A 53741-nucleotide genomic window follows, 5' to 3' on the forward strand; every position below is an offset into this window, starting at 1 on the left:
CATCAGCGTCGTCCCGGCCTCGACATCGTAGCCGGACAGCGTCACGTCCTCTGTCGGCTCCCGGAAAATGGTGTACACGGGCGGGTAGAGTCGCATCGCTTCCTGAATTACCCATTCGAGGTAGTCCAGTTCGCGGACGTGTTCCATCCCCGGCCGGTCGTCGCCGACAACATCGTCCAGTTCCTCGTGGACTCGCTGTTCGACTTCAGGGTGTTCCGACAGCAGGAACCAGGTGTAGGTCAGCGTCAGCGCCGTCGTGTCGTGGCCCGCAAGCAGCATTGTCATCATCTCATCGCGCAGTTGCTCGGGCGACTGATTCCCCTCGTCGCGGGCACGCAGGAGTACCGACAGGAAGTCCATCGGACCGTCTTCAGCTGTCCCGACCGAGTCCTCGCGGACCTCGATGATGTCGTCCAGCACCTCGTCCAGCGTCCGCACGGCGCGGTTGAACTCGGCGTCGTCAGGCATCGGCATCCACTGTGGCATGGCGAACCGAATGGGGTCGGGCTCGAACCGCTGGCCCAGTGGCAACAGTTGTTCCTCGATTGTGCGGACTCGCTGTTCGGAGAGTTCGACGCCCATCATCAGGTCCAAGATCACGTCCAGCGTCACTCGGGTCATCGACTGCTCGGCGTCGATAACATCGCCGTGAGACCAGTCGGCGATGCGGTCCTCCGCGTGGCCGGTGATGCGGTCAGCCATCCCCGAAAGTCGAGCCATCGAGAACGCTGGATTGGCGAGCTTTCGCTGTTGCTCCCACGTTTCGCCTTCACTCAACAGCAGTCCGTCCCCCAGCAGGTCCCCGAGCGCATCTCCCTGAAAGTCGGGTTTGCGGAACCGCTCGGCCTCTGAAACCAGTACCCGCTCGATTGCCGTTGGGTCACACAGCATGACCGTATCCATCGGCCCCATGTCGAAGCGGGCAACATCACCATAGGCCCGCTCCAGCGCTGAGATGAACCGAAACGGGTCCCGAGCGTACGTGCGACTACTGCCGAACAGCGGTTCGCCCTTCGGTCCGGGCGGCGTCTTTGACATCGACTACTGTTAGTGTCGAACACGCTTGAATGGTGTGCCAAATGGCTGGAAGCGCGCGGTTCAGAGCCAGCGGTCGGCGTCTATGTCCCAGCTGGTGTGTACCGATACCCAGACGCCGCCGAGGCCACCGAGGGCGCTGAGCCCGACAGTGTACAGCAGAAAGAAGCTGAACACGAGCGCCAGAAACAGGTCGTACCCCGGTGCGCCGGGTGGAATCCCGAACCCGAGGAGGCCGGCGATATACAGCGCCGGGAGGAAGAGCGCGAGCAACGGGACCATCGCACAGACGCCGGCCAGCGTCCCCAGCCAGAGCCCCGCCCGGTAGCCGCCGCCGTGATTGGCCGCGGCCACGGCACCGCCGGCTATCGACGAGAAGGGGACGACGGACAGGGCAATCGTGACGAGCGCCCCGATACCGGCGTTTCGAGCGAACTCACGCATATGCGTTGCTCGTAGTGGCGGCCCGAGTGATGTAGCTATCGACAGCGGGGGCGGTCAGTCGCCGATGGTCGTGTCGTACCTGACGTAGTTGCCCAGCCAGCCACCGAGTGCACTCAATCCGAGGAAATATGCGACCGTCATGACCGTCCCCACTACGAGCACGAGCAGTCCCATCGCGCCGAACAGGCCAAGCGCTTCGGGAACGAAGGCCAAGAACGCGGCCAGGAAGACGAACACGATAATGAAGAAGACTAGCGAAATCGCCAGCCCGACGACGCCGGACAGCAGCCCGACGCGGACTCCGTCGTCTCGCTCACCCCCTTCAAAATAGCCGGCGATGCAACCGCCGAGCAGCGGCGTGAGCGGGACGAACCCACTCAGAAGTGCGGTCGCGACGGCACCGATGACGGCGTTGACGAATGTGTCTCCCTCTCCCATTTCCCGGTGGTACTCCGGGCCCCGTGGTAGGTCTTGTGTTGGCGACACCGGCGTTGTCACTCGTGGGTCAGCGGGCCGGAAAACGAAACAGTTCAGCGACGTTAGAGGTCGGACTCGAAGTCGTCGAGCCCGTACGTCGGCTCGGCACCGCGGCGGTCGAGCGTCTCGTTGGCCAGCAGCCAGTAGACGACCGACAGCGCCTTGCGCCCCTTGTTGTTCGTCGGGACGACCAGGTCGACGTTCGACGTGGTGTTGTTGGAGTCACACATCGCGATGACCGGGATGCCGACCGTGATGGCCTCCTTGACGGCCTGGGCGTCACCGATGGGGTCAGTGACGACCACGATGTCCGGCTCGATGTAGCCGTCGTAGTCGGGGTTGGTCAGCGTGCCGGGGATGAACCGGCCGGTGCGGACGCGCGCCCCGATGGCTTCGGCGAACTTCTCGGCCGGGAACCGGCCGTACTGGCGCGACGACGCGGCCAGAATCTGCTCCGGCTCGTAGTTGGCCAGGAAATCCGCGGCGGTGCGGATACGCTCGTCGGTCATCGAGACGTCCAGCACGTACAGCCCGTCGGTCCGGACGCGGTGGATGAACCGCTCCATGTCCTGGGTCTTCTGCTGGGTCCCGATGTGGACACCAGCGCCGAGGTAGTCCTCGACGGGGATGAGGAGGTCGGCCTCCGACTGCTCGTCGGGCATGACGTCCTCGTCCAGCTGTGGACCGGCGGCCTCGTCAGCCGCTTCGTCGGCGTCTGTGTTTTCGTCAGTTGGTTCGGCCTCTGTCGCCTCTTCGGCGTCGTCGGCGGGCTGTTCGGCTTCCGTTTCGGTCTCCGCGTCGACCGCTTCGCCGTCCTCCTCGGACGGGTCGAAGTCGGAATCGGACGCGTCGAGACCTTCTTTTTCGTTGCCGCTCATACTGCGTTGTCCTCGATACGGATTAGTTCGTTCAGCTTGGCTGTGCGCTCGCCGCCGACCGCGCCGGTCTTGATGAACGGTGCGTCAGTGGCGACAGCGAGGTGTGCAATTGTCGTGTCTTCCGTCTCACCACTGCGGTGGGAAACAACGGACTCGTAGCCGCTTGCCGTCGCCAGTTCGATGGCGTCGACGGCGTCGGTGAGCGTCCCGATCTGGTTCGGCTTGATCAGGATGGAGTTCCCGGCGTCGGCGTTGATACCGGCCTGCAGGCGCTCGACGTTCGTAACGAACAGGTCGTCGCCACAGACGAGCGTCTGGTCCCCGACCTGTGCGGTCAGGTCCGCAAAGGCCTCGTAGTCGTTCTCGTCGAGGGGGTCCTCGACGTAAACGAGGTCGTACTCCTCGACCTTCCCGGCGATGTACTCGATCTGCTCTTCGGTGGATTTGACGCCGTCGTCATAGACGTAGCCGTCCGCCTCGTCGTCGTAGAGTTCCGCGCCGGCGACGTCAAGGCCAAAGGAGATTGCGAAGCCAAAGTCGTCGGCGACAGCTTCGACGGCCTCGTCCATGATCTCGAACGCTTCGTCGTCCGAGACGGACGGTGCCCAAGCGCCTTCGTCGCCCTTGCCCGCTGGCAGGTCGCGGTCGGCCAGAATGTCGTGGACCTCCTGGTGGACCGCAGCGTTGGCGAAGACGGCCTCCTCGACACTCGGTGCGCCGACAGGGGCCGCGAGGAACTCCTGGATGTTGGTCGCGTCCGCGGCGTGCTCGCCGCCACCGATGATGTTGCCCAGCGGCGTCGGGTACTCGTTGCCCCGGAATGTGCCGCCGAGGTGCTGGTACAGCGGCGCGCCGAGCACGTCGGCACCGGCCTTCGCGGCCGCCATGGAGATGGCGACGGCGCTGTTGGCTCCGATACCGGAGAAGTCGTCGGTACCGTCAGCGGCGTGGAGCGCCGCGTCGACGTCGCGCTGGTTCCCGGCGTGGACTTCGCCGATGAGCCGCGGGAGTGCTTCCTCGCGGGCGTTGGCGATGGCCTCGTTGGCGGGGAGTTCGATGGCCTCGTACTCGCCCGTGCTTGCGCCGCTCGGTGCCTTGCCACGACCGAAGCCCCCACTCTCGGTGAGAACGTCGGCCTCGACGGTCGCGTTCCCGCGGGAGTCGAGGACGCGGCGGAGTCGGATGTCAGTGATGAGCGTCATCGTTAGTCACTCCTGTTGACCGTAAACGGTAGGACGCCAGCGTCGTACTCCTCGGCGGCGATGAGTATCGGCTGGGTGTGTTCCGTCTCTATGAGCACGGGAGCACCGTGGGCCAACTGCAGCGCTCGTGCGCCGAGTTTGCGGGCCTTCTCGTAGCGGCTTTCCTGTGCGTTCATTGGTAGGGTGAGACGATGTCGACGAGGTCTTTGTGCGAGACGAGCATCCGGCGACAGCAGTGCCGCTCGACGCCGAGTTCGTCGAGGACCTTCTCCGGGTCCTCTGGCTCCTCGGCCTCGCGGGTGCGTGCCTTGAACTCCTCCCAGTGTTCGCCGACGACATTACCGCACGTGAAACACCGAACCGGTACCATCATACCTGTATCACCTTAGCGGTACGATTTCTGGTAGCGGGCCCGCGCACCGGGGCCGCCCCACTTCTTGGGTTCGGACTGGCGAACGTCGTTGACCAGCAGCGAGCGGTCGAACTCCATGAACGCGTCGCGGAGTTCGGCGTCGTTGGTGTGGTCGACGAGGCCGCGAGCGATGGCGGTTCGGGCGGCGTCTGCCTGCCCCATGACGCCGCCACCTTCGACGGACACCTCGACGTCGACTTCGCCGCGGAGGTCGTCCTCGGCGATGCGGAACGGTTCCAGCATCTTGAGCTGCGCCAGCTCGGGGTCGACGAGTTCGACCGGCTGCGAGTCGATACGCACGCGGCCCTCGCCCTCGCGTACGGTCGCGCGGGCGACGGCGGTCTTCTTCTTGCCAGACGTGTTCGTTACCATGTCTTGTTCGCTCCAAGCGTTTCGCTGATTTCGCCCAGCGTGACGAACTTGATGTTCGACAGTCGGTCAAGCGACGTGCCGTCTAGAACCTCGCCGTCCTCGTCGTACGGGTTGCCGAGGTAGACACGGACGTTCTCGAACGCCTCGCGGCCACGCTGCTTCTTGTGGGGCAGCATGCCGCGGATGGTGCGCTTGAAGATGCCGTCCGGTCGCTTGGGGTAGAAGTACCCGTTGTCGTTACCGATGTCGACGCGTTTCTTGTACTTCTCCGTTATCTGCTCCTCTCGGCCGGTGATCACGGCGCGTTCAGCGTTGACGACGGCGACCGTCTCGCCGTCGAGTGCCTGTTCGGCGACCTGTGATGCGACGCGGCCCATGATACAGTCGCGGGCGTCAATGATGACATCCGCGTCGAACTCTGCGACGCTCATCGGATCACCCGGACGTGGGAGCCTTCTGGGTTGTTTTCGATTGCCTGTTCGAGTGATACAGCCTCTCCAACCTGGTCGATCTTCGTCTCGGCGGTTCCGGAGAAGTCGACAGCGGCGACGGTGACGTCCTTCTGCAGGACACCGGAGCCAAGCACCTTGCCGGGCACGACCACGGTCTCGTCTTCCTGGGCGTATCGTTCGATACGGCCGAGGTTGACTTCCGCGTGTGTGCGCCGTGGCTTTTCTAAGCGCTCGGCGACGTCGCCCCAGACAGCACCGCCCGAACTGCGGGCGGCTGACTTCAGGTCGGCGATGAGACTACTGAGTCTCGGGTTCGTCTTACTCATATGATTCCTCCGTTGTGGGAAAAGTGCAGGGAGCAGGATTTGAACCTGCGGACCCCTACGGGACAGCGCCCTGAACGCTGCGCCGTTGGCCAAACTTGGCTATCCCTGCGCGCGATTGTTCGTTTTGCGTGCCCCGTAAAACCCCTTTCGGTCCTCGCGCTCGGGGAGCGGGCGGTCATCGGCCGTGGTGGGGTGTATCGGGGCATTGTATCGTTACAGCTGGACTGCGTCTTTCAGTTCGGTCGCGCGGTCACGCAGCGTCTCGACCGCGCGCAGGACCAGTTCCTCGGTGGTGAACGACCCGTCCGTCTCGACGTGGAACACGAACGCGTTCGGCACGTCTGAAACCTCGACATCTTTGCCGGGGTAGCGGTTCCGGAGGTCGTTGTCGAACTCGTCTGTCGCGACGAGTTCGCCGTTGGTGGCGTCGCCGGCGGCGTGTTCGGCCGCCTGCTCTTCGATGACGCCACGCAGGATGTTCGGATCGTCGTCCTCGAACTCGCCGAGGTCGCCGACGACCTCCACCTGCTGGAGGTGTCGGTAGCCGACGGCCACGCCACCCTGATGTTTGGCGTGTTCCCGACCGGTGTCGAGGACGGCGTCGGCCTCGACTTCAAGACGTTGGCCCTCCTTGAGATCGATGATCGGGATGTTGTCGTCAGCGGCCTCGACCATCGGGTCCGAGGAAACGAGGTCACTGGAGTAGGCCGTGGCCGGCCCGTCGACGGACAGCGACAACGTCACCTCGTCGCCGATCTCGAAGTCGTCGAGGTCGGTCGTCAGCGGGACCAGTCCCAGTCGGAGACCGATCTGCTCGTTGAACATCACGCTGGTGTTCTCGATGACGCGGACGGTATCGATACTGAACGTCGGTACGTCCGCGACCATCGCTCGCCGGATGCCGTTGGCGAAAGCTGGCGTGATGCCGCGCACGAGGATGCGGGCCTCGCGCTCGCCGCGTTCGACGAACTCAACCTCGTAGTCCTGTGTCATTGGTTAGAATCCGGAGTTCTTGGGTGCACGAGTACCGTCGTGCGGGGTCGGCGTGACGTCCTCGATGCGACCGATCTCCAGACCAGCTCGGGCGAGTGCGCGGATCGTCGCCTGCGCACCCGGGCCGGGCGAGGTCTGGAGGTTGCCGCCGGGACCGCGGACCCGAACGTCGACGCCTTCGACGCCACGGTCGAGGGCCTTCTCCGCAACGACCTCAGCCATCTGCATCGCCGCGTACGGCGACGCCTCGTCGCGGTTCTGCTTGACGACCGTCCCGCCGGAGCTCTTTGCGAGCGTCTCTGCCCCGGTCTGGTCGGTGATGGTGATGATCGTGTTGTTAAACGATGCGTGCACGTGGGCGATGCCCCAGATGTCTTCGGTGTCTTCGCTCATTCTTGGGCCTCCGCGCGCTCAGGGTGGAGTTCGTCCGACAGCGAGCTGTGCTCGTCGAAGCCGACCGAGCTCTCGACGGCGGTCTCCACCGTCATTCCGGGTCGGGTAACTCGAGCGTCGTCCAGCACGATGTGTCCGTGGACGATGAACTGGCGGGCCTGCTCGGGCGTGTTCGCGTAGCCCTTGCGGTAAACGACCGTCTGCAGGCGGCGTTCCAGCACGTCGGTCACGTCGAGCGACAGCACGTCGTCGAGCTGGTCCTGCTCGTTGAGGATGCCGTAGCGCTTGAGCCGAGCGAGGAACTCCTCGGACTCAGTCTCGTGCTCGCCGGCGCTGCCCAGCAGCTTCCGGGCCTCACGACGGTAGCCACGAAGCTCGGACTGTGCGCGCCAGAGCTCTTCTTTATTTTTCAGGCCGTAGCGGCCGATGAGGTTGGCCTCGTCGGCAATGCGCTCGCCCTGGAAGGGGTGGTTCGGCGTCTCGTAGAACTTCGTGTTTGAGCCAAGTGCCATTATTCGTCATCCTCCGTGGCGGCATCTTCGGCCTGCTCTTCTTTGATCGCCTCGACGTTGACGCCGATGGTACCCTCCGTCCGGCCAGTGGACTTGGTTCGCTGTCCACGGACCTTCTGGCCGCGCTTGTGGCGGATACCGCGGTAGGAGTCGATCATCTTCATGCGGTTGATATCCTGCCGGCGGGTAAGCTGGAGGTCGTTGCCGGTCTCGTGGGTGGTCTCACCAGTGAAGTAATCCTTCTGGTGGTTGGCCATCCACTCGGGCACCTCGTCGGCGAAGTTCTCGACGTGGTCGACAACGCGCTCGATGACGTCGTCGTCGAGTTTGCCGAAGACAGCGCGCCGGTCGACATCCGCTTTCTGGGCGATGATTCGGGCGGCCCGATGGCCGATACCGTTCAGTTCTGTCAGTGCTCGCTCGACGGATTTCGTCCCGTCGAGGTCTGTCTGTCCGATACGGACGAAATAGCGGATGTCTTCCTCCTCTTCGGCATCCGCGTCCTCGCCCGCGTTGGGGTCTTCTGCACTCATATGTAGGTACTGATGGGTGAGCGTCGTGGCGGGGATTCGAACCCCGGAGGCTGTACGCCACAGAGTTAGCAACCCTGCGCCTTGGGCCAGGCTTGGCTACCACGACACGCGTTCTATGACACTCGCGCCCGCGGCACGCGGACTCGGGGGCCAATCCCCCTACACGAGTCTATCCGATTCTATTCCGGGGTTGTATTTAAACGCAACGAAGGTGGTCTGCCGCGTGAGTGTTCAACATGGCCACTGAGACATGTAATACCAAGTCCCACCATGTAGACGGCGGCCTAAGATATTCCCCGTGGGACTGCGTGCGTCCACACATGCACCGGCGCGTCGCCGATGGCGGCAGCACCGTCGACCCGACCAACCGAACGGCGGTCCGCGACCAGCTGGAACAGTTCGCAGGACCTGCCGCTGTGACCGAGGCAGACGACGGAACGCTCCGGGCTGAGTTCAGTGGCCGAACACACATCGCAGTGACTCCCGACGGAGCAATCGACACCGGAATGCCACTACACTCGTTCGACGGGATGCCGGAGCGGCTCGTGTTCAACCACGATAGCGGCGAGTTACGCGCAGAACTTGACAACGGCGGCGCCTACGTGTTTCGACGCCCCTGATCCAACATCGCCGCTGTACGTCTCCGCTTGATCGCGTGCCCGCATGCGCGATAGAGAGTTCGTCACACCGCTGGCGTCGTTCGACGGCTGCCGTGTCCGGCGGTGTCACAATCCTTATCGCACCTCCGGGACCTACTCCTGTGCATGAATACAGACGACGTACGCGAGCGCCTGCGAACGGTCGAGGACCCGGATCTGGGAGCCGACATCGTCTCACTCGGGCTGATTAACAGCATCGACGTGACTGACGACGAGGTCAGCATCGACCTGGCGCTCGGTGCGCCGTACTCGCCGACTGAGACGAGCATCGCGAACGAGGTCCGCGAGGCGCTGGGCGACACCGACCGCGAAATAGATCTCTCGGCGAGCGTCGACCGTGGCGTCCCGGAAGCGGAGGACCCACTTCCGAAAGTCAAAAACGTCATCGCGGTCGCCTCGGGCAAGGGCGGTGTGGGCAAGTCGACCGTCGCGGTGAACCTCGCTGCAGGTCTCTCGCGGCTCGGTGCCCGCGTCGGCCTGTTCGACGCCGACGTGTACGGCCCGAACGTCCCCCGGATGCTTGACGCCGATGAGCAGCCGCGTGCGACAGAAGACGAGGAGATCATCCCTGTGGAGAAGCACGGGATGAAGCTGATGAGCATGGACTTCCTCGTCGGCAAGGACGACCCGGTCATCTTCCGCGGCCCGATGGTCGACAACGTCCTCACCCAGCTGTGGGACGACGTGCTCTGGGGCGAACTCGACTACATGATTGTGGACCTGCCGCCCGGGACCGGCGACACGCAACTGACGATGCTCCAGCAGGTGCCCGTCTCAGGAGCCGTCATCGTCACCACGCCGGAGGAGGTCGCGCTCGACGACGCCCGGAAGGGGCTTCGGATGTTCGGCCGCCACGAAACTCCCGTGCTGGGAATCGTTGAGAACATGTCGTCGTTCGTCTGCCCGGACTGTGGCGGCACGCATGACATCTTCGGCAGCGGCGGCGGCCGCGAGTTCGCCGACGAGACGGAGATGCCGTTCCTCGGCGAGATTCCGCTCGACCCCGAAGTCAGGGAAGGGGGCACGACCGGGGAGCCGCTGGTCCTCGACGAGAACAGCGATGTCGGCGAGTCGTTCCGGGATATCGCCGCCCGCACGGCGAATATGCAGGGCATCATCCACCGGAAACGCCAGAGTGACAGCCAGCGTGCACAGCCAGAACAGTAGCGGGCAGTAACTGAAGAGAGCGGCCGCTCAGATGCCGCGGGAGACAGAGAGAAAGAACCGAGTTACGCTTCGACTGGGTTGTTCATCTTCCGGGTGACGTAGCCGGCGATGCGGTTGCGGACGCCCTTGGACTCGATGTTTGTCAGTTCCTCGACGACGTCTTTGTTGTGTTCGAAGTCTGCGCCGAAGGCGTCGGGGTATCGCTCCATGAGGAGCGTCCCGGTCTTCTTGACGTAGGCGGGTTTGATTGCCATGCGCGCTACTTGCTTGGTCGCACTCAAAAAGGGTTCGGAACGGACCACGCACGCGAACGTTTATCAGGAGGAACGGAGCGAGCCGGGACCGTGCGCTGACTGTCGCCGTGGCAGGTCCCGCGGAAGTGCGACACAGCCTGTCATGATATAGCGTGTGTCGCCTGCTTGCCCACCTACCACTCGGCATCGACCAGATCGCGGACCCGCTCGAAAGCCACCTGTTCGCGTTCGCTACCAGCTGTTTTGACAACTGACTCGAAGTACGCGATCCGGTCCAGCAGCGTCTCGCGGTCGTAGCTCGGCACGTCCAGCCGCGAGGCCGCGACGGTCGCCTCAACGACGGCGGCGTGGCCGCGGTTCGTCGTCGGCACGACGCGTCGCTCCACGGCGCTGTCAACGGGTTCGAGCGCCCACTCGACCCACTGGGTGTCGCCCTCCGTGCCGGCGTCTCGCCGGACGACGGTCACTTCGACCCACGCGTCCGCGCTGTCCAGAATCGGCTCGTCTGCTTCCCGAACCGACAGCGCCGCCTCGGCGAAGTCCACCGGGTCCCGGGTGAACTGGACGTAGCCGCCGCCACGCTCTCGGAAGTTCCGCCAGGTCCGGGTCCGGCCCCACGTCGTCGCCGTGGCGGGCCCTTCGCCGTCGGGCGCGTGGACACCGAGGGCGGCGACGTTCCAGCGCTCGTTCGGTCCCAGCGTGGTCACGACGGTCTCGGAGACGCCAGCGAGCGCGACGGGCCATGCCGTCACGGAGCTACTGGAGTCACCCCCGTCACCCGCCGACGGTTCCCCGGTCACACGTCCAGCCCCCGCTCCAGCGCGACGAACAGCGCGCCCGCGACGATGTCGGCGGTCGTCCCGGGGTTGATGTCCCGCTCGACGAACTCCTCGGCCAGCGCCGTGGCGTCCTCCTCGCCGTCGAGAACGGCCTGCGCCCGGCGCTGTACTTCGGCGGCGGTCTCGCGGTCCTGTCGCGTGACGACGAAAGTGTCTACGTCCGCCGCGAGCAGTTCGAGGAAAGCGTCGGATGCGCGGTCGGCGACCGGGCCGGAGCCGGCCAGTATCGTCTCGCTGGCGTCGAACACGCGCTCGAAACCGGAGACCCATTCTGCGGCCACGCCGTCGACATCAGCGCTGGACGCCATCACGTCGAACAGCGTCATCTCGCGCGCTCGGAGTTCCGGGACGGCGTCGCTTCCGCGGCGAACGTCGAGCGGCTCCAGTCCGTCCGGCGGGTCGTCGACGGCTACGTCGACGTGCTCGAAAGCACGGTAGAACGCCGCCGCATCCTCGACGGTCGTCTCGCGGACCACGGCGTCGACGCCCGACGGCGTCAGTCGCCCGTCCGCGGCTGCGGCGGCAAGCGGCGTAAGCACCAGCAGGGCTCCGAACTGGGTATTTCCGCCGGACTGGCCCGACATCCCTTCGACCGCGGCCTCGAAGGCGGGACCGATGGGGTCGCCCGCGGCCGCGCGGTCGAGCCCCGGTCGCGCTCCGACAGCCCCAGCGACGAAGTGCTCGAACCGGAGATCGTCGTACTCCCGCTCGCGGTCGACGTTGCCGGGCTTCGGCGTGCCGGAGACCTCCAGCAGCAGCGCCAGCTGGGCGTTCTGTCCGACCGACCGCTCTGTCACGGTGACACCTCCGATGCGAACCACTCCGCTGTCGTCGCCCGGACCTCGTCGAGGACCGCCGGCCGGTCGCTCGCGCGACCGACGCTGACGGCGTCGGCGCCGTACGAGAGGTACTCCCGTGCGGTTTCTGCCCCACGAACGCCGTTGTTCGCGACGACGAACAGGTCGGTCGCGTCGGTCACCTCGTCGATAACGGACTCTGAATCCATCGCGTCGACGTGGAACAGGTCACCACCGGCCTCTTCGATTGCCTGTGCAACACCCGGGAGTGAGACACCGTCGAGTTCTGCACGCCCTTTCACCGAGACCGTCGCCCCTGTCGACGCTGCTGCTTCCACGAACGTCGCCAGTCGGTCCGGCTCCCGGAGTAGTGACTCGCCAGCACCGGCGGCGCACATCTCGTTCTGCCGGCAGTGGGCATTGATCTCGATGATTGCGTCGTGGCGCTGACAAACAGTAGCAGTACGTTCGACGGGGCCGAGTGTCGTGCTCCGGACGTTGAACGCGGGACGAAGCGGTGCGTCTACAAGCGAAGCCAACTGGTCGTCGACAAACGCAACCGGGTCGTCGGGCAGGAACTCGGAGCGGTCGCGGTCCACCATCGCCCGGGCGGCGTCGCGGGTCTGCTCGTCGAGTGCGATGCCGCCGAGGAACGCACACCCGACGTGGGACTCGACCGCACACGCCCACGATACGTCGGCCTCGCCGCTCAGACTCGCGAGGGCGACTCGCGGCTCGAACATCAGGTCACCTCCGCGAGCGCCTCCTCGACAGCGCGGTTCACCCGCTCGGCGTCGGCCGCGTCGTCGAGGGTGGTGTCGGTCCGAACGACCGGCACGTCAAGCGGCGTTGAGTCGTCGTCGTCCAGTACGAACGCGTCAGCGAAGGGGTATGCCTCGGCCACGCCAGCGGTACTCGGCTCAAGTCCGACGCCGGCCATCAGGTCCGCTGCTGGCCCCGAGAACACCGTGTCTTCGATGAATGGGGAGACAGCGACGACCGTTGTTTCGTGGAGTGCCTGCTCAATGTCGTCGAGGGCCAGCATCGGGCCGAGCGAAGTTACAGGGTTCGACGGACCAATGACAACAGTATCGTCAAGCGCGGTCAGAACGGCGTCCGTCGCGCTGGCCGCGTCTGAGCCACGAAACACCACGTCTTCGACCGGCGGTTCCCCGTTATGGCCGACCCACCACTCTTGAAAGTGCATCGGCCCGGTCGGCGTGTGAATAATGGAAGCGACCGGGTCGTCGCTCATCGGGAGCAGCGTCCGGTCCAGTTCGAACGCGTCGGCGAGCGTGTGCGTTACCTCGGTCAGTGATCGGCCCTCATCAAGCAGCGAGGTGCGCGTGACGTGAATCGCGCGGTCGCGGTCGCCGATGTGCATGAACTCCGCGACACCGGAGAAGCGCCGCCAGCGAGCGATGTCACGCCCCGCTGTCTGTGCCTCGTCGGAGAGGTATCGTGGCCCGCCGTCAAGCTCGGCAGCGTCAGCGAGCCGCGTTAGTTCGGCGTGTGTCTCGGCGGTGTCGCCGTCGATACCCCACCACGTCTCCCGGTCGAGGACGTCACCCTCCAAGAACAGGACAGTATCGAGGTCCGGGCACACGAGGTGGCCTCCCAGTTCGATGTCGTCGCCGGTGTTGGCGACGACAGTCGTCGCCGCCGCCGCAAACACGTCGTCGGCACCAGCGAGGAGCTTCGGCGTTCCCGTCCCGCCGGCAAGAAACGTCACCATGTCTCGACGTAGAGGGAACTGACAGTATAAACGTGGTCACTGACACTGATGAGGTCTGGAAAGCGACCTTCTAGGAATACCCTTCTATTCAGAGAATCACAGCTGAGAACTGGGTGGGTAGAATGAAGAGGGTCGGTAAGATAGGCAGGGTAACGGGTGTTATGCCCATCGTGAATCCACACCGCTTCGCGCCTGCAGCCTCCAACGAAGAGTACGTCTACGGTTCCTGTGCGCCGGGCTGGCATACGGCCGCCACGCATCAGGACGCCCTCGATGAGTGGGTCGCACACATGCAGGCACACGACATCGAGCGGGTCTGCTGTCTGCTTCCCGGGCAACAACTCGACGACGCTGGGGCCAATATTCAGCGCTATCGGGAGGCCTTCGGAGCGTCATCAGTCCGCCACGTACCGGTTCCCGACCACCGACTTATTTCTCAAGACCGCCTCCACGACGATATCCTGCCGTTCCTGGTTGACGCCTGCGAGACAGAGGAACGGGTCGTCGTTCATTGCCTGGCCGGTATCGGTCGCACCGGCCAGGTACTCGCTGCCTGGCTGGTGTATCATTACGACTACGGTCCCGACCGCGCCATCGAGACCGCACAGGAGATGGGCCGCGACCCCAGAGATGCTATTAAATCGGGCAACGCGACTGAAGCAGAACTGTCCGATCTGCTATCATCAGTCGCACGCCTGTAGAAGAGAGCGTCGGAGTTCAATCTGTCTGCGGAAGGAGACGCGCACCGACCGCAAAGCCGACGGCGGCACAGACTGCGAGAACAGCCAGCGGGCCGAGCGCATCGCCAGTGCCGGTCGTCGCCGCACGGACGCCACGCGAGAAGTACGTCAGCGGCGAGAGCCACGTCGGCAACCACGCGGGCAGAAGCGTCTGCGGGACGAACGTCTCCGAAAGAAAGAGCAGCGGGAGCGCGAGACCGTTGCTCGCCGCGATGACGCCATCCTGTGAGTCCGCAAGGCTCCCCAGCATCGCGCCGACGGCACAGAACAGCGCGACACCAAGGCCGACGAAGGGCAGCAACAGACCGGATGGGCGGATTGTCGCGCCGGTGAGCCACACCATCAGGCCCAGAATCAGGAGACCGGCAATACCAATGATGACGACGTTGACGAGTGTCTGTGCCAGCAACCACTCGGTCCGGGTCAGCGGTGTCGTCGCCAGCTTCTCGAAGCGGTTCCCGTCCCGATGACGGGCTACCTCGCTTCCGACGCGAGACAGCGGCGTAAACAGGACGACGACGGCCAGATACCCCGGCGCATAGAAGCTCGGCGGCTCGGTGAACAGCCCGCCACCGCCCGGCTGGGTCTGGACCAGCACGCCGAAGATGACGACGATGATAACCGGGAAGAAGAACGTGAAGAAGACGGCTGTCCGTCGCCGGAGGAAGGCCAGCGACGCCGCACGCGTCTCCGCTGTGAGTCGCCCCAGTCGGCTCATCGGGCACCACCCGCGACCGGTCCCGTCTGCTGTGGTTCACCGCGCTGGCCGACGGCCGTCCCGGTGAGTTCGAGGTACACGTCCTCTAAGTCAGGCTGTTTCCAGGTCAGGCTGTCGTACTCGATACCCGCCTGCCCCAGTTCCTCGGTGATGTTGCCGATAGACTCCGGACGGATGCCGTAGACGACCAGCCGACCGTTCCGGATTGCCGTCTCCGCTGGGTAGTCAATTGCTGAAACGGCAGTTTCGTCGAAAGACCCATCAACGATGAGCTGGCTGTCACCGCCGTGCTCGGCCACGAGTTGGTCCGGAGAGTCGAGTGCGATGAGCGTCCCGTCAGCGAGGAGACCGACGCGGTCCGCGAGGCGCTGGGCCTCCTCCATGTAGTGTGTCGTGACGAGTATCGTCACGCCGCGGTCGGCGAGCCCTTCCAGCAGTCGCCAGAGGTCCCGCCGACCGGCCGGGTCGATACCGGTGGTCGGTTCGTCCAGTACGAGAAGGTCCGGGTCGTTTATCAGTGCCGTCGCGACACAGGTTCGCCGCTGCTGCCCACCCGAGAGGTTCTCGTATGTTGTGCTGGCGGTGTCGGCCAGCCCCACATCGTCAAGCACGGCCTCGACATCGCGGGTCGCGTCGTACAGGCCGGCGTAGTATTCCAGCAATTCCCGCGCCGTCAGCCGCTCGTGGGGCGAAAACGACTGTGGTAACAGGCCGATTCGGTCGCGAGCGACCGTTCTGGGCGACTGGCCGAACAGTCGTACGTCGCCAGTCGCGTCCGTCGTTCCGGTCAACGCCCGTACCAGGGTGGTCTTGCCAGCCCCGTTGGGACCGACCAGCGCGAGCACCTCTCCAGTGGTCGCCGTCAGCGACACACCGTCGAGTGCGACCGTATCGGCGTAGCGCCGCCCGACATCCGACGCGACCAGTACCTCGTCCATGCGCCCTCGTCCGGTCGGGTGGCCGAAAGCAGTTCCGTTCTCGTGCGACCAAGGGCTACACGTTGCGGCCACATTCCAGACAGACAGCGGGGAGCCACGGCTTGTCCGTGACGACTGGTACGCTGGTTTCACAGTGGTCACAGAATTCTGTTTTCGTCGCCATGTGCCGGAAGTGTCACAGCAGAACAATAAATAGCTTGTTGTGTGACACTCTTTCACAGACAGGTGGTGGCTTCGGCGCAGTGTTTATTACCGGTTTTACTGTGGCCTGCTACGCGACGTGGGACCGTATCTCACGCACGATAGCGTCCACGTCGAACTCGTCGCCGGCCTCGGCCTTGTCGTAGACAGTCTCGTCATCGACACTGATCCTGAACACGCCGTGGTCACCCATGACCAGTCGGACGCTGTCGAGTTCCCGCTCGAGTCCCGACAGAATCGCCTGCTGGACACGCACTGCCCGCTCACGGAAGCCACAGGGAACGCAGTATTCAATTTCGACAGTACTCATACCGTCTTCCACGCCTGTCGGCCTGAAAGCTCTATCGTCGGCCGATCAGCGTCCGGAGTCGACCGACGAGCATCACGTCGAACCGATGGACGCCGTACAGCAAGCCGACCGAGGTGACGAACACCACCGTCGAGAGCCCATACGACTGAGACAGCGCCGCCTGCGACAGCGTTGCACCAACACCCACGAACCCGCCCAGTATCGACGCGATAATCGGGAGGACACAGGAGACACAGGAAAAGAGACCGACGATGCCGCCCACCGCACCGCCGCTCGCGTCGACAGCGGTCACGAATACCAGATACGAGAGCGTCAGGTAGCCGGCGACCTTCCACGGGATGAGCACCACGCTGAGGGTCGCGCCGCTGAACACCACCGTCGGCGAGAACCCGGGCGGGGCTTGCGTGACCAGTCGGAGACCGGTTCCCTGACCGCCCGTTCCGTACACGCCGCCGACGTACCCCAGCACGAACAGATAGCCAAGAGCGATAACTACACTGCCGACCGTCCGACGGCGGCCGGGCAGTTCCGGACGCACTCGCAGGAACACGAGGCCGGCGATGTTGAGCCAGATGAACGGGAACGCCAGCAGAAACGGGTCCGTCGCGGGCTGAGCCGTGTTGACGATATAGCCCAGAATGAGGATGACCTCCGCGTTCAAGACGGCCGCCAAGATGACCAGCGAGCGCGTGTCCGGTATCGCGTCTCGGAGGGTCGCTGTCGTGGTGCTCATAGGGCCAGTGCATCGATGACGATGGCTATCAAGACCGCTCCGAGATAGGCGTTCGACGCATGGAACGCCCGGAACGCCGCCGCTTCAGTCTGCTCGCGGTGGAGTAAGATAACTGCCCAGAGGAACACTGCACCAAGCAACACCGACGTGACGGCGTACAGCCAGCCCAGCGGCGTGAGCACGCCCAGAACACCTGCTGCGATGAGCGTCGCTCCGAGATAGTAGACGATGTGCTTGCGCGTCTCCGTCTCGCCGCGGACGACCGGCATCATCGGGAAGCCGCCAGCCTCGTAGTCGTCCTTGTACGCGAGCGCGAGATTGTAGAAGTGCGCCGGCGTCCAGAGGAAGATGACCACCGCGAGGACGACGCCGGGGAGGCCGACCGACCCGTCGGCGGCGACCCAGCCGATAAGTGCCGGCAGTGCACCCGCAGCCCCGCCAAGGACAGTGTTCTGGACGGTGTTAGGCTTCAGCACGAGCGTGTAGATAACGCTGTAGAACACAATCGCGGTCAGTCCGAGCAGGGCCACGAGCGCGTTCACCTGCCAGAACAGCCACAGCGAGGCGAGCGACAGGAGGAGTCCGAACGCCAGCGCGTTCCGGACCGGCACTTGGTGGGTCGCGATAGGACGGTCCGAGGTCCGGTCCATCCGCTTGTCGATATCGCGTTCGAGAACGTGGTTGAACGTCCCCGACGCGCCGATAGAGAGGACGCCGCCCCCGAGGGTGAGTAGCACCGTCCGAACGGTGAGTGTCTGGCCCGCCGCGAGCGCCATCCCGGCGGCGGCGACCAAGCACAGAAGCCACATCAGCCGGGGCTTCATCAGGCGGAAGTACGCAGACGCGGTCCCGACGAGGCGTTCGCGGAGGGAGAGTGTCGTGGGCCGGCCGGCGGCTTCGCCTCCGGTCGGTTCCGGCGCAGGTGTCGGGTTCTTCACCGGAGTCTCGTCGTCACTGCCCGTCTCAGCTTCGAGGTGCCACGCCAGAGCCAGCACGAACGAACTGAAGATGCCCATCCCCAGCGCGAGGTGGGCACCGGGGAGTGCCGTCTCGGTGCTCGTCGCGACGACAGCTCCCAGCGCAATCTGGACCGGGTACAGCGCAGTGCCGAGGAGGATAGCTGCCCTGACACGGCCACGACAGCCGGAGCGAAGCCCGATAACGGCGACGGCCACCACGAGGAGGCCGACGGCGGCCGCGACGAGTCGGTGGCCCCAGGCGACCAGCAGGGCCGTGTTCGTCACGTCGACCGGTCCGTCACACAGCGGCCAGGTCGTACAGGCTGCTGCCGCGTCCGTGAGCGTTGTTGTCGCGCCGGCGAGGACTAACAAGTACACGCCGACAGCGGTCGCGGCGAGCAGCCCGGTAAAGGTCCGGCTCTCTGCCATTATTGTATCCTTCGATGCTGGCCACTTAGACCTCGCGATTCCGCTGTCTCTATCCGGATCGGTGCTGCTTCCCTATTGCTGCAAATCGAGGGGCTGCGGAGAAGACAGCAGTTATTTATCTCCGAAATCCTAAGCCGCACCCATGACCCGGAAACGCGCCGGTCTGGTCGCTCTGTTCGGTGCTGCGTTGCTCGCACTCGCCGCCGAGCCGGCCGCCGCCGCACAGATTCAGGACTCGACAACGGATAGCCTCATCTGGGGGCTGAACATGAATCTCCTGTACGTCGCTATCCCAATTACGGTCCTTGTCGAAGGGATTCTGATCTACACCGTCTGGCGGTTCCGTAACCAGGAGGAGGCGCTTCCCACACAGGAGAACCGCCGACTCGAAGTGACCTGGACCATCGCGACGGCAATCATTCTCCTGTTCGTCGGCGTCGCTTCCTATCAGGTGATGGCCAGCCCGTACGTCACCGCTGAGGCCGGTGATCTGGCTGCACTGCAGGAACGGGACACTGAGCTCATTACCGTCGAGGCCCAGCGGTACGGCTGGACGTTCTACTACAACGAATCGAGCTGGGACGGCGAGGCGGAAGTGACCACTAGAACGGACCTGAAGATACCGGCTAACCAGGACGTATCCTTGCGCGTGACATCGGCTGACTGGCTACACGCGTTCCACGTTCCCGGACTCGGACTGAAGTCCGATGCGTTCCCCGGTCAGTACAACCGTCTCCGAACCAGCGCGAGTAATACCGGCACATACCAGCTCTACTGTGCCGAGTACTGCGGCTCGGGTCACTCACAGATGCTCGGAACCGTTGAGGTCGTCCCGCAGGACGAGTACGAGGACTGGCTGGCAGAACAAAAGAGCGGCGGCGACTCCGAAGGCAGCAGCGAGTAACGCGGTAACTGAGCGGCTTTTTGTTTCGAGAGCTGCCGAGTCACGGAATATCACGCTCATCTAAAAACCGCGAATTTCCGGCACGGTGACGGTGAATATAGGTCAGACGAAATCGAAGGCAGAGACGACTGAGCCGACCTGCCATTCTGTCACTGAACGCTCCATCTTTCAGTTACTTCGCCGTTTGAGTCCGCTGTCAGATTCACGCTTTGGTGGCTGGTGACTTCTCACTGACTACTTCCTTGCCGTCGACAGATAGGCTGATTCGACAGGTCTCAGTGTCTACCTCGCGGTTGATCCGGACTGATTCGCTTGACTGTATTGAAACCTCCTTTTTTGACAGGTGCGGACTAGCACAACGTCGCCCGAAAAAGCACCTGCGACTTGGACTGTCACGAGTTTCGATCCGGCACACATCGATAGTAAGCGTTCCGCTGTCGCTACCTCGGAAGGCGGCATCCCGGTTTCAGTGTCAGTGTTGCTCGGCGTTTCTGTCGCCTTCGGTGCTGAAGAGTCGTCTTCGGTTGTACCGTCAAAGGTCCACCCGCCACAACCGGAGAGAGAGATTGAAAGGAACTGTTAGCGATTGATGATAGCTGGTGAGGCCGGTTGTGTAAGTGTCCTGTGAGAGTCAGGGGAACAGCTACTGACTTAGCCACGCAATGAGAGACAGCAGTATGCCGGGAAATGCTGTAGACTGATTGAGTACTGCCACCAGCGAGTTCCCCACCGATCGCGGAGAACAACGGGACAGCGACGGCACTGCTTGCATTTGGGCGAAAGCGTAGAGTCTGAACAGAGAGGAAACGGTAGCAGCAAGGCAGCACTCACGAGCAGCCCAGTGGTCAGAACGACCTCCGTGTCGACCGTCCGGTCCGACCGCTATCCGCAGATGTTGGCAGTCGCGTACACGTTGCCGGTGTCAGTTATCTCCACGCCGATGCCGACGAGGTTGGCGTTGCGGAGCGTGAGCCGTTCGCGGTAGTTCGGCCACGCCATCCAGTCATCGACAATCTGCCTTGCGACTTCCTTGTCGGTGGCGTGGAACTGCTCCTCGCCGTTCTCCTCGTACGTTTGGCCGGCGACTGTCTTCTCAACCGCCTCGAACCGGTTCCGATCCGGTTGCTCTATGTACTCGCCCTCTGCGGAGTCGAACGTACACCGGTCGTAGAGGCCGGTGTTCTCGTATCGGTCCTTACTGGAGACACCGTCAACCTTGTGGATTGCCTTCCCTTCGATGGCCATCTGCTTGCTGTGGTTCTTTGCCATCTCATTGAGGTCGTTTTCGGTCCGAAGCCCAGATTCGAACGGTGGGACACCCGCGGCTTCGCGTTCCTCGTTGAGGAACTGCCGGATGTAGCTCGAGACGTTCTGTTCGTTGAACTCCCGTGCCGGGATCGACTCCTGCTGTGGGGTCGCTGTCTCGGTCAGTGTCCCGTTTGATTCCGGCGTTGCTGTCGGCGTCGTACTGTTACCGACTGTCGCCGTCGCCGTTGAACTACCGCCATTACTACCCCCGGTATCGCTCTGTGAATCCGTTGTCTGTGTCGGTGTGTCCGCTGTCCCGCCTGCAAACTGTGCTCCGATAAGAACGCCTGTCCCTAGAGCCACGAGGAGCACCACGGCAGCAATAGCGAGTAACCCTTTCTTTACCATATGCCACGGGTAGATTACAGAGGTATGTAAGCTTGATTCTTCATATATTTCATTCAATTATCACCTTCCCGCTGTCGGCGGTGACGATAACCCATATATGCCACGGGCGGCCACTGCCGGTATGGTCGAGAACGTTATCTGGCCGGCGGCGCTTGACGCCAACCGTTCGCGAAGCGACGGGCGTCGTGTGGCACTGGATTTGGCCGTCGAGGAGCCGACTGTCGACGAGATCGCGAAAGCTGTCCAGCAGGTCGGGTACGACGCGGTCATCGAGCGAGACAAGGCGTATCCACGGGAGTACGAGGCCCGTGGGCGAGTCGTCGTTAAGGACGCGGACGATGCGACGAAAAGCGACCTGCTCGGGGCTGTGGCAGCCTACATGCAGGCGCTCCGTGAATGAAGCGTCTCGGCACCGTTTCGCGGGTCGCACAGGGGCTGGCCGTCGTCCGGGCACCTGACGACGAGTACGCATCCGTTGGAACCGACGTGGTCGACGAGGAACTCCAGGCCGTTGGCTCCGTTGTCGACGTGTTCGGTCCGGTCGAACGCCCGTATCTCGCAGTTTCGCCGAACGATGGCGTACATCTTCCAGCGCTGGTCGGTGCGGTCCTGTACGCGAGGTGACACCTTCTGACCTGTCCACACCTGCTTCGTAACGCTCAAACCGGTTCCTGCAGGACGTGTGTGCATGGAGCGACGGTGGCGAATCCTCGGCGGTTGTGGCCTCATCGCTGGTATCTTCCTGTTCGTCCAGCTCGGTGCGCTGGCGCTGGTCCAGCCCTTCGAATCGGCCGGTTACCAGGCCGTCGAAGACCCGTCTGACCCCACGAACAGCCTCATGTACATCGGGGCGATTCTGGTCGCGACGGCCGTTATGTTGCTTGCCTTCCGCTACGACGTGGACCAGCTTATCCGCGGGCTTATCATCTTCTCTGCAGCCTGGCTCTCTCTGTACGTGTTTCAGGTGCTGGTGCCACCGGTGGTCACCTTCGGCGGCATCAACGTCGTTGCCGGCCTGTTAGCGCTGGGCCTGGGGACGGCGCTGCTGGTCTATCCCGAGTGGTACGTCATCGACGGTGCCGGTGCGGTGATGGGGGCCGGCGCCGCCGGCCTGTTCGGTATCAGTTTCGGGGTGTTGCCAGCGCTCGTCCTGCTAACTGTTCTCGCAGTGTACGATGCGATCAGCGTCTACGGGACTAAGCACATGCTCACGCTGGCCTCGGGCGTTATGGACCTCAGGGTCCCCGTTGTCCTCGTCATTCCGATGACGCTGTCGTACTCCTATCTCGACGCAACGACACCGGACCCGATGGCAGAAGACGAAACGAGTGACGGGTCCCAAACGGCGGACGATACGGCCGGGGGGCCGGCGACCGCGGAGTCCGGGGCCGGCGCGGATAGTCCAGCAGTTGCGGATGGGAGCCAGCCGGCGGAACATCCCGACGAAGCAGACGAGAGTGCCGACGGTCACGCCGACCCGCTGGAGCGCGACGCGCTGTTTATCGGTCTCGGTGACGCCATCATCCCGTCGATACTCGTCGCCAGCGCCGCGTTCTTCGCCTCGTCGGACGTACTGACGGTACTTGGCATCCCGCTACCGGCGCTGACCGCGATGGTCGGGTCCTACGTCGGCCTGACGATACTGCTGTGGATGGTGCTGAAAGGGCGCGCACACGCAGGCCTCCCGCTGTTGAACGGTGGAACTATCGCCGGCTACGTCATCGGCGCACTCGCCGCCGGCATCAGTCTGGTCGACGCTCTCGGACTTGGTCCGTACCTCTAAGTCCTGCGACTGTTACCGACCGGTCAGGGCTTTGCTCGCAGGTGCGAATTCGATCTCCTCGCCTCGGCCCTCTGCCTTCGCCCGCTCGTACAGCAGATGACCGGCAGCGACGGTTTCGATGGCTGTACCACCGGAGTCGAAGACTGTAATCTCCTCAGGTGACTGCCGCCCGTGCGCGTTTCCGGCAACGATGTCACCGAGTTCAGCATGGACGTGGTCTTCGTCGACAACTCCCGCGTCGAGGGCGTTGATGAACGACCCGGCATCCTGTGTCACCCGTTCGCGCAAGTCCGGAACGTACGTGGCGCGTTCGATTGTCGTCGCGTCAAGTTCGTTCTTTTCGGGGTGATACTGGCCCATCGCAGTCACATGGGTTCCCGGTTCGAGCAGGTCGCCGTCGAACACTGGTTCGCTCGCGTTGGTTGCCGTGATGACGACATCGGCCCCTTCGATTGCTGCGGCCGGGGACGCGACGGCCGCCACTGTCGGGTCCAGCGCGTCGTTCATTTCCGCGGCGAAGGACTCCCGGTTACTGGCCGTCGGCGAGTACACCTCGATGCGGTCGAAGTCGCGGACCGTCGCTGTCGCACGGACTTGGCCGCGGGCCTGTGCACCGCTGCCGATGACCGCGAGGTCGCTGGCGTCGCGGCGGGCCAGTGCGTCGACACCGACGGCCCCGGCTGCGCCGGTCTTGTGAGGGTTCATACTTGCACCGTCAAGGACAGCAAGCGGGTCGCCGCTGTCGGCGTCGAAGATCGGGAGCGTAAAGTGTGCATCCCGTCCGTTGAAGCCGGCCGCGTAGGTGTACCCACCCATCGCACCGGTGTCGGGGAGAATCGCGAGATAGCCCGTCAACATACCGGCGGGTCCGTCCGAAAACAGCGTTGTTCTGGGCGTCGCCGGGGCACCGTCGCCACGCTGGCGGTACCCCTCCCGGACGACATCGACGTACTCGGCGGGTTCAGCGAGGTCGGCAACCTCGTCGCTCTGCAGGAACAGCGCTGTCGCATCTGTTGTCATACTCCGTCGTTTGGGCGACCGACTCTTATACTGTCCGGCGGTGACCAATCTGTTCGAGCGGCGCACGGTCAGCGGATGTCTATCAAAAACAGGAGAAGTTATCGACGGGGTGCCGTCTAATCCGCTGTCTGTAGCGGGTCTGACTGCGCGCCTTGCTGGGTCGACGCGTCGCTTGGGACCGGGTCGACGGGGGCACGGACGAACATCGCATGGCCGATGAGGCCAACTGTTACGACAGACGCCATCGGAATCGCCGTCGTCAGTTCGAAGCCGGCAACGAGCAGAGAGGCAGTGATGCCAGCCATGGCGAGCGGAATGAGCCCGAGAATGATGTCGTAATAACCCGTCATAAGTATAAGCTATTTTAGGGCAGCGGAGTATATGAATGTTTCCCTAAAACACGGGATAATGCACACAATGGCCCCTACAAATTTACTCAGTACCCGTCAGGTAACAATCTCATAAGTTATGAGTGGGATAGCAGGGGAAAGTATATGTATTATAATTCCTGTGTGCGGTTCACAATATAAGGACAAAGCGGGCAGGTATCGCTAGCCCGCGGCCACAGTCTGCCAGTGGTATCTTCACACAAAAACGAAACTAAGTGGCTACGAACCAGTATACAGTAGCCGTTGTACCAGCTATCTGTTTCTCGGGATAAAACCCACCTACACGCCCTTTTTCAGAATTTGAGAACTGTATTAGCGGATTAGTGCCGTGATAATGCCTCTTATTTTCTCCGATGATAACTGGGTCCATGTGCTTATTAGGTACGCAAGGATACGTTAAATCGGAGAAAAACGGAACACCGATTCCAAACGAGACAATGAGCACGAACGCAACGGACAACACGACGGACGCCGCGACCGACGACGAAGAACGACGATACGCCGAACTGAACATCGGGGACGAGGAATTCGTAATTTACGACCGAGAGAACCACCAAGCATGGATCCAGTCGACAGAGTCGCTTGAAGTCGCCGACCTGCGATAGTCCGTCATCGGCACCGCATCTCCGCTGCGAGCCCTTATTTTGCGATTGCAATCGCGCCCCGCCAGAGCAACAGCAGCACGCCACCGACGAGCACGGATACGAGTGCGAATGTCAGCGCCGCATTACCGGGGAACAGTGCCGTTGACCGAAGGCCCTGTGCGATCCCAACTGCCAGCGTCCACCCCACGATAGTGCGCCCGAGAGCGGTTCGAACCGTCGCGGTTGCGGCGGCGGTGTACAGTCCCCCAAATCCCGCGACGATGAGCCAGCCGATATAAAAGGGCGTCAGCGTCCCGGCGAACCGACCGGGATTGAGTATCGGATTGATACCGTGGGTCACCTCGCCCACGCCGACGAACACGGCAATCGCCAGCAGGTCGCCGACAGCGAGCAGTGCCGTCCGAGTGGACAGTTCGATACGACCGTTCCCCACCGTCGAGACGCTCATACAGGACGTTCCGGCTCCGGACACTTCGCTCTCCCGGATTCGACGACGGCGGCTGGTTCCCTGGAATAGGGACCAGTACTGATTACACTGGGCGGGCCGTTCAGTTGTACCATGGAGTTCACACTGCTCAGTTGGCCCGAGGACGGGCACCGACTCCGACTGGACCACGAGCAGTTCGCGTACGCGGGGAAGTTCGTGATGACTTCGACCGGAAAGGCCGTCGTCGGAGACGATGGGGTCGTGGCCGCGGCTGCGTTCGATGCCGACCGGACGGACCCCGACACGCTCTGTGTCCGGTACATCACCGTTCGGCAGGACCGGCAGGGGGACCGGCTCGGTGCCCGTCTCCTCCGGTTCGTCCGGGAACGGGCCACGGACCGAGGTTTCGAACGGGTGTCCATCGGCGTGAACAACCCCTTTTCGTATCAGGCCGCCTACCGGGCCGGGTTCTGCTTCAGCGGCGCGGAGTCGGGGATGGCCGAACTCGACCTCGTCTGGCCGGGCGACCGCAGTACCGGGCGGTATCAGGCCGGGCTTGACCTGTTCCGTGAGCGCGATCTCTCTCCGGAAGAGGAGTCGTTCCTCGCGGCGAAGGCCGACACCGACCCGCCATCTATCCTCGACGACTGGGCCGACCGGTCAGCCGCACGGACTGACTGAGCCGCTCGACCCGTATCATCTCGGCTTGGAGTCGTCCCATCTCCGGGAGATTCAAGCGGCTGTTGGCCGAAGGCCAGTCAATGGGAAACGCTGATTTACGGTCGCTTGCGGCGCTGTCGGACGTGTCGTTCGGCGACCTCGGCGGGAGCGTCGTTGCGGTGGACGCCCACAACTGGCTCTATCGCTATCTGACGACGACAGTGAAGTTCACCAGTGAGTCGAAATACACCACCAGCGACGGCGAGGAGGTGGCAAACCTCATCGGCGTCGTTCAGGGCCTGCCGAAGTTCTTCGAACACGACATGACGCCGGTGTTCGTCTTCGACGGGGCAGTCACCGATCTCAAAGACGATGAGGTCGAGAAGCGCCGCGAACAGCGAGAGCGGTACGAGTCCGAACTCGAAGCGGCCCGCGAAGCGGGTGACAGCACCCGTGTCGCCAAGCTCGACTCGCGAACCCAGCGACTGACCGACACTATCGTCGATACGACGCGGGACCTGCTTGCGCTACTCGATGTCCCGATTGTCGACGCTCCGGCGGAAGGCGAGGGGCAGGCGTCGGTGATGGCCCGGCGGGGCGACGTGGACTACGTCGGGACCGAGGACTACGACGCCCTGCTCTTCGGTGCGCCGATGACACTCCGCCAGATTACGTCGAAGGGCGACCCCGAGTTGATGGACTTCGAGGCCACGCTCGAAACCCACGACCTCACCTGGGAGCAACTGGTCGACGCCGCCATCCTGATGGGGACGGACTTCAACGAGGGTATCTCCGGCATCGGGCCGAAGACCGCGGTCAAGGAACTCCGCGAGCACGGCGACCTCTACGCCGTGCTGGACGCCCGTGGCGACCACATCGACCACGCCGACCGCATCCGGGACCTGTTTCTCGACCCCGCCGTCACCGACGACTACGAGATTCCGGACAGCATCGAGCCGGACATCGATGCCGCCCGCGCGTTCGTCACCGAGGAGTGGGAGGTCGACGCCGACGAAGTCGCTCGCGGGTTCGAGCGCATCGACGAATCGCTCGTCCAGACCGGGCTGGACCGGTGGGCGTGACAGCGAAAAGCCACGGCCGACCAGTAGCGCACTAAAAACGACTCCGGACGATTTCAGTTCAGACGACCGATTCGACCGTTTCGATCTCGTCGAGCTTGCGGTTCCGGATGGCCTCGCCACTGACCGTGTCGAAGAGGTGAATCGCGTTCTCGGGGAACCGGACTTTGACGCGCTGGCCGGCCTTGAGCTGTTTCATCCCACCGACCGTCGCGATAAACTGGTCGTCCATCGACTCATCGAACTGCAGGTGGGCCGTGTTCTCGTTTCCGCGTGGCTCGACGACGTGGACCGTCGAATCGAACACGTTCGGACCGGCGTCGCTCTGAACGAACTCGATGTCTTCGGGTCGGATGCCGAGCGTGATGTCAGTCGTTCCTTCCACCTGAGCGACCGTCTCGTCGCTGAGTTCGTACTCGAACCACTCGCCTTTGAGCGTCGACCCCTCCAGCGTCATCGGGAAGAAGTTCATCGACGGCTCGCCGATGAAGCCGGCGACGAAGAGGTTGTTCGGCTCGTGGTAACACTCCAGGGGCGTCGCACACTGCTGGAGGACGCCGTCGTTGAGGATGGCGATGCGATCGCTCATCGTCATCGCCTCCGTCTGGTCGTGGGTGACGTACACCGTCGTCACGTCGAGGTCGTGCTGGAGTTCCTGGAGTTCGGTCCGCATCTCGGCTTTGAGCTTCGCGTCTAAGTTCGCCAGCGGCTCGTCCATCAGGAACACTTCGGGGTCCCGGACAATCGCGCGGCCCAGCGCCACGCGCTGTTGCTGGCCGCCCGAGAGTTCGCCGGGCTTGCGGTCGATGAGGTCGAAGATGTCCATGTCCTTACACGCCTGCTCGACGCGCTCGTTGATCTCGTCGTCAGGCATGTCCGTCGATTCCTCCAGCCCGAACGCCATGTTCTCCCGCACGGTCATGTGGGGGTACAGGGCGTAGGACTGGAACACCATCGCCACGTTCCGGCGGGCCGGCGGCTGGTCGTTGATGATCTGGCCGTCCAGCCGGATCTCGCCGCGCGTGATGTCTTCGAGCCCGGCAATCATCCGCAGCGTCGTCGATTTCCCGCAGCCAGATGGACCGACGACACAGAGGAACTCGCCGTCCTCGATGTCGACCGATACCTCATCAACCGCGATGATTTCGCCGTCGTCGTCTTGGAACGTCTTCGTTACCTCGTCCAGTGTGAGTTGTGCCATTGTGAATGTCTCCGTGATTATTCTCCAGCGACGCCTTTCGCGAACTGTTCGCCGAACAGGATGTAGACGAGCAGCGTCGGAAGTGCTGCGACGATGGCCCCTGCCATCGTGGTGTTAAACGACTGGACGACCCCGCCAGTGAGCGCCGCGAGGCGCTGGGTCGCCACCTGCGAAGCCGGTTCGTTGACGAGTACGAGCGCGAACAACAGGTCGTTGTACACCTGCGTGAACTGGTAGATGAGCGTCACCGCGAACATCGGCAGCGACAGCGGGAGGATGATGTTGCGGTAGATGCTGAACGCGCTCGCGCCGTCGAGGCGAGCGGCCTCAATCATCTCGTCGGAGATGGTCTGATAGTACGACCGGAACAGCAGCGTACAGATCGGAATACCGTACGCCGCGTGTGTGATCGACAGCTGCAGCAGCTGTACGTACCCGTTACGGCTCGGATACTGCCAGTTACCGCCCGTGATGAAGCCAAAGACGGTGTTGACGAAGCCGTTGAGCAGCCCCGGAAGCACCTGGAACCAAAACTGTGACAGCGGGACCAGCACGGCCTGATAGGGGATGAAGATGCCCGCGATGATGAGGACGACCACGCCGACCTGGCCGCGCCAGCTAATCGTCGTCAGTCCGTACGCAGTCAGGCTCCCGAGCAGCGCCGACATGAGCGTCGCGGGAATCGCCATCAGCAGCGAGTTCAGCAGTCCCGGCCGAAGCGTGTTCCAGGCAGTGGCGAGCGCACTGAGTGTGAAGCCGTCACCGCCCGGCGGCGCGAACGGGAGCGTTCGGGCGAACGCGCTCTCGGTCTTGAACATCGTCATCACGGCCGTCTCCACCGGGAAGAGGTAGAAGACGATGCCCGCCAGCAGGAGGGCATACAGGCCGAGACGGCTATTCTCTGTACTTCGGAGTTCGTCGATGAAACCTCCGTCTCTAATGCTCATAGTTCACCCCGTCGGTATTCGCTGTAGAGGTACGGTCCGATGACCAGCAGTGCGAGAGCAAACAGCACGATAGCGACGGCGGACCCGTACGCCCACTGCAGGCTGTCGAACGCGACCCGATACATCATCGTCGCCAGAATGTCCATATTCGCCCCCGGCTGTGAGCCACGGAGCGCGTAGATGAAGTCGAACGCTTTCAGCGCAAACACCATCAGCACCACTGACGCAGACACGGCGGAGGCGCGGAGTTGCGGGATGATTACCCGTGCATACAGCCGCACTGTGGACGCGCCGTCGACCCGCGCAGCCTCGTAGTGTTCGGTCGGAATCGCTCGGAGGCCAGCGAGGAAGACGACCATCGCGTAGCCGCTGAACTGCCAGATGAGCGCGAAGATGACCGCCGCCAGCGCGGTCGTGTTCCAGGAGAGCCACTGAATAACCTCGGCGTTGACCCCGGCCGGGCGGAGCAGTCCCACGATGGCTCCTTCGAGGTTGAACAACCGGAGGAACTGATTGAGCACGCCGTTGCGGGCGTTGTACACCCACGCCCACATCGTCGCCGTGACGACGAACGAGAGGCTCATCGGGAGCAGGTAGATGGTCCGGAACGTATTCTCGAAACGTATCTGCTGATCGATGAGGATGGCCACGAACAGGCCAAGCGCCAGACAGAGGACGGTGAACACGACAAGCAACACTACCGTGTTCTGTGCCGCCTGCCAGAACGCCCCATCGCTCAGCAGACGGCTGTACATGCTGAAGTCGAAAGTCTCGTACTGCGCACCGCCAAGACCGTTGTAGTCAGTCAGCGACAGGAGGAAGTTCCAGGCGATAGCGCCGTAGACGAAAAAGCCCGCAAACAGGACTGGCGGCAGCCAGAACGGGGCGGATTCGATGAGTTCCCACTCGACCGGCAGTGAGTTCCGGATCGAGTCTCTCCGGGTCGTTTTCACCGTCGCTCCGCCGTCTGTTGCCAGTTGATCGCCGTCCGATTCGTCTCTCGATACCGCCGACCGGAGCCGACCCCCGGTGGCGAGGAGTCTACTGAGTATCTCGCGCATGGTTTGTCAGTGGTTCGCCGACGTGAGTTCGCCGTCCATCGTCCCGACGGATGTGTCGTCAGTCACATAGGCTCGCCAGCCAGCACGCGCGGAAACCACGCGATCCGCACAGCCTGTCGCACCAACACAGGCTGGCGGCCGACGTCGGTACGCTGGGTGACGGGTGTGCCATCCCGTCGTCGTGCCGAGCGGGCGAGCGGTTGCAACGCGGCGGGTACACCGGCTGCGAGCGATCGCGAGGGTCACGTCCGTCGGTGTCCCATTGGCCCCGACAGCCGACGACGGCAGCAACACACTGCAGTCACCGGATGTCGTGGGCCATCGGTCATGAACGTCTCTGTGGCGTCGAACTCATGGTAAGTGGAGAGAGATTCTACTTAATATTTCCGAATGATAATACACGTTTATCCAAGTCCTGAGTTCTGAACCCCACGGTCTCTGCTGGCTGACTAGGGACTCGGTGCAGCCCGTGAGTGACTGTCCCGGCGGTTACGGGGCTGTACCGAGTGCTGTCCCGACTCGTACCGGTGGGTTTTACGACCGGGCGGACCACCCCCCGGACGTATGACCGACGAGTACCGGACAGAGCAGGATAGCCTCGGTGAGATGCAGGTGCCAGCCGACGCGTACTGGGGGGCCCAGACCCAGCGCGCCGTCGAGAACTTCCCAATCAGCGACGTTACTTTCGGGCGGCGGTTCATCCGCGCCCTCGGCATCGTGAAGAAGGCGGCCGCACAGGCGAACCGCGACCTCGGAACGATTCCGGAGGACAAAGCGGACTGTATCGTTGAAGCCGCCGACGAGGTCATCGCCGGCGAGCACGACGACCAGTTCCCCGTCGACGTGTTCCAGACCGGGTCGGGCACGTCCTCGAACATGAACGCCAACGAGGTCATCTCGAACCGCGCCACCGAACTGTACGGCGGCGACATCGGGACCCGCGAGATTCACCCGAACGACCACGTCAACTTCGGCCAGTCCAGCAACGACGTGATTCCGACGGCGATGCACGTCGCCTCGCTGGAGGCGGTCGAGAAAGACGTAATTCCCGGCCTGAAGACGCTGCGCGACGAACTCAAAGCCAAGGAAGACGAGTTCGAGAACGTCGTCAAGACCGGCCGGACCCACCTGCAGGATGCGACGCCGGTGACGCTCGGTCAGGAGTTCTCCGGCTACCGCACGCAGGTAGAGAAAGGCATCTCCCGCGTTCAAGACGTTCACGGTCGCCTCTCCGAGCTCGCGCTCGGTGGGACCGCGGTCGGGACCGGCCTGAACACGCATCCCGAGTTCCCGGCGAAGGCTGCAGAGTACATTAGCGAGGAAACCGGCCTGGAGTTCCGCGAAGCGGACAACCACTTCGAGGCCCAGGCCGCCCACGACGCAATGTCCGAAGCCCACGGTGCGCTCCGGACGGTCGCCGGCTCGCTGAACAAGATCGCCAACGACCTCCGACTGCTCGCCTCCGGCCCGCGTAACGGCCTCGGCGAGATCGACCAGCCGGAGAACCAGCCCGGTTCCTCGATTATGCCCGGGAAGATCAACCCCGTCGTCGCCGAAGCGGTCAATCAGGTCCACAAGCAGGTCGTCGGCAACGACGCCGCCGTCTCGGCCGGCGCTGCCGAGGGCCAGATCGACCTGAACCTCTACAAGCCCGTGCTGGCCTCGAACTTCCTGCAGTCGGCCAAGCTCATCGCCAACAGCAGCGCGGTGTTCGGCGAGAAGTTCGTCGCCAAGCTCGAGGCCGACGCCGACCACTGCGCCGAGCGCGTCGAGCAGAGCATGGCGCTGGCGACGGCGCTCAACCCTGCCATCGGCTACGACAAGGCGAGCAAGGTCGCGAAGAAAGCACTCGCCGAGGAGAAGACCATCCGCGAGGTTGTTCTGGAAGAGGGCTATCTCGACGAGGACGAGGTCGACGACGTGCTCGACCCCGAGAAGATGACGAAGCGTGGTATCCTCGGCGACGAGTAGCGAGGAAGCGACCGTAGGGAGCTTCCTCGAAAATGCGAGCGGCGCAACCGGAGGGAGCGGCCCTCGATAACGCGAACGGCTGGGAACCAGCATCGGGCCACCGCGACCGATGTCTATACGTGGGACTCGTCGTCGAGGACGTAGCGGCTCTCGGGGTAGCGCTCGCCGCCGATCTCGGTTTCGCTTTGGTCGGCGAACTCGAACCCGAATCCCTCGTAGAACTCGGCTCCCGGCTCGTTCGCCGTGAGCACCATCGCGTTGACCCGCTCGATGTCGTGCTCGAACAGCTCCTCGCAGGTCCGTTCTAGCAGCGACCGGCCGATTCCCTCGCGCCTGTAGTCGGGATGGACGTACAGCCGGAGAATATACCCCGCACGGTCGGTTTCGTGCCACGTCGCGTGTGCGAACCCGACGACGCGCTCTTCGCGCTCTGCGACCAGCAGGATGGTTTGCGATTCGACCAGTTCCGATTCGATCTGTTCGGTCGAATACCAGTCTCGAACGCCGTCCTCGGCCGTCTCGCGGGTGAGGATATCCGGGTAATCCGTCTTCCAGGCCGCTGTCGCGACCTGATTGATGGCCGTTACATCGTCCGGAGTTGCCAGTCTGATTGTCATGTGAAAACGTATGTCATAGTCTGTGAAATGTTTTCCCGCGTCAAGTGGTGCGAGATAGCAGGTCTTGCCTCACCGACTGGGTATGGTCGGCAAAACCGGGTGCTGGACATATGTATTCATAATGTTTTTTGATTGGAGATTCTGAACTGTGGGACAAATGCGTTACTCCGAAACGTTGCAGCTGTTCGACCAGGCCTGTGAGTTCCCCGCTGACCACGCCGCTGTCGTTCAGCAACTCGGCGACGTCGAACTGGTCGCCCAGAACGGCGACTCGGTCGAAATGAGTGAAGTATTGGCCCGGACCAGCGAGGCCACCTACCAGTCCCCAGAGGGGCTGTACAACTCTCTGGTCGGGAATCTGGACGACGACTTCATCGGCCGGAAGTACTACGACGACCGGGCCGGGAGCACGTCCGGAACTGACGAAGTTCGAACCGAGACAGACCGTCTGTAGCCGCTGGGCTGTGGTGTCGGGTGCTGTCCGCACTCAGTTCGCTGGCGTCGATTCGTTGAGCCACGTCGGCCGCTGCACTGTCGTCTCGCCGATGTCCTCGTACCAGAAGCTGTATTCGACAATGCGATCTTCGGTTCGGTACCAGACGCTGAATCGGCGGACGAGGCCGGCAGGCTCGACCAGCAGTTCGACACGAAACTCCGTCAGCTGTTCGGTCGCCGGAATATCGCCGCCGGACCCACGAATCCGGTAGGCTCGGCTGCCGTCCCGCGTGACGACGGTCGTGGTACTCTGGTTGACCACCGCGTAGCGGTTCAGGTAGAATGCTGTCCGGTAGGCGTACTTGTCTCGGCTGAACTGCACCTCACCGCGCTGGCGTTCAACAGTGCCGTTGTCACGGCGTTCATACCAGTTGGTGCCGTCGGCGTAGGTCGACTGTTCGTACCGCTCGACAGTCGCGTTCGAGTCGGTCGTCATCCTGACCAGTTCGTCGCGGTACCGCGTTGGCGATTCGACGGTCACAGTTTCGGCGCGCCGGACGGAACTGCTGTCGTTCCCGATCCTGAACTCGCTGTAGCGTTCGTTCAGCGTGTATGTAGTGCCGTTGACCGCCTGCCGATGAGCCGCCGCCAAGAGGGCGATGTTTTCGAGCCGGTCGGTAGTCACGCCGGGCGGCGGGTCCAGCGTCGGTACCGTGTCCGACTCCGCCGCAGTCGGAACCGGGGCCGGCGTGACAGTGGGCCGGTCGGCGTTGTCAGCATCGACAAAGGCGTTACAGCCGGCTGTCAGGAGCAGGACAGTCACCGCAGCTGTCGACAGCCAGCGCATATTGACAGTGAGGGAGACACGGTCAAAAGCGCGGCGGCGAGCGCGGGAAGGGTGCGTTTTTTGGCCCCCGGTCCCGGACACCCCGACAATGACTGAGTACGACTACGAGGAGCTGGGGCTTGTCGCCGGCTTGGAGATCCACCAGCAACTCGACACCGCGACGAAACTGTTCTGTGACTGTCCGACGACGACCCGCGAACCCGAGGAGAGCGAGCGCTCCTTTACCCGCTATCTGCACCCGACCAAGAGCGAACTCGGGGAGATAGACGAGGCGGCGCTAGAAGAGAGCATGGTCGACCGCGAATTCGAGTACCTAGCCTATGACACGACCTGCCTCGTCGAGGAGGACGACGAGCCACCCCACCGCGTCGACCGTGAGGCGATGGAGACGACGCTCGAAATCGCCCAGCTACTGGATATGTCCGTCGTCGACCAGGTGAACGTCATGCGGAAAATCGTCGTCGACGGCTCGAACACCACGGGGTTCCAGCGCTCGATGCTGGTCGCCAACGACGGAGCCATCGAGACGAGCGCCGGCCCGGTCGGCATCGAGGACATACTGCTGGAGGAAGAGTCCTGCCAGCGCGTCGAGGAGACCGACGACGGCGTGCGCTTCTCCCTGGACCGCCTGGGCATCCCGCTGGTCGAAATCGGGACCAAGCCGGACATCAGTTCGCCCGAACAGGCCCGCGAGGCCGCCGAGCGTATCGGGATGTTGCTCCGATCGACCGGGAAGGTCAAGCGCGGCCTCGGGACCATCCGCCAGGACGTGAACGTCTCCATCGCCGAGGGCGCGCGCATCGAACTGAAGGGCGTCCAGAGCCTCGACGACATCGACGACCTCGTCCGCAACGAGGTCCGCCGGCAGGTCGAACTGCTGGATATCGCCGAGAAACTCACTGCGCGCGACGCTTCGGTGGGTGAGCCACAGGACGTGACCGACGTGTTCGAGGATACGGACTCAGGCGTTATCGAGGGCGCACTCTCCTCGGGCGGCGAGGTACAGGGCCTCCTGCTTTCGGGCTTTGACGGCCTCGTCGGCCGCGAGATTCAACCCGACCGGCGGCTCGGGACAGAACTGTCCGACCACGCCAAGCGCCACGGCGCGGGCGGCATCTTCCACACCGACGAACTCCCGGCCTACGGCGTCACCGAGGCAGAGGTCGAGGCCCTGCGGGACGCCGTCGGCGCGGGTCCCGAGGACGCCGTCGCCATCGTCGCCGACGACCCAGAAACCGCCGAGCTGGCCATCGACGCCGTTGCCGAGCGAGCCGAAACCGCGCTCGAAGGCGTCCCCGAAGAAACGCGAGATGCGAACGAGGACGCCACGTCGCGGTACCTCCGCCCGCTCCCGGGCGCGGCGCGGATGTACCCCGAGACAGACGTGCCCCCGGTCGAGCCCGACGTAACCGAAGTCGAGACGCCGGAACTGCTCACCGAGAAGGTCGACCGGTACGAAAGCGAGTTCGACCTCGGCTCCGGCCTCGCCGAGCAGGTCGCCTACGGCCAGCGATGGCCGCTGTTCGAGGCGCTGGTCGAGGGTGAGGGTGTCGACCCGACGCTGGCCGCCGGCACGCTGGAGTCGACGCTGACCGAACTCCGTCGCGACGACGTGCCCGTTGAGAACCTCACCGACGAGCACCTTCGAGAGGCGATTCTGCTGGTCGACGGCGGTGACGTGCCCCGAGAGGGCATCGAGGACCTGCTGACGGCGCTCGCCGAGGACCCGTCGCTGACGGCCGAGGAAGCCGTCGAACAGGAGGGACTGGGCGGCGTCGACGAGTCGGAGGTCCGGGACGCCGTTGTCGATGTCGTCGAGCGTCACGAAGACCAGGTCGCTGAGGAGGGAATGGGCGCGTTCTCGGCGCTGATGGGCGAGTGCATGGGCGCACTCCGCGGCAAAGCTGACGGCGATACGGTGAGCGACGTGTTGCGTTCGGAGATACAGAAGCGGGCTTAATTGCTTCGCTCGGGCTGCAAGGAGTCGATATCGACGGCGTTCGAGGTCAGTCCGTTACCGCTTGCCGACAGGTCGTGCTCGAGTGTCGATTCGAGCAGCGGAACGAGAGCCGGCGCGTTCGGCCCGATATCGACGATATCTTCCGACTGGTTGTACTGGACGACACCGGCATCGACCAGCCGCGGAAGGTGGTTGTGATAGAGTGCCGTGTAAATCGTGAGCCGCTCGTCGCGGTACTGTTTAGCCGGTGTTCCGTGTTCGAACTCGGTCACCGTGTCCGCGAGCACAGCCAGTGGAACCGGTGTCGTGTACTGTGACAGCCCGTACAGAAGGTATCGCCGATAGTGCGACGACAGGAGCGACAGTCGGTCGTCCAGCGGAAGCGAGTCGGGAATCTCGGTTTGTTTCGTATTCATTTTGTCTGGTATGGAACTGGATGGGGACAGGTATCGTGTCAGGTTTGGAGTGGTTCGAATGCTATTGGGCCACGGTACGCTCGTGCTCACGGTCGTCGGCAACGTCTCCGGTATCCGCGAGGGCGTTGACACGGTCGACGACGCGGTGGACCGTTCCATCTCGCGTGCAGGGTGCGACGTGCTGGAGGTCTCCGTCAGCGTATTCAGCGAGGGCAAGCGTCGGCAGCGTGATGACATTGACCGACTCGTCGGAAACCATGTTCGTCACCGGGTGCTGCCAGTCGAAGGCGTCAAGCGAGGCATCGGAGTCGCGCTCCCACTGTTCGAACATCGAAAGGCGCTCCAGCAGGTGTCGGCCCTCCGCAGTCCGCTGTGCGAGTCGTGGTTCGATCCGGCGTCCCCAGATCAGTATCGACAGGTCCTCGATACGGCCAGCGCTTTCGAGAGCCTGTAACCGGTCGAGCACGTAGTGCTGGTGTTGTCTTGCGTCTTCCGGACACAGGGACCGGAAGAACAGTTCGACGCGAACAGGATTGACAGTGGAATCCATAGTGAGGTGGTGCGTATCCTGTGGATCGCTACAGCGGTAACTGTCCTAAGTACTCTCTCTAGGCCCCTAGAATAAATCGGAGCAAACCCGAACCATGGCTGATATATCCGGGCCACTCGATTAGTAGTTAGTATATGAATATGTGGTACTTTCTCTGTCAGGTCGGAATTCAGTTACGGCTTTTCGTAGCCCGATAGACCGTTATTCGAGATGTATTCATCGCGTGCATGTGTTCGGAAGAAATATTAACAATCTAACTAGACACCGGGCGTTAAGTAGCTCGCCGCTACAGTTGATGCATGGTTCCAAGTGTCGTGGATGGCCACGATATCCCTGCCCTGTACGGGCCAGCCATCGATACACTGCCGCTCATGTTTGCGATTGTAGATTCGTCCGGGGTGATCCTCTCGACGAACGAGACGTGGCACGAGTTTGGTCGGGCAAACGGAACAGGGCTGACGCCGAGTACGCTCGGCAGGAACTATCTCGACGTTGCTGACACGGCCGACGATACGACCGGGCAACAGGCGGCGGACGGCATCAGGGCCGTCCTCGCTGGCGAGCAGGCCTCGTTCGAACTTGAATACCCGTGTCACACTGAGTCGGCGAAACGGTGGTTCCGGTTGTACGCCGCTCCGTTCACTATCGACGGTGCGACGTTTGCGTCCATCGCACATATCGACATCACAGCCCGGAAACAGCGGGAGTTGGCCCTCGAATCGGCCTACGAGGTCTGTACCGACTCGGACCGGACGTTCACTGACCAGCTCGACGCGCTGTTAGAACTCGGCTGTGAAACGCTCGGTTCGCCGTTCGGGACCCTCTCCCGGGTCCACGGCGACGAGTACGTGTTCGAAGCAGTCACTACACCGTCGTCTGCCGACCTCGAAGCCGGCAGAACAACCAGCATCGAGACACTCCCGAACTGCAGACACGTCGTCGAACACCGCGAACCGCTCGCTATCGGCGATGTTGCAGCGGACGCCCCGGCGCTCGCTGACTCGGAGTGGGGCATTGAGAACTACATTGGCGCGCCCGTCGTCGTTGACGGGGCCGTGTACGGGACGTTCTGCTTTTACGGACTGGAGCCGCGCGCGGCGCCGTACACGCAGTGGGACCTGACGTTCGTCCGGTTGCTCTCCGACTGGGCGGGCTACGAACTCGAACGACAGCGCCACACGGAACAGCGCGATGCATTGAACATCGCCCTTCCGGACCCCAGTTACATTATCGACGCGGAGGGGCGATTTCTCGACTGTCTGACCGACCCCGAGACGATGCTGAAGGTAGATGAGACGGACACGCTTGTCGGCCAGACGCTACACGAGTTTCTTCCCCGCGACACCGCTGATTCGCTACTGGCGACTGTTCGTGTAGCCCTGCGGACCGGGTCGTTTCAGTCCGTGGAGTACAGACTGCAGACTCCCGGTGACAAGCGATGGTTCGAAGCGCGGGTTGCACCGCTGCAAAGTCGCGCGTACGACCTCGATACTGTCATCTTCGTCGCTCGGGACATCACCGCTCACAAAGACCGCGAGGCCGAACTCGAACGCCAGCGTGACGAACTCAGACAGGCACAGCGGCTCAACGTACTGGGTCGAGAAATTGCGAAAGCGCTACAGGACACACAGACGCGCGAGGAGATCGAATCGGCGGTGTGTGCACACCTCACTGAATCAGACCTGTACCAAGCCGTGTGGGCCGGAAGCCGCGGGAGTGCAACCCAGATAACACTGGGTGCCGCCGCTGGGATTGCCACGGCGACGCCGGAGCAGATTTCGCCCGGCGAGCACAGTCTTGCCATAGATGCTATCGAGACCGGTGAGGTACAGGTCGTTGCGGACATCGCCGACGTGTCGACCCAGTCGGACACCGAGATGGACCGCCCGCTAATCGCAGCCCACTGCTCCGTCGCGGCAGTTCCCCTGACAACTGGCCAGACCACGTACGGCGTCCTGATGGTGTACGCATCGACCGACACCACGATTGGCTGTCGTGAGTCGGACATCCTTGGCGATCTGGGGCGGCTTATCGCACTGTCCATCCAGCGCGTCCACAGTCAGCAGTCGCTGCAGTCGGCGACGACCGTCGAGCTAGAGTTCCTGACGCCAGATTCCGACGACATCTTCGCCAGCCTCTCCGCGATGCTTGACTGTTCGTTCACACTCGAACGGCGCGTCCCGACCAGTTCCGGACGCAGCCTCCACTACGTTCGCGTCAGCGGGGTCGGCACTGACCAGGTGAGCCAGGCGCTCACTGGGCTGCCGTCGGTCGAATCCTGTGCCGTCGTCGAGACTGCGTCGGAGAACCGAGCGCCCCTGCTTGAAGTCACGCTCGACAAGATATCCACATCGCCGCTTGACACTCTCATAGATTACGGCGGGGCGGTGCGGCAGGCCGTGGCGGCGGACGGCGACCTGCAGTTCACAGCAGAGATGGCACCGGATATCAACGTCCGCGCCGTCGTTGAAGCGGTCCAAGAGGTAACGCCCGGGACGGAGCTCCGGAGCAAGCAGTACGTCGACCAGCCGGTCTCGACGGTGACGGACTTCCGGACACGGATACGCGACCGGCTGACGCCAAAACAGGCCGCCGCGCTCAAAACCGCCTACGCACGCGGCTACTACGACTGGCCGCGAGGGAGCGCCGCGGAGGAACTGGCCGAGACGCTCGACATCTCTGCGCCGACCCTGCACTACCGGTTGCGGAAAGCCCACGGCGCCGTCATCGGGGCGCTGTTTGACTCCGGAAGCGGCCCCGAGACACTCGACTGAAGATTAGTCGTCTTCGGCACGCTCGATTCGCTGCCGGGCCTGCCGAAACAGGCCCCGGAGCGTCTTCGTCTCCCGACCGGTCGGTTGCGCACGCCCGAGTACCCGACGGAACAGCCGGCGGGCCTTGTGCTGTTTTTCTCTGGGGTGGCCGATAGCCCGCAGGAACCGGTCGAACTCCTCGTGTAGTCCCTCGACGGCCGGCGTCTCGGCGAGGGTGTGCAGTTCCTCGGGGTGCTGGTTCGCGTCGACAGTCAGTTCGCGGAGTTCGTAGAGAACGATGGTGGCCGCCTGCCCGAGGTTCAACACCGGATACGACGCGCTGGCCGGGATAGAGCAGATAACATCCAGCTGTGCGAGTTCGTCGTTGGAGAGTCCGACACGCTCGCGACCGAAGACGACACAGATGTCTCCTTCGACATCCCGGAGCGAGTCAGCCAAGTCGGCCGGGGTCGTCGCCGGATACCGGACGTGGTTGGCCGGGTCCTCGTTCGTCGTCGCCGTGCAGGCGACAGTGTGGTAGTTCTCGACGATGTCGTCAAACGTCACTGTCCGGGCGTTCGGCAGAATGTCGTCACGGGCTTGCCCGGCGAAGCCGTACGCCTCGCCGTCCGGGTCTAGCTCCGGCGGGTCAACGAGCAACAGCTCTGAGAGGCCGAAGTTCTTCATCGAGCGGGCGATAGTGCCGACGTTGCCCGGCGTCTCCGCGTCGACGACAGCGACAGATATCATACGTCCAGGTCGCTGAGGTCCATGTCGATTGTGTCGAGGTCCGCTTCGTCCATCTGCTTGACCTCCTCTTCGAGCCCCGGAATCGCTTCGTCCCTGTCGGGGGCCTCCGGCAGCGCTGTCGGCTCTTCATCGACGTGTTCGAGGCCGACGTACCCCTCCGGGGCGCGATTCCCGTCGAGGAACCACTCGTGGAAGGCCGAGGCCAGCTCAGTATCGCCGGCGTAGGTCTCGCCACCCGCCTCGCGGAACCAGTAGATGAAGTCTGTCTCGTGGTCCGAGCAGACAACCACCTCGCCCATCGGCTCGCCGTAAATCGCGTCCGCGACGTTGCACTGTTCGATGTCTTCGTCACCGTGAATCAGCCAGCAGGCGTCACAGGGGTCGACGACCCGTTCTGCGAGCACCAGCAACCGTTGTCGGGTCTCCGGTTCCATCGTCTTGAGCGGCCGGACCCGTCCGTCCGACCCGAGCACGTCCTCGTCGAAACGCCAGCCCCGAAGCCCGATATTGACTTTGCCCATATCTCAAGATGGGAGAGTCCCAGACTAAAAGAGCGCGATGTGTCGGACGAACAGTGCCGGCCCGTCCGCGCTCCATCGTAGCCCCGGGGTGTGAGACGGGTGCCCGAACCGGTTACACGCTGTGGTGACTCGAAACGTAGACAGTTCTAGGTAAATTTAACATAATTATTCGACCTAGCATTCGCAATCGGCGTCCAAATCAGGCAAAAGTATCAAGCCCGCCCAAACATTTATACGTGATTGGCTTTTCTCCGTAAAAGAACACATGGAACGGCCGACGCGCCAGCGGGATTCTGAACAGGAGGAACGCGAGGAGGAGTCCGAGAGCACGGGCCAGCAGACCTGCCCAGAGTGTGAGTCGGAGTCCATATCTAGCGACGGCGGTGGAGAGCTCGTCTGCGAGGACTGTGGCCTGGTCATCGAAGACGAGAACATCGACCGCGGGCCGGAGTGGCGGGCATTCAATCACTCTGAACGCCAGTCCAAGTCACGCGTCGGAGCCCCCACGACCCAGACGATGCACGATAAGGGGCTGACCACACAGATCGACTGGAAGGACAAGGACGCCTACGGTCGGTCGCTCTCCTCGGAGAAGCGGAGCCAGATGCACCGCCTCCGGAAGTGGCAGGAACGCATCCGGACCAAAGACGCCGGCGAGCGGAACCTGCAGTTCGCGCTGTCGGAAATCGACCGAATGGCCAGCGCACTCGGCGTTCCTCGCTCGGTTCGGGAGGTCGCTTCGGTCATCTACCGGCGCGCGCTCAACGAGGACCTCATCCGCGGACGCTCCATCGAGGGCGTCGCCACCGCCTGCCTGTACGCGGCCTGTCGTCAGGAAGGCATCCCACGCAGCTTAGAAGAGGTGTCGGACGTTTCCCGGGTCGAGCAGAAGGAGATCGGGAGGACCTATCGGTACGTTGCCCAGGAGCTCGAACTGAAGATGGAGCCGGTCGACCCCAAGCAGTACGTCCCGCGGTTTGCGTCCGAGCTGGAACTCTCAGAGGAGGTCCAGTCGAAGGCCAACGAAATCATCGACACTACCGCCGAGCAGGGCCTGCTCTCGGGGAAATCACCTACCGGCTACGCTGCTGCGGCCATCTACGCCGCCTCGCTGCTCTGTAACGAGAAGAAGACCCAGCGCGAGGTCGCCGACGTGGCCCAGGTGACGGAGGTCACCATCCGGAACCGGTATCAGGAGCAGATCGAAGCGATGGGCATCCACTGACTGGCCGCGCTCTGTTCACTCGATGGTCTCGCTGTCCGCTGTTCACGTACGGTACTGCCAGCTGTAGCACGGCACAGGCAGTCGGTACAGTAGCACGGAACGTGTAGAGCTATCTGTCTGGGCAGCGAACTGTCGGTATGCCTGTTTCCCCCTCGCAGAAACGGATCGCACTCCTCGTCATCGGGCTGGTGATCCTCTTTGCACCCGCGCTGTTTGTCCTCGCGACACTTGAGTTTCTCATCCTGTCGGGCAACCTCGCGCTCAGCGATATTTCGCTCCTCGAATTCGTCGAGTTGTATCTTATCGACCTCGTGCTGTTCGTCCTGCTCGGGTACGGCGTCTACCGGCTGACGTTCTGGCTGATCCAAGACCGGCTTCCAGACGCACTTGCTACCGTAGACGAGACCGAGGTCGCCGGCGCGACTGACGACACAGAGACCAGCGGGACCGTCAGTGAGGAGCAATCCTGACTGGCACCCACTCTGAGGCGCTACAACGACGTAGAGTGACTCTCTCGCAGAACGAGGACCACACAACCCCGTCGGCGTTCGCATTTTCGGGAGCCGTTTACCGCACACGCCTCCCGGGTTCTCCGTGCGTGTCTTTCAGAGTGGTCGCTCTCGCTAGTCTCCCGCAACCGCTGTCGGCTCCTCGGCAGTCTCACCGACTGAGCCGAGATCAATCATCGCCAGCAAGGCAATGACGCCGAAGCCGACTTTGGTTACCACGTCAAGGTAGACGATCACGAGCGTCGCAGTCTCGACGTCCATTAGCCCCAGTCCCGCCGCACCGAGCAGCCACACAACTGGGTACACCAGCCAGAGAACGACGACGAAGTTCCGGAGCGTGCGGTACAGGCTGATCTCGATGTCGGACAGAGTCGACTTCGCAGCCACCGCGATGTTGCCATAGAGCAGGTAGATGACGCCACCGAACAGCGCTGCGCCGACCGCGAACAGCAGGTAGCTCACTGGCGACGCAGTGATGGCACCGGCAAAGCCGAAGACGATAGTCAACGCCTGCAGGACGACGAGTTTCACCGTGTCCTGCCGGCTCGCGCCAGCGAGCAGTGCCAGGAACCAGACGTTGAGCGGCGTCGTCAATAGCCAGTCGACATAACGGATCACGTACACCGTATGGCCACCACTCTGTATCGACCCGAAGCCAAGCGCCATCAGCGCGTAGGCGACGATGGCGATACCCGGGATTGCGATCAACAGCAGGTACCGCTTCCGTGTCTCTTCTGGGACGAGCGTGTAGCCGTACGCCAGCACCGCCGTCCCGAGCAGTTCACCCAGTAGTCCCAGTGTGAACCAGGTCGTTATCGTTGCCATTGTTAGTCGTCCCCCACTGCGGCCGTGCTATCAGAACCCGTCCCGGCGGAGCTCTCGACGGTAAAGCGGTCCAGTAGCGATTCGAGGTCGTCAGCCCGCTGTCGGAGCTCTGTCGCGGAGTCTGACACTTCGTCGATGGACGCGGACTGGTCCTGTGCGGCACCGGCCACGGTGTCGGCCTCCGTCGCCGTCTGCTGACTGATCGTCGTCAGGTCGTCGATGGTCCCCATCACGTCCTGTGCAGTCCGGGCCTGCTCCTCGGTCGCCCGGTCGATCTCCTGAATGCCGGTGTCGACCTCCTCGGTGTACTCGACGATGGTCTCCAGCGCGTCGACGGTCTCCTCGACCGTCGAGACGCCTTCGGTGATCCGGGCACTGGTCGACTCCATCGTCTCGACGGTGTCGCCGGCCTGCTCCTGAATGCCCTCGATGCGCTGTTCGATGTCGGCGGCGGCCTCTTTGGTCTCCTCAGCGAGGCCCTTGATCTCGTCCGCGACGACGGCGAACCCGTCGCCGTCTCCGTCAGCGTGGGCGGCCTCGATGGAGGCGTTCAGCGCGAGCATGTTCGTCTGCTCGACAATGCTTGTGATGACGCCGACGATTTCGCCGATCTCGTCGAGCTCCTCGTCAAGCGCGTTGATCTCCGCGACGGTCTCGCCGGTCTCGTCCTCGATGGCACTCATCTCCGAGATAGCTTCCTGTGCGGCTTCGCGGCCGTCCTCGCCGACCTCTGCGGCCGACTGGGACGTGTCGGCGACCTGCTGAGCAGAGGAGGCGACTTGCTGTGCGGTCGCCGAGAGATTCTGCATCTCGGCAGCCGCCGATTCGAGGCCTTCGTTTTGCTCGGTCGTGCCCTCGAAAATCTCGTTTATCGACTTCGACACCTGCTTGCTGGCCTGGTCAACTCGTTCCGCGTTCGAGTTGACGCGGTCGCTAGACTGGATGACGTTGGCCGCGAACGCCTTCATGTCCGCGATGGTGTCTTCGAGCGCATCCAGCGTGGTGTTGATATCCTCACCGACCTCGGCCATCGCCTCGTTCATGCTGTCGGTGTCCACCCGCGCGGTGAGGTCGCCATCGGCGGCGGCCTCCAGCGCGTCGCTGTACTGCTGGGCCTTGAGTTCGAGGTGGCCGGTCAGCGCCTCCATCTCGTTGCGCTCGGATTCGACTTCCTCGCGGGCCGCCTGTGCTTGCTCTTTGGCCTCTTCGGCCTCCTGCCGGGCAGTTTCGGCCTCGGAAATCTGCGTTCGGAGGTTCGTCCGCATGTTGTCGAAGGCCGTGTACAGCGTTCCGAACTCGTCTTCGCGCGACGTATCGAGGTCGACGTCAAGCTCACCATCGGCCATCGATTCGGCCTTCACCGAAAGCCGCCGTAACGACGCAATCGTGTTTCCACCGATCGTGACCCCGATGAGCCCGAGGTTGACGACAGCGAGTAGTATGAGCGCGATGAGGTCGGAGTTGATCTGATCGCTCAGCGCGTAGGCGACCTCCGGGTCGGAGTGGACCATGACGACCCAGTCCTTCGATTCGAGGCGGTTCAGCCCCATCAACATACGGTCTGTTTCGTGGAAGGCGCTCTCGCCGGGTTCAAGTGTCCCCAGCGGGTTCGACTCCATCTGTGAAATCGGTGCTGTCGACCCGATCATCGAGATGTTGGGGTGGGAAACGAACTCGCCCTCGGTGTTGACGACCGTGGTAAATGACCCATCGCGCTGGTTCGATATCTGATCGGCCTTCTCTCGGAGGTCGATCATATACACGAGCGCCCTGTCATCGTCTCCGGGAACGGGCGAAACGACAGCAACTATCGGATGGTCGACGACCGAGACAGAGAACGGCTCTGTCACGTGGGTATCATCGGCGTCGTTGAACTGTGGCGGGTCCGTCGCGAACGGAGCCCCCTGCTCGGCAGCGTTGACCCCGACGAAGTCCTGATTCGAACTGGCGCGAATCTCGTTTGTCTCGGTGTCGAAGTAGTGCACTGCAACGACACCGGGTGGCAGTTCCTCGTTGGACCGTAGCTCCTCCAGTCGTTGCTGTTTCTCCGTGGCCGTTCCGTCAGTGAACACGGGAAGTCGTGACACCGACCGGACATTCCGGCGCGATGTTGTCAACCATTCGTCCAATTGTTCGGCTTGCGTCTCTGACAGCGCCGTAATGTCGTCTGCCACGTCTTCCTCGAGAGTGGCGGACGCCTGCACGCTTGTCAGGACCCCAACAGCGATAATGACAATTATCGCAAATGAAAGTGCCAGCCCGAGTCTGGCAGCGTAACTGCCAGCAATAAAACTCGGGAGCGGCGAGTCCCTATCTGGTTCCATCATCCAATGCTATGCAAACATCCTAATAAAGGGTTGGTGCGCAATTTTCACCGTTGATAAACGACATGGCCAACTGTGGTAATCCGTCGCCCCGGCACAGCTAACGGTGTAAGATCTGGCGTTTGGATAGTGTACACTGCAGTTACCGGACTGAGCACCGACCTGACCCGTTCGCTGTCGGCGATGTCGCATCCCGGCCCGCGATGTGCAGAGAACCGGAGTTGAACTCACCCAGGCTGTGGGGAAAGGTTTTCCCGGTACCACCAGACGCATACGCCAATGCGTGCTGTACGATTCCACGAATACGGCCCGACAGACGTACTCCGTGTCGACGACGTCGAACGACCCACACCGGGTCCGGAGGAGGTCCTGCTCGAAGTCGAGGCGGCGGCGGTCAATCCGGTCGATACGTACTTCCGGACAGGCGATTACGAACCCGGCGAACTGCCCTGGGTCCCCGGCTCCGACTGCGCCGGGACCGTCGCCGCGACCGGCGAGGGCGTGGCTGACTTCGCCGAGGGCGACCGGGCGTTTGCCACCGGGCTGGGCAACTGGCTCCAGGGGACCTGCGCGGAGTACGCCACCGTCCCCGAGTCGCATCTGGCGCGGCTCCCCGAGGGCGTCTCCGCCGAGGCGGGCGCAGCCGTCGCGCTCGTCGGCGTCACCGCCTGGCAGACCCTCGTCGCAGCCTGTTCGCTGGAGCCAGCCGAGCGAGCGCTGGTTCACGGCGGGAGCGGCGGCGTCGGCCACGTCGCGGTCCAACTGGCCGCGGCGAACGGAGCGCAGGTGACGACGACAGCGTCGCCGGACTACCACGACCGGCTGGCCGACCTCGGCGCGGACGACGTGTTCGATTACCGCCGTGACGACCTCAGCGACGCCGTGGTCGAGGCCGGCGCGCCGGACGTGATTCTCGACCACCGGCTCGACGACTACCTCGCGTTCGACGCAGAGGTGGCCACACAGGGCGCTCGCATCGCCGCCATCGGGAACACCGACCTCGCGGCGACGTTCGAGAACGTCCCGCGCTGCCGGGCGAAGGCCCTCAGCGTCCACCACGTCTCGATGTTCAACACGCCCGAGTTCGGCGCGGTACTGGACCGGCTAGCGACCCTCATGGCCGACGGCGACCTGTCGCCGGTCGTCGCCCGCCGCTACGACCTAGACGAAGTGGCGGCCGCCCACGACGACGTACTGAACGACAGTTTCCTCGGCAAACTCGTCGTCACGCCGTAGCCGAGCGGCCGCTGGTGCTCGCGAAACCGGACCCGGTGCCTCGCGGACGGAGATTTATTTCCCTGCTAGCCGTTGTCACATACATGTCAGCCGATTTTGACTTCGGCGGCGAGGTAGCGCTAATCACGGGCGTCGGCGGAGCGCTGGGGAGCGCGGTCGCGGACGCCTTCCTCGACGCCGGCGCGACCGTCTGTGGCAGCGACATCATCGAACCGAACACCGAGGACTTCCTGCTGGCCGAACCCGAGCGCGTCGACTTCTACCAGGCGGATTTCAGCGACGAGGCCGACGTGGCCGAGACGGTCGAGGCGGTCGTCGACGAACACGGACGGCTCGACTACCTGCTGAACGTCGCCGGCACCTGGCGCGGCGGCACGCCGATTCACGAGACGGACCTCGACACGTTCGATTTCCTGTTCGACGTGAACCTCAAGACGATGTTCCTGGCGTCGAAACACGCGATTCCGCACCTGCGGGACACAGAAGGCGCGATTGTCTCCGTGTCTGCGCGAACGTCACTTGAGGGTGGTGAGGGCGACGGCATCTACCGGGCGACGAAGGCCGGCATCCGACTCCTGACCGAGACTATCGCGGAAGAGAACCTCGGATCCGTCCGGGCTAACGCTGTCATGCCGAGCGTCATCGATACCCCGATGAACCGCGAGATGATGCCCGACGCCGACACCGAGTCGTGGGTCGACCCGAGAGACATCGCAGCGGTGATACTGTTTCTCTGTTCGGACGCCGCAACCGTGACGAGCGGCGCAGCGGTTCCGGTGTACGGCGAGGTCTGACCCGCAATCGGTTCGGGCCAGCCCTTCATATCGCACGGTCACACACCCGAAAAACAGTCAAAAATCAACAAGACGGCTCGCCAAGTTGCTGCCACGCAGTTTCTGAAGGCGTGTTTCAATCCAGACACTATCGGCCCGTATCGCGAACTGGAATCACGGTGGTTTTTATACCCCAACATAATATGCCGCATCACAATGAGTGACAGAGAAACGTGGGCCTCACGGCTCGGGTTCCTTCTCGCAGCGATCGGTAGCGCAGTCGGTCTCGGAAACATCTGGCAGTTCCCGTTCAAGACCGCGACAAACGGTGGCGCAGTGTTCCTCGTTTTCTACCTCGTCGCCGTGTTGCTCATCGGCTTCCCGGCAATGTTAGCAGAGTTCATCATCGGACGGCGAACGAACCGTAATGCCGTCGACGCGTTCGCTGAACTCGGATTCAAGCAGTGGCGGGTCGTCGGTGGCCTGGGCGTCTTCACGGGGTTCTGGATTCTCTCGTATTACAACGTCGTCGGCGGATGGGTCATGCGGTATATTCTCGGTAGCGCAACGGGCGCATACTTCGGAAACTCCGCAGAGTACTTCGGAGCCATCTCCAGTGGCCCGGAAGCCGTCGTCGGACAGGCGCTGTTCCTGCTCATCTGTGTCGGCATCGTCGCAGTGGGTGTTGAGGACGGGATCGAGAAGGCGACGAAGGTGATGGTCCCCAGCATCGTTCTCCTCATGCTCGGGATGGCGGCCTGGGTCACCACCCTCGAGGGAGCGGGGGCTGGCTACAGCTACTTCCTCTCCCCGGACTTCTCCACGCTGGCAGCGAACGCTGGCGACCTGATTCCGTTCGCAGTGGGTCAGGCGTTTTTCACCCTCTCGCTGGGGATGGCAGCCATGATTACGTACTCCTCGTACATCGGTGACGACGAGAGTCTCCCGGTCGATGGTGGAATCATCGTCGTGACGAACACGCTCGTCGGTGTGCTGGCGGGGCTGGTCGTGTTCCCGATTCTCTTCGCCATCGGCATCAGTCCCGACACCAGCGGCCCGTCAGCTATCTTCGTCGCGATGGCATCGGCGTTCCCACAGCTCCCGGGAGGACGGCTCCTCGGTGTCGTCTTCTTCGGTGTCGTCCTCATCGCCGCAATCTCCTCTGCCATTAGCCTGCTCGAAGTTGCAGTCTCCTACGGCGTCGACAACACGCCTTACTCGCGGGTGTCGCTGTCGGCGATGCTCGGGGCCGTGCTGTTCGTGCTCGGATTCCCGTCAGCCTGGGACCTGGCGTGGTTCGGCTGGTTCGACACGCTCGCGTACAAGCTGTTCCTCCCGCTGTCAGTGCTGCTTATCCTCGTGTTCGTCGGCTGGGTGCTCTCCTCGAACGCGGTTGCCGAGCTCCGACAGGGGACGGGTGGGCTCCGGGCGTTCGGCCCGGCTTGGCTCTGGATGGTCCGGACAGTAGTCATCCTCGGTGTCATCCTGACGCTGGGCCTCGGACTACAGACGCTCCTCCTCGCTGAGGACCCCGCAATCATCCCGCCGATATAACCGACGTACGACATCGGTTTCCCGCAGACATTCTTCGCGACGGTCTGTAGTGACCGCCCAGTGTGTGGTCGTCGCAGTGACAGTAGCCCATCAGAAGGCCAGCCATCTTTTCACGGGATGGTGCGACTCTCACGAATCGTCTGGGCGGTTGCCAGCAGGCATACGACACCCAGAGTATATGTCAGTCCGATTCGAACCCGCACGGTTCGTCCGTAATCCCCAGACTGTCCGACACAGTGTCAGCCTCGTCGGTAGTACCCGAGAGCAGTGCGTGGATGTCGACCGACTCGCTGCCGAGCACCACGAACCCAGTGAAGATAGTCAGGAAACCCGCCACTGCGGTCGGGGTGATCGCCTCGCCAAGCAAGGCCCACCCGCCGAGCGTCGACACGACGGGGACCACGTAGAAGATGAGGTTGGCCTGGATTGCACCGGTGACATCGAGCAGGCCGAAGTAGGCGATGTAGGCGATTGCGCCGGCGAAGATGCCGACGTACAGCAGGGCCGCAATCGCGGTCGGCGACCAGACCGCCGTGGCTGCCGATTCGCCCATACCGATGCTCAGCGCGTGACAGAGCGCGGCGGCGACAGGGAGCGCCCACGCGGTCCGGACCGTACTCGACAGGCCGCCGTCGGACCACCGAATGAGAACGCTCCCCAGCGCCGCACTGGTCGCGCCAGCGAACAGGATGAGCTTGCCGATGCCCCCGCTCAGGAGCATCGCCGGGTCGGGACTGACGACGAGACCGACGCCGAGCAGGCCGATAACCATGCCGAGACCGCCGCGGGCAGAGAGGCGTTCGTCGGAGAGCAGGAGAGCGGCGAATACTGGCGTCAGTATCGGGTTGAGGCTGAAGATGATAGCGGCAACCGCGCTGGTGGCGGACTGCTGGCCCACGAATATCAGCGCGTTCGCGAGGCCGAGCGCGAACAGGCCCGTCGAGAGAATCCCCAGCACGTCGCCGCGGGTCCGTGGGAGCAGTTCGTCCCGGGACCGCGTCACGACAACGTAGCCGAGGAGCACGACGGCGGCGATATCGAACCGCAGGGCGACGAACAGAAGCGGCGGGAGGTACGACAGCCCGGCCTTCGCGCCGACGAAGGTCCCGCCAAGCAGGACACTGGCAACGGCAGCGAGGGCGAACGTCCGGCGCGAAATCATGCCACCACCTCGTATGTGTTTTCTGAAATAACTGCACAGCCGACAGAGAGAACACGGGGAGAGACCTGAGTCATCGTACTCTATAGTATGATATCCGGACGTATAGTTCCGTTTAGAAAATATTACATGACGCGAAACAGCTGAATACCCGTGGCTGATATTCACGGTATGAAATTATTTCATAGTACGAAAGCGCTTTAGCACGGAACCCCCAACGCGGCGGTATGGAATCGGCGCTCGAAGAGATCGAGTTCCTCGCGCTCTCGTCGAATCGGGTCGAGGTGTTACGGCTTCTGGCAGCAGGGCCTCACTCGCGCGGGGACCTAGCGGCCGAAACCGGTGCGTCACAGGCGACGCTCGGGCGTATCATCGCCGACTTCGAAGAGCGGTCGTGGATTCGCCGAACGGGGGGCGAGTACGTCGCCACGGCGACGGGGCGCATCGTCGCTGACGGATTCACCGACCTGCTTGACAGCCTCGAAACCGAGCAGCGACTGCGCGACATCGTCCAATATCTGCCCACCGATGCGATGGACTTCGACCTGCGACACCTGGCCGACGCGACGATAACTGTCCCGAGCCAGACGCGCCCGAACGCGCCGGTCCAGCGACTCCTTGACCTGCTTCGGGACGCCGAGGAGGTCCGGACGTTCTCCCATGCGTTCAATGACCAGGCGATCCGAGTCGTTCAGGATCGAGCCACCGCCGGCGAACAGCGGTTCTCGGGCGTGTTCTCGCCCAGCGCCATAGACGCACTGGCAGCAGACGACCGGCTCCGGAGTCGGTTCGAATCGCTGCGTTCCGAACCGAACGCGTCGGTCCGGGTACGAAACGACGGTGTGCCACTCGCGGTGATGATCGCCGACGACGTTGTGCATCTGCTGTTGCGGGACGACAACGGCGTGCTACAGGCGTCGGTCGATACGACCGCGCCGGCCGTCCGCGAGTGGGCGATCGAGACGTTCGACACGTACTGGACGTCCGCGGAGCCGCTCTCGGACGAGTGGTCGCTGTAGCTACTGTTTCTGGTCGTCAGAGCCGTGTGAGAATCAGTCGAGTCGCTACCGGACCAGATACGGGTCGTCGTTCGGCAGGAACCGGCCGAGGTCCGCCTCGCGCCGATAGTCGGTCTGCAGCAGCGCAGTCAGCGCGTCGACGAGGGCATCCTCGTCGTCATCGGTCCACTCTGCTGGCTCCTTGATGGGGTAGACGAGCCAGCCGCTGCCGAGTACCTCGGTCCCGTGCAGCGCGTCCATGTCGATTGATTCGGTCGGCTCGGCTGTCGTGTTGGCGAACACGTGCCGCGTGGCGCGCTCGCCGACGGGCAGGAGCACGTGCGCGGTGATAGCCCGAAGTTCCGTGTCGAACAGCGGTTCCTGGGCCTCGTAGTCAGCGTCCGTCGGCGGCTCGCCGCCGCACATGTACAGATACGACAGGTACGTCTTCTCGACGGTCGGCGGAGTGCCGACTTCGGCGAGCAGTCCGGCCTCGACGAGCGCCCGCTGGAGGCGTTCGCCCGCGGGATTGTCGGTAAAGGGGATGCCGGACGTTTCGCCACCGTGGACGCCGGGGTGGTCGCCGATGACGTGGAAGTGGGCATTGGCATCGCCGTACCCCGGTACAAACGGCTCACACGGGGCGTCGAAGCCGAAGGGGTTGTGCTGGCGGGCCGTGACGTTCTTCACGCGCGATAGCAGCAGGTCGCCGCTCAAAACTCCGCCGGTTTCGGCCACCGAATACGGGAAATAATGGTTAAGTTTGATAACGCTTTTCTCGGATGCCCGCAAGGAGTCGGATATGCTCCGGTCCGGGAGAAGTGATGTGGCGTGAGCCACGACGACCGTGTCGAGGACCTTCGAGAACGAAAAGCCGAGGCCAAGCGGGGCGGTGGCGAAGAACGAATCGAGGCCCAACACGACCGCGGGAAACTCACCGCGCGTGAGCGCATCGACTACTTCCTCGACGACGACACCTTCGTGGAAATCGACTCGCTCCGTGAACACCGCTCGACGAACTTCGACATGGCCGACAAGAAAGTACCGGGAGACGGCGTCGTCGTCGGCTACGGCAAGGTCGACGGTCGACAGGTGTACGTCTTCGCCCACGACTTCACCGTCTTCGGGGGCTCGCTGGGCGAGGCCTTCGCACAGAAGGTCTGTAAGGTGATGGACAAGGCCATCGAGACAGGCGCGCCCATCATCGGCCTGAACGACTCCGCCGGCGCGCGGATTCAGGAGGGCATCGACTCGCTGGCGGGCTACGCCGACATCTTCCACCGCAATCAGCAGGCCAGCGGTGTCGTCCCGCAGATTTCGGCCATCATGGGGCCGTGTGCCGGCGGCGCGGTGTACTCCCCCTCCATCACGGACTTCGTCTACATGGTCGAGGAGACCAGCCACATGTTCATCACCGGGCCGGACGTCATCGAGACGGTGACCGGCGAGGAGGTCGGCTTCGACGAACTCGGCGGCGCGAAGACCCACGCCTCCGAGTCCGGGGTGGCCCACTTCACGGCCGCCGACGAGAAGGACGCGATGGACGACATCCGCTACCTCCTCTCGTTCCTGCCACAGAACAACGTCGAGGACCCGCCCCGCGTCGAGCCCTGGGACGACCCCGAGCGACGAGACGAGGGGCTGAAAACCGCGGTGCCGGACGCCCCCCAGAAGCCCTACGACATGACGGACGTGGTCGGGCGCATCGTCGACGAGGACTCCTTCTTCGAGGTCGCCGAGGACTTCGCGCGCAACATCGTCATCGGGTTCGCCCGCATGGACGGCCACAGCGTCGGCGTCGTCGGCAACCAGCCGCGGGTCAACGCCGGCACGCTCGACATCGACGCCTCGCGGAAGGGCGCGCGCTTCGTCCGCTTCTGTGACGCGTTCAACATCCCGATTCTCACGTTCGTCGACGTGCCCGGGTTCATGCCCGGCAAGGACCAGGAGACCAACGCCATCATCAACCACGGCGCGAAGCTCCTGTACGCCTACTCCGAGGCCACCGTCCCGCTGGTGACCGTCATCACGCGGAAGGCGTACGGCGGGGCCTACGACGTGATGGCGTCGAAGCACAT

At 63.2% G+C, this 53741-nt stretch carries 63 protein-coding genes and 2 tRNA genes (2 of these 65 only partly in view); 21 read left to right on the top strand and 44 right to left on the bottom strand.

The window, feature by feature from the left end:
* The 16 genes from D3D01_RS01690 to D3D01_RS01765 form a co-directional block, all read right to left on the bottom strand.
* On the bottom strand, positions 1-1038 hold the 5' portion of the coding sequence (locus D3D01_RS01690) for a cytochrome P450 (protein ID WP_101349509.1). 300 nt of this gene lie to the left of the window's left edge; the window shows 1038 of its 1338 coding nt (coding positions 1-1038); its start codon is at positions 1036-1038; its stop codon lies beyond the left edge, outside the window.
* Positions 1039-1098: 60 nt separating this feature from the next.
* Positions 1099-1479 (bottom strand): DUF5518 domain-containing protein, encoded by a 381-nt coding sequence (locus D3D01_RS01695; protein ID WP_121511044.1) that lies wholly within the window; start codon positions 1477-1479, stop codon positions 1099-1101.
* A 54-nt stretch (positions 1480-1533) separates the two neighbouring features.
* Positions 1534-1917, bottom strand: a complete 384-nt coding sequence (locus D3D01_RS01700; protein WP_121511311.1) for a DUF5518 domain-containing protein — start codon at positions 1915-1917, stop codon at positions 1534-1536.
* Between the two features lie 101 nt (positions 1918-2018).
* A complete protein-coding gene (gene rpsB / locus D3D01_RS01705; protein WP_121511045.1) occupies positions 2019-2834 on the bottom strand; it encodes a 30S ribosomal protein S2 in 816 nt (271 codons plus the stop codon).
* The gene (gene eno, locus D3D01_RS01710; protein WP_101349505.1) at positions 2831-4036 is read right to left on the bottom strand and encodes a phosphopyruvate hydratase; all 1206 of its coding nucleotides are present in this window, start codon (positions 4034-4036) and stop codon (positions 2831-2833) included. Before eno ends, rpsB begins: the two co-directional genes overlap by 4 nt.
* A 2-nt stretch (positions 4037-4038) precedes the next feature.
* A complete protein-coding gene (locus D3D01_RS01715) occupies positions 4039-4212 on the bottom strand; it encodes a DNA-directed RNA polymerase subunit K (protein ID WP_004516796.1) in 174 nt (57 codons plus the stop codon).
* Entirely contained in the window at positions 4209-4409 is a 201-nt protein-coding gene (locus D3D01_RS01720) for a DNA-directed RNA polymerase subunit N (protein WP_004516797.1), read from the bottom strand. Before D3D01_RS01720 ends, D3D01_RS01715 begins: the two co-directional genes overlap by 4 nt.
* A gap of 12 nt (positions 4410-4421) precedes the next feature.
* Positions 4422-4820 (bottom strand): 30S ribosomal protein S9, encoded by a 399-nt coding sequence (locus tag D3D01_RS01725; protein ID WP_004516798.1) that lies wholly within the window; start codon positions 4818-4820, stop codon positions 4422-4424.
* A complete protein-coding gene (locus D3D01_RS01730) occupies positions 4814-5251 on the bottom strand; it encodes a 50S ribosomal protein L13 (protein WP_053966097.1) in 438 nt (145 codons plus the stop codon). The genes D3D01_RS01725 and D3D01_RS01730 overlap by 7 nt, the downstream gene beginning before the upstream one ends.
* Positions 5248-5598: a 50S ribosomal protein L18e gene (locus tag D3D01_RS01735; RefSeq protein WP_004516800.1), complete on the bottom strand. Its 351-nt coding sequence runs from the start codon at positions 5596-5598 to the stop codon at positions 5248-5250. The genes D3D01_RS01730 and D3D01_RS01735 overlap by 4 nt, the downstream gene beginning before the upstream one ends.
* 24 nt (positions 5599-5622) lie before the next feature.
* Positions 5623-5707: transfer RNA gene (locus D3D01_RS01740), tRNA-Leu, on the bottom strand.
* 104 nt (positions 5708-5811) lie between these two features.
* Positions 5812-6591 carry a DNA-directed RNA polymerase subunit D gene (locus D3D01_RS01745; RefSeq protein WP_004593560.1) on the bottom strand — a complete coding sequence of 260 codons (780 nt, stop codon included), beginning with the start codon at positions 6589-6591 and terminating at the stop codon, positions 5812-5814.
* A 3-nt stretch (positions 6592-6594) separates the two neighbouring features.
* A complete protein-coding gene (locus D3D01_RS01750) occupies positions 6595-6984 on the bottom strand; it encodes a 30S ribosomal protein S11 (RefSeq protein WP_005535604.1) in 390 nt (129 codons plus the stop codon).
* Positions 6981-7496, bottom strand: a complete 516-nt coding sequence (locus tag D3D01_RS01755) for a 30S ribosomal protein S4 (RefSeq protein ID WP_004593562.1) — start codon at positions 7494-7496, stop codon at positions 6981-6983. The genes D3D01_RS01750 and D3D01_RS01755 overlap by 4 nt, the downstream gene beginning before the upstream one ends.
* A complete protein-coding gene (locus tag D3D01_RS01760; RefSeq protein ID WP_121511046.1) occupies positions 7496-8029 on the bottom strand; it encodes a 30S ribosomal protein S13 in 534 nt (177 codons plus the stop codon). Before D3D01_RS01760 ends, D3D01_RS01755 begins: the two co-directional genes overlap by 1 nt.
* Before the next feature lie 21 nt (positions 8030-8050).
* A tRNA-Ser gene (locus D3D01_RS01765) sits at positions 8051-8135 on the bottom strand.
* A gap of 214 nt (positions 8136-8349) precedes the next feature.
* Between D3D01_RS01765 and D3D01_RS01770 the strand changes: the two genes are divergently transcribed.
* Together D3D01_RS01770 and D3D01_RS01775 are read left to right on the top strand one after the other, a co-directional pair.
* Positions 8350-8649 (top strand): hypothetical protein, encoded by a 300-nt coding sequence (locus tag D3D01_RS01770; RefSeq protein ID WP_121511047.1) that lies wholly within the window; start codon positions 8350-8352, stop codon positions 8647-8649.
* Positions 8650-8793: 144 nt separating this feature from the next.
* Entirely contained in the window at positions 8794-9855 is a 1062-nt protein-coding gene (locus tag D3D01_RS01775) for an Mrp/NBP35 family ATP-binding protein (protein ID WP_121511048.1), read from the top strand.
* 62 nt (positions 9856-9917) lie between these two features.
* On the opposite strand, the gene D3D01_RS01780 is transcribed toward D3D01_RS01775, so the two are convergent.
* The 5 genes from D3D01_RS01780 to cofD all read right to left on the bottom strand — a co-directional run bounded on the left by D3D01_RS01780 (position 9918) and on the right by cofD (position 13480).
* On the bottom strand, positions 9918-10109 hold the full coding sequence (locus D3D01_RS01780; RefSeq protein WP_004516807.1) for a 30S ribosomal protein S17e: 192 nt from the start codon (positions 10107-10109) through the stop codon (positions 9918-9920).
* A 173-nt stretch (positions 10110-10282) separates the two neighbouring features.
* Entirely contained in the window at positions 10283-10909 is a 627-nt protein-coding gene (locus D3D01_RS01785; RefSeq protein ID WP_101349502.1) for a DUF447 domain-containing protein, read from the bottom strand.
* The gene (locus D3D01_RS01790) at positions 10906-11769 is read right to left on the bottom strand and encodes a triphosphoribosyl-dephospho-CoA synthase (protein WP_101349501.1); all 864 of its coding nucleotides are present in this window, start codon (positions 11767-11769) and stop codon (positions 10906-10908) included. Before D3D01_RS01790 ends, D3D01_RS01785 begins: the two co-directional genes overlap by 4 nt.
* A complete protein-coding gene (locus D3D01_RS01795) occupies positions 11742-12488 on the bottom strand; it encodes a tRNA-dihydrouridine synthase (protein WP_101349500.1) in 747 nt (248 codons plus the stop codon). Before D3D01_RS01795 ends, D3D01_RS01790 begins: the two co-directional genes overlap by 28 nt.
* A complete protein-coding gene (gene cofD / locus D3D01_RS01800) occupies positions 12488-13480 on the bottom strand; it encodes a 2-phospho-L-lactate transferase (protein ID WP_121511049.1) in 993 nt (330 codons plus the stop codon). Before cofD ends, D3D01_RS01795 begins: the two co-directional genes overlap by 1 nt.
* Before the next feature lie 161 nt (positions 13481-13641).
* Here cofD and D3D01_RS01805 point away from each other — a divergent pair, with 161 nt between their 5' ends.
* Entirely contained in the window at positions 13642-14181 is a 540-nt protein-coding gene (locus D3D01_RS01805) for a dual specificity protein phosphatase family protein (RefSeq protein WP_121511050.1), read from the top strand.
* Between the two features lie 16 nt (positions 14182-14197).
* Here D3D01_RS01805 and D3D01_RS01810 read toward each other — a convergent pair whose 3' ends face one another.
* From D3D01_RS01810 to D3D01_RS01830, 5 genes are all read right to left on the bottom strand, one after another.
* Positions 14198-14938: an ABC transporter permease gene (locus tag D3D01_RS01810; protein WP_101349497.1), complete on the bottom strand. Its 741-nt coding sequence runs from the start codon at positions 14936-14938 to the stop codon at positions 14198-14200.
* Complete coding sequence (locus D3D01_RS01815) at positions 14935-15876, bottom strand: ABC transporter ATP-binding protein (protein ID WP_121511051.1); 942 nt, start codon at positions 15874-15876, stop codon at positions 14935-14937. Before D3D01_RS01815 ends, D3D01_RS01810 begins: the two co-directional genes overlap by 4 nt.
* A gap of 271 nt (positions 15877-16147) precedes the next feature.
* Positions 16148-16387: a SelT/SelW/SelH family protein gene (locus tag D3D01_RS01820; protein WP_101349495.1), complete on the bottom strand. Its 240-nt coding sequence runs from the start codon at positions 16385-16387 to the stop codon at positions 16148-16150.
* Between the two features lie 31 nt (positions 16388-16418).
* Positions 16419-17120: an ABC transporter ATP-binding protein gene (locus D3D01_RS01825; RefSeq protein ID WP_121511052.1), complete on the bottom strand. Its 702-nt coding sequence runs from the start codon at positions 17118-17120 to the stop codon at positions 16419-16421.
* Positions 17117-18508 (bottom strand): heme o synthase, encoded by a 1392-nt coding sequence (locus D3D01_RS01830; RefSeq protein WP_121511053.1) that lies wholly within the window; start codon positions 18506-18508, stop codon positions 17117-17119. The genes D3D01_RS01825 and D3D01_RS01830 overlap by 4 nt, the downstream gene beginning before the upstream one ends.
* A gap of 142 nt (positions 18509-18650) precedes the next feature.
* On the opposite strand from D3D01_RS01830, the gene coxB reads away from it, so the two are divergent.
* Entirely contained in the window at positions 18651-19412 is a 762-nt protein-coding gene (gene coxB / locus D3D01_RS01835; protein ID WP_121511054.1) for a cytochrome c oxidase subunit II, read from the top strand.
* A gap of 882 nt (positions 19413-20294) precedes the next feature.
* Here the strand turns inward: coxB and D3D01_RS01840 are convergent.
* Positions 20295-21068, bottom strand: coding sequence for a CAP domain-containing protein (locus D3D01_RS01840; protein WP_121511055.1), 774 nt, complete (start codon positions 21066-21068; stop codon positions 20295-20297).
* Positions 21069-21189: 121 nt separating this feature from the next.
* Here D3D01_RS01840 and srp19 point away from each other — a divergent pair, with 121 nt between their 5' ends.
* The 3 genes from srp19 (at position 21190) to D3D01_RS01855 (ending at position 22851) form a co-directional block, all read left to right on the top strand.
* On the top strand, positions 21190-21468 hold the full coding sequence (gene srp19 / locus D3D01_RS01845; protein WP_101349491.1) for a signal recognition particle subunit SRP19: 279 nt from the start codon (positions 21190-21192) through the stop codon (positions 21466-21468).
* Positions 21465-21692 carry an H/ACA ribonucleoprotein complex subunit GAR1 gene (locus D3D01_RS01850; protein WP_121511056.1) on the top strand — a complete coding sequence of 76 codons (228 nt, stop codon included), beginning with the start codon at positions 21465-21467 and terminating at the stop codon, positions 21690-21692. Before srp19 ends, D3D01_RS01850 begins: the two co-directional genes overlap by 4 nt.
* 64 nt (positions 21693-21756) lie before the next feature.
* The gene (locus tag D3D01_RS01855) at positions 21757-22851 is read left to right on the top strand and encodes a presenilin family intramembrane aspartyl protease PSH (RefSeq protein ID WP_121511057.1); all 1095 of its coding nucleotides are present in this window, start codon (positions 21757-21759) and stop codon (positions 22849-22851) included.
* A 12-nt stretch (positions 22852-22863) separates the two neighbouring features.
* On the opposite strand, the gene D3D01_RS01860 is transcribed toward D3D01_RS01855, so the two are convergent.
* Positions 22864-23871: an ornithine cyclodeaminase family protein gene (locus tag D3D01_RS01860; protein ID WP_121511058.1), complete on the bottom strand. Its 1008-nt coding sequence runs from the start codon at positions 23869-23871 to the stop codon at positions 22864-22866.
* Between the two features lie 116 nt (positions 23872-23987).
* The gene (locus D3D01_RS01865) at positions 23988-24221 is read right to left on the bottom strand and encodes a hypothetical protein (protein ID WP_101349487.1); all 234 of its coding nucleotides are present in this window, start codon (positions 24219-24221) and stop codon (positions 23988-23990) included.
* Positions 24222-24697: 476 nt separating this feature from the next.
* Here D3D01_RS01865 and D3D01_RS23935 point away from each other — a divergent pair, with 476 nt between their 5' ends.
* Positions 24698-24865, top strand: a complete 168-nt coding sequence (locus D3D01_RS23935; RefSeq protein WP_170083836.1) for a hypothetical protein — start codon at positions 24698-24700, stop codon at positions 24863-24865.
* 34 nt (positions 24866-24899) lie between these two features.
* Here D3D01_RS23935 and D3D01_RS01870 read toward each other — a convergent pair whose 3' ends face one another.
* Positions 24900-25313 (bottom strand): DUF3054 domain-containing protein, encoded by a 414-nt coding sequence (locus D3D01_RS01870; RefSeq protein WP_121511059.1) that lies wholly within the window; start codon positions 25311-25313, stop codon positions 24900-24902.
* Positions 25314-25424: 111 nt separating this feature from the next.
* Between D3D01_RS01870 and D3D01_RS01875 the strand changes: the two genes are divergently transcribed.
* A complete protein-coding gene (locus D3D01_RS01875; protein WP_121511060.1) occupies positions 25425-25973 on the top strand; it encodes a GNAT family N-acetyltransferase in 549 nt (182 codons plus the stop codon).
* An 80-nt stretch (positions 25974-26053) separates the two neighbouring features.
* Positions 26054-27034, top strand: coding sequence for a flap endonuclease-1 (gene fen / locus D3D01_RS01880; RefSeq protein ID WP_121511061.1), 981 nt, complete (start codon positions 26054-26056; stop codon positions 27032-27034).
* A gap of 58 nt (positions 27035-27092) precedes the next feature.
* Here the strand turns inward: fen and D3D01_RS01885 are convergent, their stop codons facing one another.
* The 4 genes from D3D01_RS01885 to D3D01_RS23380 are packed head-to-tail and all read right to left on the bottom strand — an operon-like array spanning position 27093 to position 30534.
* Positions 27093-28232 (bottom strand): ABC transporter ATP-binding protein, encoded by a 1140-nt coding sequence (locus D3D01_RS01885; RefSeq protein WP_121511062.1) that lies wholly within the window; start codon positions 28230-28232, stop codon positions 27093-27095.
* A 17-nt stretch (positions 28233-28249) separates the two neighbouring features.
* A complete protein-coding gene (locus D3D01_RS01890) occupies positions 28250-29179 on the bottom strand; it encodes a carbohydrate ABC transporter permease (protein ID WP_101349482.1) in 930 nt (309 codons plus the stop codon).
* Entirely contained in the window at positions 29176-30240 is a 1065-nt protein-coding gene (locus D3D01_RS01895; protein WP_121511063.1) for a carbohydrate ABC transporter permease, read from the bottom strand. Before D3D01_RS01895 ends, D3D01_RS01890 begins: the two co-directional genes overlap by 4 nt.
* 6 nt (positions 30241-30246) lie before the next feature.
* Positions 30247-30534: a hypothetical protein gene (locus D3D01_RS23380; protein ID WP_147439893.1), complete on the bottom strand. Its 288-nt coding sequence runs from the start codon at positions 30532-30534 to the stop codon at positions 30247-30249.
* A 270-nt stretch (positions 30535-30804) separates the two neighbouring features.
* On the opposite strand from D3D01_RS23380, the gene D3D01_RS01900 reads away from it, so the two are divergent.
* A complete protein-coding gene (locus D3D01_RS01900) occupies positions 30805-32211 on the top strand; it encodes a class II fumarate hydratase (RefSeq protein WP_121511064.1) in 1407 nt (468 codons plus the stop codon).
* Between the two features lie 113 nt (positions 32212-32324).
* Here the strand turns inward: D3D01_RS01900 and D3D01_RS01905 are convergent, their stop codons facing one another.
* Entirely contained in the window at positions 32325-32828 is a 504-nt protein-coding gene (locus D3D01_RS01905; RefSeq protein ID WP_101349479.1) for a GNAT family N-acetyltransferase, read from the bottom strand.
* A gap of 157 nt (positions 32829-32985) precedes the next feature.
* Between D3D01_RS01905 and D3D01_RS01910 the strand changes: the two genes are divergently transcribed.
* On the top strand, positions 32986-33282 hold the full coding sequence (locus D3D01_RS01910; RefSeq protein ID WP_101349478.1) for a hypothetical protein: 297 nt from the start codon (positions 32986-32988) through the stop codon (positions 33280-33282).
* Between the two features lie 33 nt (positions 33283-33315).
* Here the strand turns inward: D3D01_RS01910 and D3D01_RS01915 are convergent, their stop codons facing one another.
* Positions 33316-34110: a hypothetical protein gene (locus D3D01_RS01915; RefSeq protein WP_101349477.1), complete on the bottom strand. Its 795-nt coding sequence runs from the start codon at positions 34108-34110 to the stop codon at positions 33316-33318.
* An 88-nt stretch (positions 34111-34198) separates the two neighbouring features.
* On the opposite strand from D3D01_RS01915, the gene gatE reads away from it, so the two are divergent.
* The gene (gene gatE, locus D3D01_RS01920) at positions 34199-36070 is read left to right on the top strand and encodes a Glu-tRNA(Gln) amidotransferase subunit GatE (protein WP_101349476.1); all 1872 of its coding nucleotides are present in this window, start codon (positions 34199-34201) and stop codon (positions 36068-36070) included.
* Here gatE and D3D01_RS01925 read toward each other — a convergent pair.
* Together D3D01_RS01925 and D3D01_RS01930 are read right to left on the bottom strand one after the other, a co-directional pair.
* Entirely contained in the window at positions 36067-36486 is a 420-nt protein-coding gene (locus tag D3D01_RS01925) for a hypothetical protein (RefSeq protein ID WP_121511065.1), read from the bottom strand. The genes gatE and D3D01_RS01925 overlap by 4 nt on opposite strands.
* A gap of 61 nt (positions 36487-36547) precedes the next feature.
* The gene (locus tag D3D01_RS01930) at positions 36548-37036 is read right to left on the bottom strand and encodes an HTH domain-containing protein (protein ID WP_101349474.1); all 489 of its coding nucleotides are present in this window, start codon (positions 37034-37036) and stop codon (positions 36548-36550) included.
* Positions 37037-37335: 299 nt separating this feature from the next.
* Between D3D01_RS01930 and D3D01_RS01935 the strand changes: the two genes are divergently transcribed.
* The gene (locus D3D01_RS01935) at positions 37336-39810 is read left to right on the top strand and encodes a bacterio-opsin activator domain-containing protein (RefSeq protein ID WP_121511066.1); all 2475 of its coding nucleotides are present in this window, start codon (positions 37336-37338) and stop codon (positions 39808-39810) included.
* Positions 39811-39813: 3 nt separating this feature from the next.
* Here the strand turns inward: D3D01_RS01935 and D3D01_RS01940 are convergent, their stop codons facing one another.
* The gene (locus D3D01_RS01940; RefSeq protein WP_101349472.1) at positions 39814-40539 is read right to left on the bottom strand and encodes an RNA methyltransferase; all 726 of its coding nucleotides are present in this window, start codon (positions 40537-40539) and stop codon (positions 39814-39816) included.
* Positions 40536-41060: a hypothetical protein gene (locus tag D3D01_RS01945; RefSeq protein WP_101349471.1), complete on the bottom strand. Its 525-nt coding sequence runs from the start codon at positions 41058-41060 to the stop codon at positions 40536-40538. Before D3D01_RS01945 ends, D3D01_RS01940 begins: the two co-directional genes overlap by 4 nt.
* 265 nt (positions 41061-41325) lie before the next feature.
* On the opposite strand from D3D01_RS01945, the gene D3D01_RS01950 reads away from it, so the two are divergent.
* Together D3D01_RS01950 and D3D01_RS01955 are read left to right on the top strand one after the other, a co-directional pair.
* The gene (locus tag D3D01_RS01950) at positions 41326-42285 is read left to right on the top strand and encodes a transcription initiation factor IIB family protein (RefSeq protein ID WP_004518753.1); all 960 of its coding nucleotides are present in this window, start codon (positions 41326-41328) and stop codon (positions 42283-42285) included.
* A gap of 137 nt (positions 42286-42422) precedes the next feature.
* Positions 42423-42755 carry a hypothetical protein gene (locus tag D3D01_RS01955; protein WP_101349470.1) on the top strand — a complete coding sequence of 111 codons (333 nt, stop codon included), beginning with the start codon at positions 42423-42425 and terminating at the stop codon, positions 42753-42755.
* 153 nt (positions 42756-42908) lie between these two features.
* Here D3D01_RS01955 and sop2 read toward each other — a convergent pair whose 3' ends face one another.
* Together sop2 and D3D01_RS01965 are read right to left on the bottom strand one after the other, a co-directional pair.
* Positions 42909-43619 carry a sensory rhodopsin II gene (gene sop2 / locus D3D01_RS01960; RefSeq protein ID WP_121511067.1) on the bottom strand — a complete coding sequence of 237 codons (711 nt, stop codon included), beginning with the start codon at positions 43617-43619 and terminating at the stop codon, positions 42909-42911.
* 2 nt (positions 43620-43621) lie between these two features.
* On the bottom strand, positions 43622-45823 hold the full coding sequence (locus D3D01_RS01965) for a methyl-accepting chemotaxis protein (protein WP_101351406.1): 2202 nt from the start codon (positions 45821-45823) through the stop codon (positions 43622-43624).
* 399 nt (positions 45824-46222) lie between these two features.
* Between D3D01_RS01965 and D3D01_RS01970 the strand changes: the two genes are divergently transcribed.
* From D3D01_RS01970 to D3D01_RS01980, 3 genes are all read left to right on the top strand, one after another.
* Positions 46223-47179, top strand: a complete 957-nt coding sequence (locus D3D01_RS01970; protein ID WP_101349468.1) for an NADPH:quinone reductase — start codon at positions 46223-46225, stop codon at positions 47177-47179.
* 83 nt (positions 47180-47262) lie between these two features.
* Entirely contained in the window at positions 47263-47973 is a 711-nt protein-coding gene (locus D3D01_RS01975; RefSeq protein ID WP_101349467.1) for an SDR family oxidoreductase, read from the top strand.
* Between the two features lie 195 nt (positions 47974-48168).
* Positions 48169-49506: a sodium-dependent transporter gene (locus D3D01_RS01980; RefSeq protein WP_101349466.1), complete on the top strand. Its 1338-nt coding sequence runs from the start codon at positions 48169-48171 to the stop codon at positions 49504-49506.
* A 181-nt stretch (positions 49507-49687) separates the two neighbouring features.
* Here D3D01_RS01980 and D3D01_RS01985 read toward each other — a convergent pair whose 3' ends face one another.
* Complete coding sequence (locus D3D01_RS01985) at positions 49688-50668, bottom strand: DMT family transporter (protein ID WP_121511068.1); 981 nt, start codon at positions 50666-50668, stop codon at positions 49688-49690.
* Positions 50669-50892: 224 nt separating this feature from the next.
* Here D3D01_RS01985 and D3D01_RS01990 point away from each other — a divergent pair, with 224 nt between their 5' ends.
* Positions 50893-51684 (top strand): winged helix-turn-helix domain-containing protein, encoded by a 792-nt coding sequence (locus D3D01_RS01990; protein ID WP_121511069.1) that lies wholly within the window; start codon positions 50893-50895, stop codon positions 51682-51684.
* Positions 51685-51729: 45 nt separating this feature from the next.
* On the opposite strand, the gene D3D01_RS01995 is transcribed toward D3D01_RS01990, so the two are convergent.
* Positions 51730-52353, bottom strand: a complete 624-nt coding sequence (locus D3D01_RS01995) for a uracil-DNA glycosylase family protein (protein WP_121511312.1) — start codon at positions 52351-52353, stop codon at positions 51730-51732.
* 141 nt (positions 52354-52494) lie between these two features.
* Between D3D01_RS01995 and D3D01_RS02000 the strand changes: the two genes are divergently transcribed.
* A protein-coding gene (locus D3D01_RS02000) for an acyl-CoA carboxylase subunit beta (protein ID WP_121511070.1) crosses the window boundary here: on the top strand, positions 52495-53741 show its 5' portion. Its footprint extends 304 nt past the window's final position; only the first 1247 of its 1551 coding nucleotides appear in the window; the start codon lies at positions 52495-52497; the stop codon falls past the right edge of the window.

The organism is Haloarcula sp. Atlit-7R, assembly GCF_003666065.1.
In the GTDB taxonomy this organism is placed as follows: domain Archaea; phylum Halobacteriota; class Halobacteria; order Halobacteriales; family Haloarculaceae; genus Haloarcula; species Haloarcula taiwanensis.

Coding starts and splice junctions, on each gene's coding strand:
- srp19 (WP_101349491.1), top strand. CDS start 21,190: ATGGTCGAGAACGTTATCTGGCCGGCGGCGCTTGACGCCAACCGTTCG.
- D3D01_RS01755 (WP_004593562.1), bottom strand. CDS start 7,496: ATGGCACTTGGCTCAAACACGAAGTTCTACGAGACGCCGAACCACCCC.
- D3D01_RS23935 (WP_170083836.1), top strand. CDS start 24,698: ATGAGCACGAACGCAACGGACAACACGACGGACGCCGCGACCGACGAC.
- D3D01_RS01865 (WP_101349487.1), bottom strand. CDS start 24,221: ATGACGGGTTATTACGACATCATTCTCGGGCTCATTCCGCTCGCCATG.
- D3D01_RS01860 (WP_121511058.1), bottom strand. CDS start 23,871: ATGACAACAGATGCGACAGCGCTGTTCCTGCAGAGCGACGAGGTTGCC.
- D3D01_RS01805 (WP_121511050.1), top strand. CDS start 13,642: ATGCCCATCGTGAATCCACACCGCTTCGCGCCTGCAGCCTCCAACGAA.
- D3D01_RS01950 (WP_004518753.1), top strand. CDS start 41,326: ATGGAACGGCCGACGCGCCAGCGGGATTCTGAACAGGAGGAACGCGAG.
- cofD (WP_121511049.1), bottom strand. CDS start 13,480: ATGGTGACGTTTCTTGCCGGCGGGACGGGAACGCCGAAGCTCCTCGCT.
- D3D01_RS01750 (WP_005535604.1), bottom strand. CDS start 6,984: ATGAGCGAAGACACCGAAGACATCTGGGGCATCGCCCACGTGCACGCA.
- D3D01_RS01930 (WP_101349474.1), bottom strand. CDS start 37,036: ATGGATTCCACTGTCAATCCTGTTCGCGTCGAACTGTTCTTCCGGTCC.
- D3D01_RS01890 (WP_101349482.1), bottom strand. CDS start 29,179: ATGAGCATTAGAGACGGAGGTTTCATCGACGAACTCCGAAGTACAGAG.
- D3D01_RS01895 (WP_121511063.1), bottom strand. CDS start 30,240: ATGCGCGAGATACTCAGTAGACTCCTCGCCACCGGGGGTCGGCTCCGG.
- D3D01_RS01775 (WP_121511048.1), top strand. CDS start 8,794: ATGAATACAGACGACGTACGCGAGCGCCTGCGAACGGTCGAGGACCCG.
- D3D01_RS01900 (WP_121511064.1), top strand. CDS start 30,805: ATGACCGACGAGTACCGGACAGAGCAGGATAGCCTCGGTGAGATGCAG.
- D3D01_RS01910 (WP_101349478.1), top strand. CDS start 32,986: ATGCGTTACTCCGAAACGTTGCAGCTGTTCGACCAGGCCTGTGAGTTC.
- D3D01_RS01730 (WP_053966097.1), bottom strand. CDS start 5,251: ATGAGCGTCGCAGAGTTCGACGCGGATGTCATCATTGACGCCCGCGAC.
- D3D01_RS01720 (WP_004516797.1), bottom strand. CDS start 4,409: ATGATGGTACCGGTTCGGTGTTTCACGTGCGGTAATGTCGTCGGCGAA.
- D3D01_RS01810 (WP_101349497.1), bottom strand. CDS start 14,938: ATGAGCCGACTGGGGCGACTCACAGCGGAGACGCGTGCGGCGTCGCTG.
- D3D01_RS01925 (WP_121511065.1), bottom strand. CDS start 36,486: ATGAATACGAAACAAACCGAGATTCCCGACTCGCTTCCGCTGGACGAC.
- D3D01_RS01735 (WP_004516800.1), bottom strand. CDS start 5,598: ATGAGTAAGACGAACCCGAGACTCAGTAGTCTCATCGCCGACCTGAAG.
- D3D01_RS01825 (WP_121511052.1), bottom strand. CDS start 17,120: ATGAGCACCACGACAGCGACCCTCCGAGACGCGATACCGGACACGCGC.
- D3D01_RS01770 (WP_121511047.1), top strand. CDS start 8,350: ATGCACCGGCGCGTCGCCGATGGCGGCAGCACCGTCGACCCGACCAAC.
- D3D01_RS01780 (WP_004516807.1), bottom strand. CDS start 10,109: ATGGCAATCAAACCCGCCTACGTCAAGAAGACCGGGACGCTCCTCATG.
- D3D01_RS01830 (WP_121511053.1), bottom strand. CDS start 18,508: ATGGCAGAGAGCCGGACCTTTACCGGGCTGCTCGCCGCGACCGCTGTC.
- D3D01_RS01945 (WP_101349471.1), bottom strand. CDS start 41,060: ATGGGCAAAGTCAATATCGGGCTTCGGGGCTGGCGTTTCGACGAGGAC.
- D3D01_RS01850 (WP_121511056.1), top strand. CDS start 21,465: ATGAAGCGTCTCGGCACCGTTTCGCGGGTCGCACAGGGGCTGGCCGTC.
- fen (WP_121511061.1), top strand. CDS start 26,054: ATGGGAAACGCTGATTTACGGTCGCTTGCGGCGCTGTCGGACGTGTCG.
- D3D01_RS01875 (WP_121511060.1), top strand. CDS start 25,425: ATGGAGTTCACACTGCTCAGTTGGCCCGAGGACGGGCACCGACTCCGA.
- rpsB (WP_121511045.1), bottom strand. CDS start 2,834: ATGAGCGGCAACGAAAAAGAAGGTCTCGACGCGTCCGATTCCGACTTC.
- D3D01_RS01820 (WP_101349495.1), bottom strand. CDS start 16,387: ATGAGTACTGTCGAAATTGAATACTGCGTTCCCTGTGGCTTCCGTGAG.
- D3D01_RS01915 (WP_101349477.1), bottom strand. CDS start 34,110: ATGCGCTGGCTGTCGACAGCTGCGGTGACTGTCCTGCTCCTGACAGCC.
- gatE (WP_101349476.1), top strand. CDS start 34,199: ATGACTGAGTACGACTACGAGGAGCTGGGGCTTGTCGCCGGCTTGGAG.
- D3D01_RS01760 (WP_121511046.1), bottom strand. CDS start 8,029: ATGAGTGCAGAAGACCCCAACGCGGGCGAGGACGCGGATGCCGAAGAG.
- D3D01_RS01975 (WP_101349467.1), top strand. CDS start 47,263: ATGTCAGCCGATTTTGACTTCGGCGGCGAGGTAGCGCTAATCACGGGC.
- D3D01_RS01715 (WP_004516796.1), bottom strand. CDS start 4,212: ATGAACGCACAGGAAAGCCGCTACGAGAAGGCCCGCAAACTCGGCGCA.
- D3D01_RS01955 (WP_101349470.1), top strand. CDS start 42,423: ATGCCTGTTTCCCCCTCGCAGAAACGGATCGCACTCCTCGTCATCGGG.
- D3D01_RS01885 (WP_121511062.1), bottom strand. CDS start 28,232: ATGGCACAACTCACACTGGACGAGGTAACGAAGACGTTCCAAGACGAC.
- D3D01_RS01695 (WP_121511044.1), bottom strand. CDS start 1,479: ATGCGTGAGTTCGCTCGAAACGCCGGTATCGGGGCGCTCGTCACGATT.
- D3D01_RS01870 (WP_121511059.1), bottom strand. CDS start 25,313: ATGAGCGTCTCGACGGTGGGGAACGGTCGTATCGAACTGTCCACTCGG.
- D3D01_RS01815 (WP_121511051.1), bottom strand. CDS start 15,876: ATGGACGAGGTACTGGTCGCGTCGGATGTCGGGCGGCGCTACGCCGAT.
- eno (WP_101349505.1), bottom strand. CDS start 4,036: ATGACGCTCATCACTGACATCCGACTCCGCCGCGTCCTCGACTCCCGC.
- D3D01_RS01990 (WP_121511069.1), top strand. CDS start 50,893: ATGGAATCGGCGCTCGAAGAGATCGAGTTCCTCGCGCTCTCGTCGAAT.
- sop2 (WP_121511067.1), bottom strand. CDS start 43,619: ATGGCAACGATAACGACCTGGTTCACACTGGGACTACTGGGTGAACTG.
- coxB (WP_121511054.1), top strand. CDS start 18,651: ATGACCCGGAAACGCGCCGGTCTGGTCGCTCTGTTCGGTGCTGCGTTG.
- D3D01_RS01840 (WP_121511055.1), bottom strand. CDS start 21,068: ATGGTAAAGAAAGGGTTACTCGCTATTGCTGCCGTGGTGCTCCTCGTG.
- D3D01_RS01745 (WP_004593560.1), bottom strand. CDS start 6,591: ATGACACAGGACTACGAGGTTGAGTTCGTCGAACGCGGCGAGCGCGAG.
- D3D01_RS01980 (WP_101349466.1), top strand. CDS start 48,169: ATGAGTGACAGAGAAACGTGGGCCTCACGGCTCGGGTTCCTTCTCGCA.
- D3D01_RS01940 (WP_101349472.1), bottom strand. CDS start 40,539: ATGATATCTGTCGCTGTCGTCGACGCGGAGACGCCGGGCAACGTCGGC.
- D3D01_RS01905 (WP_101349479.1), bottom strand. CDS start 32,828: ATGACAATCAGACTGGCAACTCCGGACGATGTAACGGCCATCAATCAG.
- D3D01_RS01725 (WP_004516798.1), bottom strand. CDS start 4,820: ATGGTAACGAACACGTCTGGCAAGAAGAAGACCGCCGTCGCCCGCGCG.
- D3D01_RS01970 (WP_101349468.1), top strand. CDS start 46,223: ATGCGTGCTGTACGATTCCACGAATACGGCCCGACAGACGTACTCCGT.
- D3D01_RS01985 (WP_121511068.1), bottom strand. CDS start 50,668: ATGATTTCGCGCCGGACGTTCGCCCTCGCTGCCGTTGCCAGTGTCCTG.
- D3D01_RS01795 (WP_101349500.1), bottom strand. CDS start 12,488: ATGTTCGAGCCGCGAGTCGCCCTCGCGAGTCTGAGCGGCGAGGCCGAC.
- D3D01_RS01855 (WP_121511057.1), top strand. CDS start 21,757: ATGGAGCGACGGTGGCGAATCCTCGGCGGTTGTGGCCTCATCGCTGGT.
- D3D01_RS01935 (WP_121511066.1), top strand. CDS start 37,336: ATGGTTCCAAGTGTCGTGGATGGCCACGATATCCCTGCCCTGTACGGG.
- D3D01_RS01700 (WP_121511311.1), bottom strand. CDS start 1,917: ATGGGAGAGGGAGACACATTCGTCAACGCCGTCATCGGTGCCGTCGCG.